Below are 52,526 nucleotides of genomic sequence, written 5' to 3' on the forward strand. Positions count from 1 at the left end.
TCACGCTGTGCGCGCTCGCGGGCGAGGTGGATTTCTACACCGCCGACCAGTTCAAGAACCAGCTGATCGGCTCGTTGAATACCGCCGCGCCGCTGGTGGTCGTAGACCTGTCTCAGGTGACGTTCTTCGGTGTCGCCGGCCTGCACGTGCTGATCGAGGCGCAGGCCTGGGCCGGGCACACCGGCCGCCGGATCCGCCTGGTCACCGGCCCGCGCTGTGTCGATCGGCTGCTGCAGGTCGCGGGTGACGTCGCGACTTTCGATACCGCCGCCAATCTTGCCGACGCGTTGCTCGGCGCCGCCTAGTTTTCAGAGGCGGTGGCGGTCACTACGATTCGATCATGTTTGCCCGCTACCGTCTCGAGCGCAAGGTCGACGCGCTGAACTACAAAGTCGACCTGATCCTCCAGCACCTGGGGATCGAGAACGTGACCGCCATTCCCGCTGAACCGATCCGGACCGTGCCGACCACCGCGCGGTCCGCTTTCAGTTGGGTCGAGATCGACGCACTCGTGGCCGACGGCAAGAAGATTCAGGCCATCAAGCGCTATCGGGAGCTGACCGGCGCTGGTCTCAAAGAGGCCAAGGACGCCGTCGAATCTCGCTTCCGGTACTGAGTTCTACAGCGGCACCGGACGTTCGAGCACCACGTGCTTCATCACCAGCGTCGAGGTCAAGTGCTGAACGCCGGGTAGCGTGGCCAGCTTCTCATCGTAAAGCTGTTGGAACGCAGGCAGATCCGCCGCGACGACGCGTAGCAGAAAATCCGGATCGCCGAACAGGCGCTGTGCCTGCAGCACCTGCGGGATCTCCGCGACGGCCTGCTCGAACGCGGCCACGGTGGTGCGATCCTCCTGCCGCATCGTCACGAAGACCAGCGCTTCGAACGTCAGCCCGATGGCCGCGGCGTCGACCAGCGCGCGATAGCCGCGGATCACCCCGGACCGTTCCAATTCCCGCAGCCGACGGTGGCACGGCGACAGGCTCAGCCGGACCCGGGCGGCGAGTTCGGTGATCGTCAAACGCCCGTCCTTTTGCAGCTCGGCAAGAATCTTCCGGTCGACGCGATCCATGGGGAAGATCCTTCCATATATGGCCACTCAGCTGCGAATACTTGGAATCACCTGCTTGATCAACTCACCTATCCTTCCTTCGGGTATTCGTTCGAAGGGAGAAGCTCCAGATGGCAGTCGGGTACATCGCAGCGTTTTGGACCGTGTCGGTCTTGCTGATCCTTGTCCCCGGCGCGGATTGGGCGTACGCGATCTCCGCCGGTCTGCGTGAGCGATCGGTGGTGCCCGCCGTCGGGGGACTGCTGCTGGGTTATGTCGCGTTGACCGCGGTGGTCGCGGCCGGCGTCGCGGCGGTGGTCGACCGGAATCCCGTTGTGCTGACGGCCCTTACGGTGTTCGGCGGGCTGTACCTGATGTGGCTCGGCGGCACGACCCTAGCCACCTCGAGCACTCCCGCCACCATGCCCGAGCAGGCGAACCCCGCCCCGTGGGGCGCCAGCGTGTTGCGCGGCATCGGCATCAGCGGACTGAATCCCAAGGCGATCCTGCTCTTCCTGGCCCTGCTGCCACAGTTCACCGACCGCACCGGCTCGTGGCCGCTCGCCGCCCAGATCGGCACCCTCGGCCTGATCCACACGCTGAGCTGCGCCGCGATCTACCTGTGCGTCGGCATCTTGGCCCGCACGGTCCTGCGCGCCCGCCCCACCGCCGCCCGCGTCGTCACCCGCGTGTCCGGTGTTGCGATGATCCTGATCGGGACGTTGCTGCTAGTGGAACGTCTAGTGTGAGTTGGCCATTCGGCCAACGCCTCGACGGGGGCTGGGGCTAGCCTGCCGCTATGGACACGCCAGAACCGGTTGGCCCCGATATCGCCGCTGATCTGCACCGATACCTCCAGCAGTCGCGCGAGAGACTGCTTTCGTCGCTGGACGGGTTGTCGGAGTACGACATCCGGCGCCCGATGACGCCTAGCGCCACCAATCTGCTCGGCCTGATCAAGCACGTCGCCGGGGTCGAATTCGACTACCTGGGTAACTGCGTCGGCAGGCAGGCACCCGTCCGGCTGCCGTGGATCGAGGACGAGTCGATCTGGGACGGTGCCGACATGTGGGCCACGGCCGAGGAAACGAAGGACGAGCTGCTCGCGCTGTACCGGACGGCGTGGCGGCACTCCGACGAGTCGATCGCGCAGCTCGAACTCGGCACGCCGGGTGAGGTGCCGTGGTGGCCCGAGGAAAAACGGCACACCACGCTGGGATCCCTGCTGGTCCGCGTGGTCGCCGAAACCGCGCAACACGCTGGTCACGCCGATATCCTGCGGGAAATGATCGACGGCCGCGGCGGCGCGGACCACGACGCGGTCGGCGACGCCGACTGGTGGGCGCGCAATGTGGCGCGGGTCCAGCAAGCGGCGGAAATTCACCGATAAATCATTGGTAACGAATCGCCGCGGCAGACGATGTATCTGTCATGGAGTTCCTTTTGGTCGCCATCGCCGCTGCATACATCGCAGTCACCGACTTCATGGGTGGAGTTGCGGGCGCCCTCGGGTCCTCCGGTAGGTAGCTAGAACCGAGTCGCGGGTGAACAACCTGCAGGCACTCGCGGCTCGTGCAACACCCACTGCCCCAAGGTTGACCTCGAACCTCAGCCTTGGGGCAGTCGCATGTCTAGCGGTCGATCTCCTCGGCGAGCATCCCCTCGACCTCCGCGCACATCGCGGCGAACCACACGGTCACCGATGGGTAGTTCGGCGCGGCCAGGAAGCCGTCGCTGCTGCCGAACCACACCGGCGGATCGGGCTCCGTCACTTGCGATCCGTCGACCACCTCGTAGAACCATCCCTCGTCCAGTTCGAGCACGGACAGCACCAGCAGGTGTCCCGGATCGGTCAGCGAGCTGTCGTATTCGGCGAAGTTCTCCGCCCGTTTGCGGTCCTCCGGGTAGATCGCGCTGACACCGAGCCGCCGACGTCCCGAGCCGCCGAGGGATTCGTAGCGGCCCAGCTCGCGACCCATCAAGCGCAGCACCTCACGGACCGCCACCGGCACCGCGGGCACCCGCTGGGCTCGCGCCATCGCATCGATCTCGGCGTCGTCGGCGCCCACCACCGTCCGCGGATCGAATCCACGGGCCACCGAGTCCGCGAAAAGTGCCCTGATCTGCGCTGCTGCATCTCGTGACATGACGACCAATCTAGTGCGCGTGCCCGCCGTCGCCGGGTGACACGGCCGTCCGGATCGAGTCCGCTCGAGCTCGGCGAACAGCCGTTTCATTACGGCCGGCACGTCGGGGATGCGCCCGTGGACGAGATAGTCCGCCGCGATGGCTCGAGCGCATGAGCTCGCCCAAATGGGCTTTGCGCCAATCTAATCGAGGAAGCCAGGCGTCGTCATCGGGGCTTTCGAATGCCGATCAGGGTTTGCGGCCTACGCCGGCCCAGATCCAGGCGGGCCCGGCATCGGGATCGACCTCGTATAGGGATTCCTCGGCGAGTTCAGGGTGCCAGTCCTCGAGCGTGACCACTCCCGGCTCCACGATTTCTGTTCCGGCGAACAGGTTTTCGATCTCGGCGCGGGTGCGCGGCACCATGGTGATACCGGCGCGCTCGCAGGCCTGCGCGGCCTCCGCCGTGGCCGTCGGATTGAAATCCGCGGTGGGGTGACTGATCGTCAGGCTGCTGCCGGAGGGCACCGTCGCCAACAGCCGCGCGATGATGCCGTGCGGATCGTCCGAATCGCGGAAATACATCATGATCATGGTCAGCGTAATGGCGACCGGTCGATCGAGGTCGATGGTGTCGGCGAGCGCCGGGCTGGTCAGAATCGACTCGGGGTCGTGCAGATCGGCGTGGATGAACGCGGTCTTGCCCTCGCGGGTACTGGCCATCAGGGCGCGGGCGTGGGCGAGCACGAGCGGATCCTTGTCGACGTAGACGACGCGGGCCGCCGGATCCACCTCCTGGGCCACCTCGTGGGTATTGCGGGCGGTCGGCAGGCCGGTGCCGATGTCGAGAAACTGGGTGATGCCCAGTTCGGTGATCGCATAGCGGACGGCGCGACCGAGGAACGCGCGGTTGTGGCGCACCATGGTACGGATGGTGGGGACATGCGCGGCGATCCTGTCGCCGAGCATCCGATCGACCGGATAGTTGTCCGCCCCGCCGAGCCAGTAATCGTAGAAACGTGCCTCGTGCGGTTTGGTGGTGTCGATCGTGACCGGCAAGGGTGAACCTGTCTGATCGTCGCCGTCCGACATGATGCTCCTCTCCGCGGGGTGGCCGCGCAGGAATCTGCCAAGCTCACCACACCAAGTTGCCGCCGACGCGTGGCGACTCGCCAAAGACTACGGCGCCAGCATATTCCGGTGATTCGTCGACATGCCGCGAATCCGTACCGAATCGGCACCGGGCTCAGCCCCGTGTGGGCGGCGGGCCCTCAAGGAACACTCGCGGCGATGCGGTGGGAGAGGTGGCCGAGGGCCAGCAGCGTGAAGATGTCGGCGAGGATCGGAATGGTGAATCGCAGCGGTCGCGGACCGATCGAGTCGGGGATGGCGGCGATGCTGCCGTCGTCGCGCTGGTGGGCCAGTAGATAGGTCACCGCGCGCTCGGCCGGCGCCGGGTCGTTCTGGCGGCACACGGCGATGAGGGCGTAGGCGGTACTGATCGGGTCGCTGGGTTCCCGGTGTTGCTGCCCCCAGCCGCCGTCGGTGTTCTGCCCGTCCAGCACCAGGGCCATGATCCGTTTGGTCATCTGCCGCAGGTAGGCGGGCTGGTGGCCGGGGTTGCGGGTGGCGGCGAGCAACGCGCGGAACACCGTGTGCAGGCGGCTGCTCGACCAGTCCGGCGGGAAGGACCCGTCCTCGCGTTGCTGGTCGGCCAGGAACTCGAGCCCGGCGGCGATGGTGTCGTGGTGTCGTTTCCACCGCGGGGTGAGCGCGTCTACCGCGGCGGCGGTCATGCAGGCTTCCGACTCTGCCCCGGCGATATAGGTGGGGAATCCGCCGTCGGGGTTGCGGACCGCCAGCAGTGACTTCTCTCCCCGGCGGATCGGTTCGCGGTACCGGACGGTGTCGAGTGCGCCCAGGAACTGGATGGCGACCGAGGTGTCATCGACGTCGGTTTGGTAGGCCAGGTCGGTGTAGGACCAGCCGCCGCCGGGCTGCTGCTGGGACTGCAGGTGCGCGGCGACGGCGTGCAGGATATCGCGCGGTGCGGAGGCGGCGGCGAGTGCGACGCCGGCGGTGGCGGTGCACCAGGTGTCGGTGTCGCCGACGAACGGCATCCCACCGTCTTCGCGCTGATGGGCCATGGCTTTGGTCAGCCCCTCAACCACCACGTCTTCGGTGTGCGGGAGGCGGTGCAGGGCGTGCAGTGCCCACAGATGAATGAGGACGTTGCTCTCCCAAACCTGGCCCTGGCGTTGGGTTTCCAGCAGTATCCGCACGTCCTCGTCGCTGATGTGGTCGTGACTGCCCGCGGCGTCGGCGAGAACTATCTTCACGGCGGTGACCTGCACCCTGGCCCAGCTGTGCAAGCCCGTCAGGTCGAAGGCGCCCGGGTCGAGCGGGTGAGGGGGTAAGCGGCCGTACAGGGCGAAGATCGCATCGAACATGGCGTGTTTGCGCGCGCCGGTGAAGCCGGGCGCTCGAGCAAGGAACACCTCGGCCAGCCCCGCAGTAGGACCTGCTGTCGCGGTGAGGGCAAGGTCGACGAGGATCCGGTCCAGCGGATCGGTCGTGGCCTGGGCGCGCAGATAATCGGTGAGGCGGCTCCGCCGTTGGGGCTGTAGACCGGTCCGCTCCAACAGGTTCAGCGCCAGCACCGACTCCAGAATCCGGCTGCGACAGGGGTCACGGACCGCGCCGTCGGGACCGACGCGCGCTATCAGATGGGACCGCAGGCGCGCGGTTGCGGAGGCGAGGGCCGACGGGAAGAGCCCAGGCGACCAGCTCGCCTGGGCTCGAGTGGGTGTCGCTAATCGCATGTGGCTGTCTTTCCGGTGTCCGAGGTCGGGGTACCTCCACATCGTCTCTCCGGAATCGGAACAGACACGTCGAAATGACGATCTTGCGGCGCGGGAGCAGTCAACTCTCGGCTAATCGCAATTAGCCTGCCCGAGACCATATTCCAGGCATGGCGGCCGCACCCGCGCAAATTCGTCTCGTCACGCGGTATGCGGAGTCTCGGGGCGGCTGTGGAAGATTCGGTGGGCATCGGCGATCGCCGTGTGGCCGAAGGCGAGGATGTCGCGTCGACGGGCGCGTCGGCTCCGATAGAGCGATCGGCGAGAATTGTTGCGCCGCAGCCGCAGCGCCTCATCGACGATGCGGTGCCAGCGGTCGGGAAATGACTCCAGTGCGTGGCGGCCCGCGCCGTCCTTCGAGGTGATGGCACCGGTGGCGATGGTGTAGTGCAGGCGCGCGATGCCTGTGACGGTCCAGACGGTGGCGTAATCGGTGAGGAGGAACAGGCCGTCTTTGCTGAGCAGCGGGGCGGCGCGAGTCAGTCCGGCAGCCCAGAATTCGTCGAGATTGGTGTTCTGCCAGGCGACCAACGCGACGGGATCGGTCCAGACGTCGAGGTCGGCGGCAGCCGGTCCGCGCAGTGTGACACCGTGCTCGGCCAGGGTGTGCCAGGTGACCGGATTATGCTGGCCGTCATAGGGTTTCAGTCGCCCGCCGTTGCTTGCTGGTCGCCCGCCAGTCGCTTGCGGTCCTGCGGCAAGGTCGTTCCAGGTCAGGTAGATCCCGTCGAAAAACGGGCGGCGGCGCCGTTCGTGCAGCCCGGCGTGTACCCGTTCGAGCGCGCCGAGCTCCGTGCTGCCCGGCGGTTCGCGGTGACCGCGACGAAGTCGATGTCACTGGCATCCGGACGGAAATCGTTGAGCGCCAACGACCCTTCCAGGTACAGACCTTCGATCAAGCCGGGCGCCTCGGCATCGACCGAGGCCAGATAAGTCTCGACGGTGTCTTCGACGATAGCGGGAAGCGACATGAATGCGAGTCTGCCGGAATCGGGTCGATCGGGTGCCGGGCTGCACGCCGCGCTTATCGCGGAGTCGCTAGCTGCGGATAGAGGAGTGCCGGGTCTTCGCCGAGGCGTGCTTTCCATGCCGCGGTCTGTTCATCGGCCAGCACCTCGAGTGCGCCTGCCTGTAGACCGTCGAGTGCCCGGCGCGCGATCAGCGCGGGATCGGTCTTGCCGGTGTCGATGGTGGCCATCATGTCGGTGTCCACACTGGCCATGGCCAGCGCGGTGACCTGGGTGCGCTGGTCGGCGAGCTCGATCCGGATGCCGTTGGTCAAGGCCCAGGCCGCGGCCTTGGAGGCGGAGTAGCTGTTGGAATGCTCATAGGCCATCCATGCCATCACCGACAACACATTGAGTACTGCCCCGCCGCCACCGGCCGCCAGCACCGGCGCGAAGGCACGGACCATCCGCAAGGTGCCGAAGTAGTTGGTCTCCATCTCTTTTCGGATATCCGGCAGCGCACCGTCCACCAGCCTCGCGAACGTCGACACACCAGCGTTGTTGATCAGCAGCGTCACGTCATCGGCCACTGCCGCCGCCGCGGCGACCGACGCGTCGTCGGTGACGTCCAGCCGGATCGGCACGACTCCGGCCATGTCGACTTCCTCCGGATGCCGGGCCGCCGCATAGATTTTGCGTGCGCCCCGGCGCTGCAATTCGGTGACGAAGCGTCGTCCGATGCCGCGATTGGCGCCGGTGACGAGGGCAATCGAGTTCTTGATTTCCATGAGGGCTACGCTAAAACCTCACGTCGGTGTGAGAGGCAAGCCCGGCGGGCGGGAAAGGGTGCCAGATCACATGCGCATTGGCGAACTCGCAGACCGTACCGGCGTCAGTGTGCGCGCCCTGCGGTACTACGAAGAACAGCAGCTACTTGTCCCCGAGCGCACCGCCTCCGGCCAGCGCGTCTACCCCGAGGAAGCGGTCGAGCGGGTACGCATCTTCCGGCAGTTCTACGCCGCCGGACTCAGCAGCCGCACCATCGCCAAGCTGCTGCCGTGCATGGACACCGGCCACAGCACTTCCGCTCAACGCGACGAACTGCTGGGTGAGCGCGACCGCCTCGCGCACCACATCGATACCATGACCCACGCCCTGCACCGACTCGAGCAGCTCATCACCATCGCCCCACGGTGAGACCTCGGTGCACTGGCTCGCCAACTCGGAACCTGCTGCCCTGGAACGTAACTGGTGGAGTTGCGCCAATTGGTCGACGGAGGAGCGGAATCTCAAACACTTTGAGATTCCGCCGCGAGTTCTGAGGACCTGCATTCCTTATGTTCAGGAGTGTGGGCGGTTGAACTGTCCGTCGAGGACCCTGGCGGTGAAGGCATCCCAGTCGCCGTGGGTGAAGAGCAGTGCGGAACCGTTGGGGTCCTTGGAGTCTCGGACTCCGATCAGACCGTTATCGAGGAACGCGACCTCTACGCACTCATTGGCCCCTTCGCTGCGGCTGCTCTTGATCCAGCAGGCTCCAGTTAGCGGGACGGTCATGCTGTGTGCTCCCTCGCTATCTGCCTGAGCAAGTTTCTGCTCTCAACGGCATCCAACGCAGCGTGCTCGATGGCGGCGTACAAATCATGGTACCGCTGTACATCATTGGGTTCTTCGAGATACATATCGACGATTGGCCCCTCCAGGTAGACCACTGTTGGCTCGGTGGGTACGCCAGCGGCTGTGGTTCCGAAGTTCAGAATCACGAAGGGCCCACCCGCCACACCACGCGGAAACCCCGCGCTGAAGGGGAGGACTCGGAGGCTGACATTTGGGCGGGTGGACATGTCGGCAAGGTGCCGTAGCTGCGCTGCCATCACCTGCCGATTGCCTGCCACTCTGCGCAGCGCTGCCTCCGAAACCACGGTGAAGAGAGCTAGCGGCCGCTGTTTGCGCGTTACGTTGACCTGCCGTTGCTGCTTAAGCTGAATCCAGCGTTCGCGCTCGGTCACGTCGTCTTGCGGATGGGCGCTGAGCAAGCCGCGAGTGTAGTCGGTGGTCTGGAGCAGGCCCGGTACGAGTTCTGGTTGGTAGGAACGCAACTCGACTGCCGAAGCCTCCAATCTCACGTAACCGTCAAAGTGAATCGGAACCTGGTCGCCAGCTTGATACCACCACGTTTTCACATTCGCCTGGCGGGCAAGCGCGATCAAAATCTCAGATTCGGCGGCGGGAATGCCGTACACATCGCAGGCCGCTTGAATTTCGCGCACCTGTACTCGGCCGTTCAAGCCGCGTTCCAGACGTTGCAGGCTGCTCGAACCGATCTCCAATAACTCGGCGGCTCGCTGCTGACTCATCCCCGCGCGACTGCGCCATTCCGTCAGATACCGGCCGAGTTGCCTGCGCGGCAGGGTAGATCCGGTGTCCGGCATGAAGTCCTCCCCACTTCGGGCGGGTCACTCGACCCGCATCGGGTAGATCATGGCAACTGCCACGGGAGGTTTGCTGGGGATTCGGGTGACTTCATTCGGGCCGCCCGAAGCCGCACACATCACCGCCCTGGCAGGTGTTTTGTTGATGTGCGCCCGGTGCAGCGGCAGGGAGTCCACAGCAAACCTAGCAGCTTCGTTATCCGCCGGGCGCACCCCAGAACCGACGATGCGAGTCGAGGCTTCTCATGGACAACCTGATGTTCGCGGACACACCAGCTTCGCGCTGCACCTACTACCGGCGCACCTGCGGTCTACCCGCGGGCATCCACCCCGAGGCGGGCCGGATCATCGTGCGAGTGGGCATGGTCGGCGCGATCACCATGCCGGCCCCGCTCGGTCAGCGCGTCCGCGACGATCTGCTGCAGCACCGAATCCCCCTCGGCCCCATCATTTCCCATCTCAGATCCCGACGCTGGACCTTCCTCTGCCGCCCCGACCTGCCGAACGACATGACCTTGTTCGCGGAACTGTTCCGCCTCAACGTCACCCTTGTCCCGCCCGGCGCCGAGATCGCCTTGCCCGCACCCAGCGACACCCGCACCGGCCACCGGCACTGGATAGTCACCCCGCGCGACACCTTCCGCCCGTCCGGTCGGATCGTTCTCGCCGCACTGCGCTCCTGTACCACGAGAGGCCCCCTGTGCTGACCGATCCACTGCCGCCGAAACACCAACTGCTGCAAGCCTGTCGGGGAGAACTGGCGGCGGATCATCCACTACTGCGGCTCGCGCGCGAGTTGACCGACCTGCACGAGCAACGGTTGTGCGCTTCCCGGGATACCATCGCCGACCGCATGCATATCGATGACATTGATTCGCGGCGTGCAGGTTTGGTCCGTGACATCGACCGCTGGATCACCCTGCAACTGCCACCTTCGCACGGTGCCGCACACATCCATACCGAAACCCTCGGCGCCGTGATCGACCGTCTTGCTCGATTTACCGCCTGTGCCTTCGCGGCGCTGGCCAGCGCATCGCAATGGGAACTTGGCGACGCGTGGGAGCAGCTCGCCGAATTGGCCATCGGCTACGACGATTTGGCTTCTGAGGTATGCGCCGGGCGCAGGCGTTTGCCCGGCGGACCGTAGTGCGACAGCATGCCCTCGGTGTTCACCACGTGGCTTTGGTCTGCTCGTTTTCCATGCGGTAGTAGCGACGGGTGAGGTCGAGGAGGCGAGCTATCTCATTGGTCATCGAGGTGGGGCTCATGGGGGTGGCGACGATGGGGTCGCCTGACTTGATGTAGTAGCGGCCGTCGTCGGCGTAGTCGGTCCAGAGGAAGCCGCGGCCATCGTTGGTCGGCCTGGAATCTATTGCGGGGCCTGGGAATACGGTGATCTCGCCGACGGCGGTGCGGTCGCGTTTGAACATGCGGTTGAGCTGATCGTTGATGCTGACCTCGTTCGCGCGGCGGCTGTAGCGCTGCCGGTCGGCGGCGATCTCATCCCTGCGGAAACTGACCGCGGCATGTGTGCCCGCCTGCGCTTTCGGTAGTGCGGCCACCGCAGCGGCGGCCACCTCGTTCGGCGCCCACAAACCCATGATCACGTCGCCGCCGGTGTCCTCGGCGGTGCCGGGTAGCTGGATGAGGGTGGCGCCGGAGCCATTTCGGACCGCGCCGTGGAATCGGAACACCGCAGCCAGCCCGGAGCCGCCGAAACCCTTGGATTCGATGCGGGTTTCGGGCTCCAGCAACGTCGACAAGGCAAGTTCCAGGTTCTCGGAATACTGGGGGAGCAGTGCCTGAACCGCCGCTTCCCGTTGCCGCACAAGGTCATCCCAATCGACCGCGGTGGTCGGTCGGAACGCCAGCGGATAGGGCAGCCGGTCGCGCCCGTAAGCCGACCAGAGGATATCGAACTCCTGGCCGGTGAATCGCCAACCGCGCACGCTCAGTCTTCCCCGATCACCGGCGGCACGGCCTTGTTCGGCTGGCCGAGCAACTCCTCCGACCAGTCCCCGATCAGGTAATCCTTCGTCTGATGCGTACCTTCGTCGTCGTCCTTCTTGCCGCCCGCACCACCCAACGGCATGCCACCCATGCCGGGGCGCCCCGCGGCACCGGTGCTGGTGCCGGCGCGAGCCGCCAGCGGAGCCACCGTTCCGGGCTGTTGCGGTCCACCGGGGATGCTGCGGCCCGGGGCCGGCGTGCCGGGAGTGCTTGGGCTGCCGGGACTTCCAGGGCTGCCAGGCGAACGAGTTGTCGTCGGGCTGCCCGGCGTGGTGCTGCGGGGAGTCACCCCCGGCGTTGTGCCGGGTGCGTTCGAGTTCGTCGTGCTGGCCGGCGTGGTGTTCTGGTTCGACGTGGGATTGTTTGCCTGGGTGGTGGATTGCGGTGTAGTGCCGGCGGGATTGTTCTGCGAGTTATCGCTGGCCGCCTGAGTGGCAGGGTTCTGATCCTTCGCCGGATCCCCGGACTTATCCCCAGTCTGGTCCCCGGTCTTGCCCTCGGGCGAAGCCGAGTTCTCCTGCTTCGACTGATCACCCGTACCGGAAGGGCTCGGGGAGTTGGACGAAGGTGATGGAGGACTGACCGGCTGATTCGGATTGTTCACCAGGGTGGGGCTATTGGGCACCACGGGAACACCGTTGTCGGTCTGATTCGCGACCTGCCAGTACACCGTCCGCAGCACACGCCGCGCTTCCGCAGTTGCCTCAGTTTGGTTGTGGTCATCGACTTTCAAGACGCCCTCGCTGGGCAAGGTCTTGCCACGCAGATCGGGGCTGCTGTCGCTGGCACGTGGCATCAGGGTCTGGGTTTGATGCAGGCCGGTGTACAGCTCGGACAGCTTCACCGAGATGAGTTCGGTGGAAAGGGTCAGTTGTTGTGACTGGTCAACATAGCGACCGACCGACTCGACTGCCGCTTTTGCGGCGTCGCCTTTCCAGCCACCGGCGACGGTCGCATTGATCGCATCGCCGAACGCGTGCGACTTTTCCCTGAATGTGGCGCTGACGTTCTGCCACATCTGCGAGGCATCCCATGCCTGGCTGGGTTTCATCGCGTCGACCTTGCTGATCAGATCCTGCAGCGTGCCGGTCTCGATCGCGAACAGGTCCTCGCCAGGGTTCGTGATCGACGGTGGGTCGTAGCCCTGCTCGAGTTCCTGTGCGAGCTTGCTGCGATGCGAGTAGATAGCAGTGCGATCGTCATTCCACTGCTGCTGAGCTGCGATGATCCGCGTTTGGTAGTCGTCCTGACTCATGAGCCGTCCTCCCCAGGGACGTTGATAGCCGCGATCTTCTGGCTGTTGCTTTCATCGACCGTTTGGTAGTTCGCCATGGCCTTTGCGAAAACTTGGCGCATGAGCTGGACTTCTTCGATGTGAGTTTGAAGCGATGCATCGACCGAGGTGTCCCCGCCCTTCGCCTTCTGCTGGAACTTCGTCTCGAGGATCGGGCCTGACGGCATGGTTCCGAAACCGGCGACTGTCCGGACCCGATAGGCCGAGGTGCGGATGTCATCTAGATCGTCGAGGTAAGTCTGGCATTTGGCGTCCAGGTCCTTGCCGACATCAGGACTCAGCCGCAATTCGCCTGCGTTTGCTGAGTCCAGCAATCTCTGCCACTCCGCGGTACCTTCAGCAGCCACGGTCAGCTCCCTCCCTTGGGCAGAAATTTCTCTAGATCTGTGGCATGACGAAGAGCTTCATCGCAAGGTTCACCAAGCCTGCCGACCGAGAGCCGCGTTGTTACACCGAAAAGGACCGAACCGTGTGTCGCCCCCTGTGTCACGTCCATTGCGACACCGCAATCGAGGTGCTTGTCGTCGCCAACGTTCGTGTAGCGCAGTGCGGGACGCCCCGCGACGGTCAGTTGCGTGAATCCCTCGAAGTCGGTCCGTTGGTGGAACTGCTGCAGTGTCACGATCGATGACATCACCGACAGGTCGTACCAACGAGCGGAGGAGCGCCAGCCGCACACCTTCCAGCCGGTTGGGTCGACTCCTGCAACGTCCTTGTTCTTCGTCTCGGGGCTGAGGCCGTCTGCCCGCAACGCATCATCCGGCAGCGCCGTACACGGATCCCAAATCCCCGCATCCGGATCCTTCGACCCCGACGGCTTCGCGCTCACACTCGTCGCACCGGTCGCACTCGCGACCCCGCTCGTCGTGGGCGTCCCGTCCGTCTTCTGACACCCCGCCAACGCCAGCACAACACCCACTACCAGGGCGATACCGCGCAGCTTGTTCCCCCTGCTGGTCATCCGTTCCCCTAATCGCCGGTGCTGAGATCCGTCAGAGGTGGATGTGTCCCGGTGCCCACCCCCGTTACCTGGGCAAACCGTACCGCTGACCCCTCGTGGGCCGCAACAACACGTGCTCATTTGGCAGCAGATCGGCAGCTCGCCTGGCGAGCCGGGCAGTGTTACCCGCGCTGCGCCCCCAGCAACGTGCTGTCATGCATCGTCCGCGGGCGATCGGGGTTGTCCTGAATGTGCTCGGTGGCCCGGGTGATCGCCTGGCTGTAGCGTGCGCTCGCCGCATTGTGGGTCAGCAGCGCGACGCCGATCATCATCGGCGCTACCGCGTGCACGCCCGCGTCGAACCATCGCGCGTCGCGCACATGCGGGTAGGTGTTCAAGCCGATTGTCAGCGCGAGCAAGACGATTTCGGCGGTGACGACCTGGGTGCGGCTGTTCAGCACGCCCCATTCGGCGAGCTTGGTGGTGCCGATCATGATGATCACCAGACAGACGCTGATCATCGCCTCGACCAGGTAACTGAACCAGTAGAGCGGATCGGTGACGCCGTCCGGTGCGATGTTGTGCTGCACGTTGACCGCCGACCACAGCATGCCCGCGATCACCACGCCCGCGAGCGCGCGCAGCGACCAGGCGCGGTGCCGGTACAGCGAGGCGAGCTGGGCGTGCGGGCTGGACTCGCGACGCTGTGCGGCAATGGCTTTGCGTGCCATCAGCAGGTCGCGGATGTCGGCCTTCTCGATGGCCTCTTTGGTCTGCCTGGCGCGGTCGGCGGCGTTGGAGACGGCCTCGGCGTATTTCCAGCGCTGCCCGCGGTCCTGGGTGCGGATGCGCTCGGCCAGTTCACGTTCGGCTTCCAGCTCGTCCTCGGCCAGTGCCTCGGTCAGCGCGGGATCGAACTGGTAGGCCAGTCGACCGCGGGCCCGCTCGACCCGCCTTGCCAACTGCGCGACTTCGTCGAAGGGGTGTTCCTCGGGCATGCTGCTCCAAAAGTGGATGGGCTGAACGGAACTCGACAAATCGGGAGATGCCGGGCTGCCCGATCACCGGGAGCTGGGTAGTAGCTCGCTGCGAGGGTAGCGGACAGGTGGCATCGACACCTACTCTTCATAGTCGATTCCGCGCGCCGAGGACACGCTCCAGCGTTATCTGCGCCGAAAACCCCGGCGAGTCACTCGGCCTTGGTGGCCATGTCTTCCTGGCTCCAGTAGGCGCGCATGCGCGTGATCTTGCCCGCGTCGTCGAATTCCATCACATCGATGGGGCTCAGGGTGAAGCGCTGTCCGGCGACCCGGGTGACGATGGTGAACTGGAAGGCGACCTCGTTGCCCGCCACGCGGACGCTGTCGGCCTGCAACTCGGTGTCCCGATCGAGCGCGCCGATCACGTCGTAGAACTCGCGGATGGCGGCGTGCCCGTGCCGGACCGGGGTGCCGACGGGATCCTCGACGGTCGCGTCGGAGGCGTAGAGCTCGACGATGGCCTCGGTCGGCCCCGCGCCGACCAGCTTGACGTACTGCTCGACCGCATCGCGGATCTGCTCGGTCATCGGAACTCCTGTCGAATTGGAACGTGTTCTAATTCGGCACAGTAGCAGCACAGCCGCGGGGGCGGTCAAGGATCGGTTCCGCGCTCTCGTTGCGCTCTCCACGACCCGGTCCGAGTGGCTCGGGCGTGCGGAATCCCCCCGAAAGTTGGAATGCCCCCGCAGGCGCTGTGCTGTTGTCGGCATCCGCGTGCTTGGACACGGTGGCGACCCGAAAACTCGATCGCGCCCGGTGCCGGAGATCGCCGTTGGTCTCCCGTGGTTCGCCGTTGAACCTTTATCCGCGCTGATGCTTTCGTTAATTCTGTCGCTTCGACCCGGCTTGGTGTTACCGCCGGTCCGTCCAGCGGAACAGGTGTTGTTTCGGTCCGCTTTGCCCGCTGATTACTGCTTTTGTCGGCCCCGAGCCAGGAAACTCATCGCTAACTCCGCCGAACCGGTCCCGGTGTGTCGGCCTTGCGCTGCCGGTGAAGTGCTGTTTACTCGGTCCGGTCAACCAGATGTTCGAGTGACGAGTGGAAGCGGAGGAGACATGGCACTGCCTACCATGACCGCGGAGCAGCGCACTGAAGCGTTGGCCAAAGCGGCAGCGGTCCGCAAGGCGCGCTCCGAACTGATCGGCAAGGTGAAGGCGGGCAAGGTTTCGGTCGCCGACCTGCTGAAGAAGGCCGACTCTGATGAGCTGGTCAAGAAGACCAAGGTCGCCGCGGTGATCAAGGCTCTGCCAGGTGTCGGACCGGTGAAGGCCGCCAAGTTGATGGATCAGGCGGAGATCCCGGAGGATCGTCGGATCGGCGGGCTCGGCGCACGTCAGCGTGCGGCGCTGCTCGACGCCCTGAAGGACTGACCAGCTAGATTCGCGGTTGATCTAACCGGGGAACGAAACCTCACGTCGGTGGCGCGGCTTTGCCTCGCGAAGGACCGCCTGCTCGCGGCCCTGACCACGTAGCTCAGCCCCCAGCCGCACAGACAGTGCAAACGCCCCACAGCGCCTCGAAGGGCTGTGGGGCGTTGGCGTCGGCACGGCAGGGGGTGCGAAAGAGCGCCAGCAGCCGGATGCGTGCCGTTTGCTCAGCGCCGGCGACGCGGGAACTTCACATTGAACGGTGCCGGATCCGACATGGGAATGTCGCCGCGCGGCGGCAGCACTACGCAGGCGAGACCGAGGGCGATCAGCAGGGCGGCCGCGACGAGACTGAACGCGAAACTGACGCCGCTCATGTCCATGGGCTGATGGAAGGCGTGGTAGACGAAATGCGGCAGGCTGAAGACCAGCCAGCCGATGCCCGCGATGCGCGCCGCCGCGGTGCTGTTGAGGACGAGCGCCGCGATGGTGACCGCGGTGAGCGCCAGGAAGAACGCGCCGACGTCGCCCGCGAGATGATGGTTGTATGGGCCGTCGGCGGCGATCCAGTGCATGCCGAAGCCGGGGAAGCTGGTGTACCAGGAATGCGGCGCGATGGTCGCCCACAGCCCGACGATGGCGCCCTGAACGGCCAAGACCGCCAAGACTATTCGGGTGATCAGCAAGCGGCGCCGGTACTGCTCGAAACGCATCCGCACGCGTAACCCCTCTTGCGTGCCCTCCACCGAAATCCGCATCGGTCTCTCCGTTCCCGCCGAACTGCTCCGATTACGTGCTGTCACGGTAAATCGGCCACCCGGTCCGGGCAAGGGGTGATCAGGCCAGCATGGATGTCGCGTTCGGTGCGGCGACTATCCGATCCGGATGGGTATAGACGTTCATCGTGTCGCCGCGCAGGAAAGCGGCGAGGGTGAGGCCCGTCTCGGCCGCCAGATCGACCGCGAGCGAACTGGGCGCGGAGACGGCACCGAGCATCGGAATGCCCGCCATCGCCGCCTTCTGGACCAGCTCGAAGGAGGCGCGTCCGCTGACGATGAGCACCAGATCGCTTGCGGGAACCAGGTTTTCCCGTAACGCCCAGCCGATCACCTTGTCCACGGCGTTGTGCCTGCCGATGTCCTCGCGGACCGCGAGTGCCGTGCCGTCGGTGGTGAACAGGCCCGCCGCGTGCAAGCCGCCGGTCACCTCGAAGAGGATCTGCTTGCTGCGCAAGGTATCCGGCATGCCCGCCAGCACCTGCGTATCCACCGCGGCCCCGCCCTGGACGATCGGGTACTTGGACAGGGTGCGCACCTCGTCGAGGGCGGTCTTGCCGCACAGGCCGCAGGCGCCGGTGGTCAGGAAGTTGCGCGGCCGCATCGAGACCGGGTTGCGCAGCGTGAGGTCGAGGACGTTGTAGGTCTGGCGGCCCTCGTCGTCGGTGCCCGCGCAGTAGCGGGCCGCCATGATCTCCTCGGCGACGCCGATCATGCCCTCGCTCAACAGGAATCCGTGCACGAGGTCGACATCGTTGCCCGGGGTGCGCATGGTGACGGTCAGCGAATCACCGCCGATCCGGATCTCGAGCGGCTCCTCGACGGCCAGGGTATCGGGGCGTTGGATCTCACCCGTCGACGAGATCCGGCGCATTCTGCGGCGGGCGGTGACTCTACTCATGGCTGGCCCGTTCCAGTCTGATGGTCACCGACTTGGACACCGGGGTATTCGACCGTGCCGCGACATGGTCGAGTGGGACAAGGGGATTCGTCTCCGGATAGTAGGCCGCCGCGTTGCCGCGCGGGGTCGGGTAGGCGATGAGCCGGAAACCCTTGACGCTGCGCTCGGTACCGTCGGTCCACTCCGAAATCACATCGACGAGATCGTCTTCCGCGAAGCCGAGGGCGGTGATGTCGTCGGGATGCACCAGCACCACCTTGCGGCCGCCGTGCACGCCGCGGTAACGATCGTCGAGGCCGTAGATGGTGGTGTTGTACTGGTCGTGACTGCGCAGCGTCTGCAGGATCAGCCTGCCCTCGGGGACCGGGGTCCAGCTGAGCTCGTTCACCGCGAAGTTGGCTTTGCCTGTGCTGGTACGGAATTCGCGGTTGTCCCGGGGCGGGTGCGGTAGCACGAAGCCGTTGCGGGCGCGCACCCGCGTGTTGTAGTCGGCGCAGCCGGGGACCACCCGGGAAATCGCGTCGCGGATGGTGTCGTAGTCGCGCCGGAAGCGCGCCCACGGGACCGGGTGGTCCGCGCCGAACAGGGTCAGCGCGACATCGCAGACGATGGCGACCTCGCTGCGCAGCTGCTCGCTCACCGGCTTGAGCCTGCCGGTGGACAGGTGCACCATCGACATCGAATCCTCTACCGACACCTGCTGTTTCAGGCCGTCACGCAGATCCTGATCGGTGCGGCCGAGGGTGGGCAGGATCAGCGCGGTCTTGCCGTGCACCACGTGGCTGCGGTTGAGCTTGGTGGAAACCTGCACGGTCAGCGCGCAATTGCGCAGCGCGGTCTCGGTCACCGCGGTGTCCGGAGTGGCCGAGACGAAATTGCCACCCATGCCGAAGAACACTTCCGCCCGGCCGTCGCGCATGGCGCGGATGGCGTCGACCGTGTCGAAGCCGTGCTTGCGCGGGCTGGCGATGCCGAATTCCTGGTCCAGCGCGTCGAGGAACGCGTCGGGCATCTTCTCCCAGATGCCCATGGTGCGGTCGCCCTGCACGTTGGAATGCCCGCGCACCGGGCAGACCCCCGCGCCGGGCTTGCCGATCATGCCGCGCAGCAGCAGCAGATTCGTCGCCTCCTCGATGGTGGCGACGCCGTGCGCCTGCTGGGTGAGGCCCATGGCCCAGCAGATGATGATGTTCTTGGACTCGGCCAATTGCTGTGCGGTGCGGTCGAGTTCTGCTCGGGTCAGGCCCGTCGCTTCGAGAACTGTGGCGAAATCTACCGCACGGACCTGCTTTTCGTATTCGGCGAATCCGGCGCAGTGCGCGTCGATGAACTCCTGGTCGACCACCGTGCCCGGCGCGCGGTCCTCGGCCTCGAACAGCAGCCTGCCGAGGGCCTGGAACAACGCCATATCGCCGCCGAGGCGGATCTGCAGGAAGTCGTCGGCGATGGACACGCCGGTGGTGAAGCCCTTCACGGTCTGCGGATCGCGGAAGCCGAGCAAGCCGGTTTCGGGCAGCGGGTTGATCGCGATGATCTTCGCGCCCTTGGTTTTGGCGTCGGCCAGCGCGCTGAGCATGCGCGGATGGTTGGTGCCCGGGTTCTGACCGGCGACGATGATCAAGTCGGCGGCGGCGAAGTCATCGATCGAGACCGAACCCTTGCCGATGCCGATCGAGCTGGTCAGCGCGGCGCCCGAGGACTCGTGACACATGTTCGAGCAGTCCGGCAGATTGTTCGTGCCGAAACTGCGGACCAGCAGCTGGTAGAGGAACGCGGTCTCGTTGCTGGTGCGGCCGGAGGTGTAGAAGATCGCCTCGTCGGGAGATGTCAAGGCGCCCAAGTGATCCGCGACCAATCGGTAAGCGTCGTCCCAGGCGATGGGGGTGTAGTGGGTATCGCCGGGGCGCAGCACCATCGGATGCGTCAGCCTGCCCTGCTGGCCGAGCCAATAGCCCGACTTGTCCGCCAGCTCATCGATCGAATGCGCGGCGAAGAACTCGGGGGTGACCGTGCGCAGCGTCGCCTCCTCGGCGACCGCCTTCGCGCCGTTCTCGCAGAACTCGGCCGGGCGGCGATGACCGGTCGGCTCCGGCCACGCGCAACCGGGACAGTCGAAGCCGTGCACCTGATTGACCCGAGCGAGGGTACGGGCGGTCCGGATCACGCCCATCTCGTCGACCGCGCGCTTCAGCGACACCGCGACCGCGGTGACACCCGCGGCCTGCTCTTTCGGCGCGGTCACGCTCAGCGCGGACTCATCGATATCCTCGGTCGGCCCATTACGGTGCATAGTTCGTATTGTCCTCTTCGCGCTGTCTGAGTCGGGCAGGGGACCAGCTAACCTCGATGGTATGCACTCGGCGCGATGCGGGTGCGGAACACGCGCTGACCTTAATAGGCGTTCGGCATCGGCGCGCGTCCCCAGATCCCACCCCAGCGCTGACTCGGCGATAGCAGCACAACTGGGCTCGCCCGAGTTGACTCCGCATAGGCGCACACCGCATTACGATGCTAGGGATCGCACGCACGTAGGCGCGGTCGTACAGAGTCCGTCATCGAACCGTGCAGGGTCGGATCGAAGGCGGTGGTACGCCTAGCGAGAGCATGGCCGATGGGGACGCTGGCACCAATTGCTGCGCGTGCCGGCGCAGCGCGTCGGCAAGTGGCGACGAGGCGCGCGACTCGGAAGTTGGTCGGCGGTGCCGGGGCTCTGTGTTGGGTTGTGCTGCTTGGTTTTCCGGGGGCTCCCGCGTTCGGGGACGCGGGTTCTGGTTGGTCGCCTGCGGTGGTCGGGGCGCAATGGTGGTCGCCAGATGGCGGGTTGACGGACCTTGGCGCTCGGGCGGGGCCAGCGGTGCTGGTTCCCGTGCGGCAGCCGACTAGTCCGCTGCCGCCGAGAGATGGTGGCGGGCCGGTGCCGCCCGCTCCGGCGCAGCAGCCGCCATCGGATAACACCGGGACGCACGAAGGGGCGTCGCCGCGTCGAGCGCACCAGCCTTGCGGCAGGGAGGACGGCCCTACTTGTCCGAGTGTTCCGCCGTCGAGTGAAACGAAACCGCCGGACGTCACGACTTCGCCGGTTACGACACCACCTGTTACGACGCCGCCGGTTACGACACCACCTATCACGACCACACCGCCACCCGATACTCCATCGACGCCGCCTGACACGACGCCGCCGCCTGACACGACGACCGAAATGGCCCCGCCGCCCCCAGAGGAGGCGATCCCGCCGCTACCTCCGCAGACCAGGCCGCCAGATGTTGTTGTGCCACCGCAGAATTCGGTTCGGGCACCGGTGATTGCGCCGCCTGCTCCTGAAGCGCTGCCGCCACCTCCGCCACCCCGATTGCTGCCTGCCGCAATGGATCTCACGCCGTCGGCGGTGGGGCCCGGTGCCGGCGTCACGGCCAGTGGGCACGGGTGTGATCCGCAGGCGCCGGTCGATGTGACGTTGGGGGGCGTTGCCGTTGCCAAGACGGTCGCCGGGGTGGACGGGGCGTTCGAGGTGCCGCTGACCACCGGGCCGGTGGATGTCGGCAGGTACCAGGTGACCGCGAAATGCGGGCCCACGTTGGTCGCGCCGCTGGACGTGGTGCTGGTCGGCAGTATCGGGGCAGGCACGTCGACGCTGACCGTGATTCTGTGCTTTCTCCTGCTCGGCGGGTGGTATTACGGCCGCCGCCTCGTTGCACAGCTACCTGCGCGGAGCGGCGAATGAGCGGTGGCGACCATGGCATTCGGCATGTTGTCTGGCTGGTGCTGATCGTGCTGGTCTGGACGGCGGCGCAGGCGGGTGCGCGGCCCGACGGGGTAGACATGTCGGCGAATATCGACGGCCACGATATCGCGGGGACGTCGGTGGAGAAGCCGTTGCGGCTCGAGCCGGACAGCACCATCCGAGTCGCGATCGAGTTGACGAACAATACGAGCGACCCGCTGGAGATCCGGCACGTCGATCTCACGGGGCACGTGCTCGGCCTGAGTTTCTTCTCCTACTCCACCGCCGTCGAATTGGCCGTTGCGCCAGGCAAATCCGAGTCACTGCGATATCGCCTGGAGTTGCGCGGGCTGTCCGGGCAAGCGATCGGCTTGATCGGCGGTGAGCTCGCGGTCTACGGCGCGAGCGGCGCGGCGGTGGCCGCGATACCGGTGATCACCGATGTGCGCGGCTCGTTGTGGTCGGTGTACGGACTGTTCGGGATCGCGCTCGCCGTACTCACCGCGCTCGGCATCGCGGACGCGGCGTTGACCATTGCGCGACATCGGCTTTCGGCCAATCGATGGCAGCGCGGGTTGCGGGTGCTCGCGCCGGGGCTCGGAATCGGGCTGGTGTTCGCGTTCACCGCGTCGGTCGCCAGGTGGTGGGTGCCCGACACCGGTCTGTGGCTGGCATTCGCGGGAGTCAGCGCGACGGTTGCGTTTCTGCTCGGCTACGCCGCGCCGACGCCGGAGCCGGACGAGGATCTCGCCGACGACGCCAACCATTCCGACGACGTCGACGAGGCCGAGACCTACCGGTTCTCGGCCGAAGGGCCGAACCCGTGACCGAGCAGGTGCGCGTCCGAGGACCGCGATGCCGCGAGCTCGCTATCTCGGCCGACCTCCCGCTCCTTCCGGTTCTCCGCCCACCACAACACGATCCGCGCCCCCGGCTCTTGCGAGCTGAGCATGGAGCCTGCGGTCGGTAAACTTTCCGGGATGCGGATCGGCGAGTTGTCCAAACGCACGGGCGTGAGTCAGCGCTCACTGCGGTACTACGAAGAGCAGGGTCTGCTGAGCAGCTCGCGCTCCGACGCCGGGCAGCGCCACTATTCCGATGCCGGGGTCCAGCGCGTATCGCTCATCCGGCAGCTGTTCGACGCGGGGATGTCCAGCCGGGTGATCGCGACCGTGCTGCCGTGCGTGGAGACGCCCGATGACCACGGCGTGGTCGAGCTGGCGTTCGAGACGATGCTGCGCGAGCGGGATCGGATCGACGCCGACATCGCGCACTTGATCGAGACCCGAGCGGCGCTCGACGTGCTGATCAAGGCCAACAGTCAGCACCAGACGGAGCTGGCCGCGGCACCGGTGCCGTCGATCTGACGCTGTGACCTGCACCTCAGCCACTTGCCCCTTACATCGGTGTGAGGGATGAGGATGGCGACAGCGCCCGGAACCACCGGGGTCGGTCACACAGGAGGCGGCAGAAAATGGGGCAGGCGTGGGGTTTCGGCAGGTACGGCGGGCCCGAGGTGCAGGAGTTCTTCGATCGTCCCGATCCCGTCCCCGGTCAGGGCGAGGTGCTGATCCGGGTCGATGTCGCCGGTGTGAATCCCCTCGACCATTTGCTGCGTTCGGGTCTGGTGCCCGGGCTCGATGGCGGGCGGCCGTTCCCCCGCGTGCTGGGCATGGAGGCAGCGGGAACTGTGCTCGCCTTGGGCGCGGATGTCGACGGGCTCGCGGTGGGTGACGCGGTCTTCGGCTTCGCATTTACTGGAGGCGGCACCTACGCCGAGACGACGGTGCTGTCCGCCCCGAACACCGCGCGCATCCCGGCGGGCCTGTCCGCGACCGTGGCGGCAACGCTGCCGGTGGCCGGGACGACCGCGGTGGATGCGCTCGACCAGCTCGGCCTCCCGGCCGGCGCCACGGTCCTGGTCAACGGCGTCGGCGGCGGGGTCGGTCTTGCTGTGGCCCGGCTGGCTGCCGGACGCGAGCTGCGGGTGACCGGCACCGGGAGTACCGCCAAGCGCGAGCACGCCGAGGCCATCGGGGTGCGATTCATCGACTACTCCACCGGGGACGTCGTCGCCGCGGCACGCGAACTGGTTCCGGACGGTGTCGACGGGATCGTCGACCTGGTCGGCGGCGCCTCGCTGCGGACGGTCGCGCCACTGGCCAGGGACCCGCGCAACGTGATCGCCGTGGGTGATTCGGCTGTGGCCGAGCTCGGCGGGCGTTTCGTCGAGCGTCGCCTCGACCGCGCGAACCTGGAGCGGTCCGCCCGGCTTGCCATCGACGGACTCCTCGCACCCGTGATCACCGCAGTTCATCCGCTCGCCGATGCCCCGGCTGCGCTCGCCACCGTCGAGAACGGTCACACCTCGGGCAAGGTCGTCATCAAGGTGACATGAGAAGCGCCGACCGCCGCCAACCCGACGGGCGATCGACTCGGGAACGCACGAATGGCGATCGGTGGATGGTCCACCGATCGCCGGTCGTACTCATGAATGTGTCATCGCGAGAGCGAGTTACGCAGTTCGGTGATGGTGGCGCGGCGCTCGTAGGCGATCCAGGCGAAGATCGCGGCGAGCACCAGCGGGAAGATCCCCATCGCGGGCATGTCGGCGAGGAAAACCTGTGACCCGGCGGCGAGCACGGTGAGAAGGGACAGACCCGCGGCGGCCAGGGCGCTGAGCCGCGGCACCAGCAGGCCGATACCGCCCGCGACCTCCGCAACTCCGATGAAGATGAGCAGCCCGAGGGGGATGGTCAGATTCGCGGGGGCGTTCTCCATCAGGGTGTTCGGCATCACCAGCTTCGGCCCGCCGGAGGCGATGATGAAGAACAGGCCGAGCACGATCTGCAGGGTCCACAGGACGCGGTTGCGGACCTTGCCCGGACGGTAGGTGACGGCGTCGGCGAAGTTGGCGGTGGCGGTGGTGGTGGTGGTCATTTTTCTAGTCCTTCTCGTGGGTCGCGCCGGGTTGGTAGCGCGTTCAAGGGATAAGACGGGACGCCTGCGGAGAACTCATCGCTGTCGGCAAAGATTTTCGGAACCTGCGGGATCGTTGCTCCCTGAACGTCGGGCATTGACTGTGCCCCCACGGCCAGGTGTCTACTACCACCACATCCAGGAGACGTATGACAGCAGGAGGACACCATGACCCATCCGGCGCGTATCGCCAGCCGGGCCTTGCACGCCGCGGTCCAGGCCCGTGACAAGGACGCTTGGCTGGCTATGTTCGCGGCGGACGCCATCGTCGAAGATCCGGTCGGCCCTTCGGATTTCGATCCGGAAGGTAAGGAGCATCGGGGCCGTGACGCCATCTCGGCGTTCTGGGACAAGGCCATCGAGCCCAACGAGTCGATCGAGTTCCTGTTCGACGACTCCTTCGCCTGCGGGAACGAAGTCGCGTTCACCGGAAAGGTGTGCAGCCACAACGGCGGCCAGGTGATCGACGCCGAGGGAGTGTTCAACTATCGAGTCGATGAGGCGGGGCAAGATCGTCGCCGTGCGTGCTTTCTGGGAGTTCGAGCGCACGATGCAGACCATGAGACCTGCCTGACTTCAGCCGGTTTCGGCGGGGCGTGACCGCCGGATTCGGCGGACGATCCTCGGCTTGCACCTGACGTAAGGTCAGGTTCTAACGTCAGCGACACCGACGCACGGTGCGTCGGTGGAAGTGGGATGAAACGGATGGACCTACCCGAAACCGAGCGTGTATGGAAGGTCGGTGAGCTCGCGGCCGAGGCCGGACTGACGGTGCGGACGCTGCATCATTACGACCACATCGGGTTGGTCTGCCCGGCGGAGCGGACCGGCACCGGCCACCGGCTCTACGTCGCGAGCGATGTCCAGCGCCTGTACCAGGTGCTGGCCCTGCGTCAGCTGGGCCTGGGACTGGACCAGATCATCGACCTGCTCGAGGGCGCCGTGCCGGTGGCCCAGGTGCTTTCCGCTCATCGCGACTATCTGGCCGCGCAACTGGCCGCGACCCAGGACCTGCACGCCTTGGTCGCGGCGCTGGCCGCCACGGCGGCGAGCAGGCCGGACACATCCGCGGATCGCTTCCTGGAATTGATCAGGAGGACCGTCATGGTCGACGACACCATCAAAGAGTATTTCACCGAGGAACAGCTGACGCAGCTCGCTCAGCGTCGAGAAGCCCTGGGAGAACAGCGCATTCAGCAAGCTGAAGCGCAATGGGGTGAGCTCGTTCCCAAGGTCGACGCGGCCATCGCGGCGGGAATGGACCCGTCCGCACCCGAGGCGCAGACCTTGGCGGCGCAGTGGATGGAGCTCTTGGAAGGGTTCCATGGCGGTGACGCAGGCTTGCGCGACAGCATGTATCAGATGCAGGTCAATCGGGCCGAAGCCGAGGCATGCGGCCCGTCACCCGCACAGATCGAGTTCATCACGGCCGCGAACTCGGCGCGTCGATAACGAATGCGGGAGGTTACGCACGGCGCCTGATGCGCGAGAACCTTTCTCTCGCATCAGGCGCCGTGCCTATATTTCGGATGGTGTCGCAGAGCCTGCCGCCACTAGCGGGACCCCCAAAAATGTGGGGATAGCCGCGAGCACGTCGGTCGCAGCATGATCGACGCACGTAATGGAGGTACGGGATGAGAACGTTGCACGTCGGATTGCGGGTGACCGATCTCGGGCGGTCGCTGGCGTTCTACCGGGCCATCGGCTACGAGGTTGTCGGTAGCGTGCCCGAGACACCGATCGGGCGTCTGAGCATGCTGAAGCTACCCGACGATCAGTTCGTCACCGTCGAGCTGGTCCACGACGGCAAGCCGGTCGAGCGTGGCACCGATGTCAGTCACTTGGTCGTACAGGTCGAGTCGATGGCCGACACGCTCGACGTGCTGGCCGAGCACGGGATCGAGCCCGTCGCCCCGGGAGAGGAACGCGAAGACGGTCTGAAGACGACGTTCATCGCCGACCCGGACGGTCGCCGGATCGAACTCGTCCAGTGGCCGGCGGGTCACACCGACGGCATGACCGCCGCCGACTGGCCAGCGGAAAGGGATTGAGAATGGTGAGGACGCCACTGCGGCTTTATATGGCCATGTCGGTCGATGGCTACATCGCCGGGCCGGACGACCGGCCGGGCCAGGAACTCGGCCGCGACGGCGGGCGGCTGTTCAACTGGCTCGACGACCGGATGTCCGAGGGAATCAACGGGCAGGTGTATGCCGAGGCCTCGGCCACCGGCGCCGTGATATCCGGACGCCGCACGTTCGAGCTGGCCAAGCGATGGCACGGCGACCACCACGACGGCGTGCCGATCAACGTGCTCACCCACCGCATCGACCCGGCCGACGAGCCACCCGGCAGCGCGAAGTTCTACACCGACGTCGACGCGTGTGCCGCCGACGCTCGAGCGGCAGCAGGCGATCGACCCGTGCTGGTCCATGGCGCGGGTGCGGCACAGGCTCTGCTGGCAGCGGGCCAGCTCGACGAACTCGAACTGCATCTCGTCCCCGTGCTGCTGGGTGCGGGACGGCGGCTGTTCGAGCCGACCGGACTCGGCCACATCGAATTGGAGCTCGTCCGGCGGCTCGAAGGACGAAACGCCACCCATCTGCGGTACTTGGTCCATCGAGAAGAACAACAGCCCTGACTGCTCTCGACGTCAGAGTAGATCAGGTGTCGCGGTGGTCTTCTGTTTGGCAGCGGTAGGTGAGGACTCGTTCGCTGATGCGGACGCTCCAGCCGGGCAGAAGTTCGGTGGGGGAGGTGCCTATTCGGGTCCACTGGTCGGTGCCGGGTGGGGCGATGTAGGTGCCGGAGGTGGCGGTGGCGTCGCGGACGAAGACCTTGCCTCGATCGACCGAGACGTAGGCGTGGACGCGGGAGACGTGGCGGTCGCGCTGGATGACGATGGGTGCGGCGCTGGCGGTGCGGACGGCGTCGTCGGTTTGCGGGCCGCGACCGATCACGTAGGGGCGGTCGAGCGGGTAGGCGGTGCCGTTCTCGAGGACCAAAGTGCCTGCGGCTTGGTCGTGTTCGGCGGCCGGGCGGATGAAGCGGGCGGCCCGGTCGGCCGAGGTCTTGTGCAGCGCAACGGGTTCGGGGCGTGCGCCGGGTTGATGGGTCTGGGACCAGGCGAGTTGGCGGTCGGCGGCGGGACGGTTGCCGATCGGCGGGCGAGGGCGGGCCCGTGGTCGCGCCGATTCGCTCGGATGGAGTCTGGTGGATGATCCGGCCGCGGCGGATCGGGTTGCCGAAGGCGCGGGCGTCGACGAGGACTGAGCCGACGATGCGCGCGCGGTCGATGACGTGGCTGAAGCCGCGGATGTCGGCGTATCCGAGGCGGCAGGGGTATCGGACTTGCCCGGACCGGTCGCAGGATCGATGGCGTCGGCGGCGCCGGTGGGTTCGGGTGTCGCGGCGAAGCCGGCGGCGGCGGTCGGCGCGAGCTCGGATGTCGACGTGGTCGCCTTGGGTTCGGACGTTGAAGTCGATGTGGATCCGGATGTCGACGCGGTGGCAGACGGCCGCGGTGTCGCGGCACCCTTTTTGCCCGCACGGCGCAGGGCGACGTTCAGGACGAAGCCACCGCCGGGAACCACACCTGCACGTAGATCGGTGCGCGGCAACGCCTTCAGTGTCGTTCCGGTGTCTGTGCCGACGGTGATCCGGCGCAGCGGTTCGCGCACGATCTCATCGACCCAGGTGAACGCGCGCGCCCCATCGAGCCGCCGCGTTCCTTCCGCACCGTTGATCTCGGCGAAGACCGGCCCGCGCAGCAGGATCAGGGTGCCGTCGCCGGTCGGTGCCACCACGCCGAACGGTGGCACCTCGGAGGTGCCGCCGAAAACCACGGCCGCCAGCCGTTGGGCCAGCGCCTCTCCGGGATGTTCTGCCTCCGCGACCGCCTCGACAGTGCCGAGTATCCGATCACTGGAGGCGGTGTCTCCAGCCAGATAGACAACTACGCCACCGAAGCGCGCGACAAGGCCATGACCTTGCGCGATACCAACGGTCGGGGGTTTGCTGCGCATCCGCGCCCTCCTTTCCGGCGCACTTACCGACATTCGAGCCCAGCATAGAGCGTGTGCGTCGCGCGGATCGGCGCGTGGCGGCGGCAATGGGCTGCAGCGGATACGTTGTCGTACTGGGCCACGGGAATTGGTGGGCCGCTGAATTCGGTAGTGCCGCCAGGATTCTGGTCGTGCGTCCGGCGGCGGTCCGATCGGTCCCTGGAACTCGATGGCGCGATGTTTGTCCCGGCCGCAAGTGTGGCGACCATCTCGCTCGACACCTGCGCTTCATCGCCGCGGTCGTGTCGCACTCCGCGTGTCGGCGCGCAAACGTCTCTGCCAGCCACCGGGCGGGTGGCTGGCAGAGACAGATCGGTGAGCGTGACTCAGTGTTCAGCTGGTGAATTCGGCGGCGTTCTCCTCGAGCCAGCTGGTGAAGGTGCGCGGCGGGCGGCCGGTGAGGGTGGCCACGGTGTCGTTGATCTCGGTCGGGACGCCGTCGCAGCGACGCCAATAGTCGAGCAGACCGTCGGCGTAGTTGGCGGGCATGTAGTCGGCCATCTGCTGCTTCCAGGCGTCGGGCGTGGCCTGTTCGACAGCGATGCTGCGCCCGGTAATGGTGGCGAGGAGGTCGATCTGCTCGGTGAAGGTGAGCGTCTCCGGGCCGGTCAGCGTGTGCTGCGCACCGCGCTGATCTGGCGCGGTGAGCAGGGCGTATGCGGCGGCGGCGACGTCGATTTCGTGGATCGGATCGGCGTAGGCGTTCGGGTAGGGCAGGTTGATCGGGCGACCGGCCTTGATCGCCCAGGCCCAGCTGCGGGCATTGCCGGCGAAGGCACCCGGACGCAGGACGCTGACCGTCATCGGGGCGTCGGCGAGTCCGAGTTCGGCGTCGAGGTGCGACTTCGCGACAGGGTTGGTGGCGGCGTCGGGATCGAGCACCGAGGACGAGGACAGCAACACGATGTGCTCGACCCCGGCTTCGGTTGCGGCGGAGACGAATTCGTTGATCGCGGCGGCTTCCGCATAGAGGAACACGGAGGTGACCCCGGCGAGGGCGGCGGGAAACGTATTCGGGTCTTTGAGATCGAGGGCGACGGCCGCGACGCCTGCGGGCAGCTGGAGTTCCCCGGGTCGGCCGGAGCCGACACGGACGGCCAGTCCGTCGGCGTGCAGGAGGGTGCAGAGCTGGGTGGCGACCGCGCCGCGGCCTCCGGTGATCAGGATCATGAGAAGTCCTTGCTGAGTGGTGAATTGGGATAGTTGATCATGCAAAGCGGCGGCGCGCTCAGTGCTCGGCGGGCGCGTTGCGTGGCAGCAAACGAACCAGCGCGCAGCTGGCGAGGGTGATGGCGGCGACGAGAACCAGGCTGATGGTCAGCGCGTGGACCTGGCCGGTGTCGGCGGAGTGGAAGTACACCGTGGTGATGGCGGCCGCGCCGACAGCATTGGCGAGCTGTTGCACGGCGGTGAGTGATCCACTGGCACTACCGGTTTCGGTCTGTTCGATATCACCGATGGTGACTCGGTAAATGGTGCCGAAGCAGGTGCCGAGACCGAGGCCGAGGATCAGGATCGGCACGGCCAGCGCCAACGGGGCGACGCCCGTTCCGGCGGTCACGGTGAGCGCCAGCAGCAGACCGGTGCCGACCAGGGTGATCAGCAGGCCGATCAGGATGAGGTTGCGACCGAGCCGGGCGATGAACCGATGCGCCGCGATCGAAGCGACCACGATGCCGGCGGCCAAGGGCGCGAGGCCGAGCGCGGCTCCGGTCGGCGTATAGCCGAGACCCATCTGCATGAACAGCGACAACACGTAGAGCAGGCCGGAGACCGCGGCGAAGAACACGAGACCGAGCAGCAGTCCCGAGGTGAAGCCCCGGTTCTTGAACAGCGTGGGTTTGATCAGCGGGTTGGTGGCGGTCAGCTGGCGCCGGGCGAACAAGCCGAAGCAGACGAGACCGGCGGCGAGGTAGCCGAGCGGCACGGCGGTCCAACCGTGGGCGGAGCCGTCGATGAGGCCGAACAGCGCGCCGAACATCGCGACACCGAGCAGCCCGGCGCCGAGCCCGTCGATGGACACCGTGCGGTCGCCGCTGTCGAACGGCAGTATGCGGTAGGCGGCGGCGAAGGCGGCGCCGCCGAGCGCGATATTGATCAAAAACATGGCGCGCCAACCGAATCCGAACAGATCGGCGTCGATCAGGAAACCGGCGAGGATCGGGCCGCCGACCCCGGAAAGGCCGAGGGCGGGACCGAACACACTGAACGCCTTGCCGAGCTGTTCGCGGGGGAAGACAGCCGTGAGGATGCCGAAACCCTGCGGAATCAGTAGCGCACCGAACGCGCCCTGGATCAGCCGGGCGGCGATGATCGAGGTCGGATCGAAGGCAAGGCCGCAGGCGACCGAGGCGACGGTGAATCCGGCCAGGCCGATCAGGAACAGGCGGCGCTTGCCGAAGCGATCGCCGAGTCGGCCGCCGACGACCAGCAGCACGCCGAGCGCGAGTGCGTAGCTCGCACCGAGCCACTGGATCAGCGACTCGCCGCCGAGTAGATCCCTGGCGATGGTCGGGGCAGCGATGTTGGTGATCGTGGAGTCGAGCAGGTCGAGGATCTCGACCGCCAGGATCACGGCGAGTACGGCCCACATCCGGCGAGTGACCTGGGGCGTTGCGGGGGTGGAGTGCGTGACGGTGGTCATGGGGCACCTCCTTCGAGGTGGAGTAGCTTCGATCGAACTTCGATCGTTACGAACGATGTTCGTTTGAGGCAACAATACGAGACGAACGCCGTTCGTGTCAAACGGTGTTCGTTAGAGGCGTATGCTCGACACCATGAGAGAGCGCGGAGAGCGACCAATGAGCACAGCCACCGCTGCGGTTATGGCGGATTCGAGCGCTGCGGAGGCCCACGCATGAACACTGCGCCCGTCAGCCGCCGGGCCCGTCCCGCGAAGGCTCCGCTGAGCCGTGACGTGATCATCGAAACCGGCCTGCGCATCCTCGATGGGGACGGCTTGGCCGCGCTGACCATGCGCCGCGTCGCGCAGGAACTGGATACCGGCGCGGCCTCGCTCTACGTCTACGTCGCCAACCGCGACGACCTGATGGCCGCCATGCTCGATCACGTGCTCGGCACGCTCGAGGAACCGGCCGGCGGCACCTGGCGCGAGCGTCTGGTCGCGCTGGTCGACGCGGCGGTGGCCGCGATGAGCCGCCATGAAGGGCTGGCCCTCGTCGCACTCGGTTCGATCCCGACCGCGCCGAACACCCTCTTGCTCATGGACCGGATGCTGGCCCTGTTCGCCGAGGGCGGGGTGGACGAAATGACCAACTCGTGGGCCGTCGACCTGCTGTTCCTGCACGTCACCGCGGCCGCCGCCGAACAGAGTGCTTACAACACCAAGGGCATGCGCGCCGAAGAACACCTCGCCGACGTCGCCAAGCGGTTCGCCGAACTACCGGCCGATCGCTATCCGATGATCGTGGGGATGCGCGAAAGTCTGATGATCGGCGACGGCGACGCGCGGGAAAAATGGGCGCTTCGGGTGCTTATCGAGGGCATTCTCGCCACACCCGTCACCTGAACTCTAAGATGTCAGGGGTGTCCGTGATCCGACCGGCGACCGAGGTCGATTTACCAGCCATGCAAGAGATCGAGATCGCGGCGGGTAAACCGTTCGCTGATATCGGCATGACCGCCGTGGCGGAGGATGAACCGCCCTCGATCGAAACGCTACGCGAATTCCAGCGCGCCGGGCGCGCGTGGGTGTGGGCCGACGAGGACGACCATCCGATCGGCTACCTGGTCCTCGGCGTTGTGGACGGCAACGCTCATATCGACCAGGTGTCGGTGCTGCCCGGATATCGGGGTAAACGCATCGGTAAGCAACTGATCGACCACGCCGTGTTCTGGGCGAAAGACCATGGGATGCAGTCGATTACCCTAACCACCTTCATCGGCGTCGCCTGGAACGGCCCCTATTACGAGCGGCTCGGTTTCCGCTACCTGAGCGACGCGGAGCAGCCGCCGGGTCTGCAAGCGATCCGCGCGGCCGAGGCGGCGCACGGCCTGGACGACTGGCCGCGCGGCTCCATGAGCGCCGATCTCGACTCGTGGTCCTTCGACGGGACCGTCTCGGAGACCTAAGGGACGGGTGCCAGCGCGGCCATCGCGGCCGGGGTGGCGGCCGCGCGGTCTTCGGCCACCAGGCCGATGCGGGTGCGGCGGTCGAGCAGATCGTCGGCGTCCAGCGCTGCCTCATGGGTGACGGCGAAGTGGAATTCCGCTGCGGTGACATCGATTCCGGCCGCCACGGGCTGGGCGAGGGCCGGATTGTGTTGTGCGGCGGCGAGCACGGTGGCGGCTTCGCTGCCGTAGCGGTCGATCAGGACCGGTGCGGCGTCGATGCGGTCGCGGGCGGCGCCGGAAACCGCGCCCACCAAGGGAAGTCGTTTGGTGCGGCACGGTCCCGCGGTGAGTCCGGCGCGGGTGACGGCGGCGTCGATGACGTCCTCGGCCATCCGGCGGTAGGTGGTGAGTTTGCCGCCGACGATGGTGATGACGCCGGTGGGGGAATACAGGACCGCGTGTTTGCGGGAGATGTCGGCGGTGCTGTCGTCGGCGGTCTTCAGCAGCGGGCGCAGCCCCGCGTAGGTGCCGCGAATATCCTTGCGGGTCAACGGTTCACGTAAAGCGGTATTGATGGTGTCGAGGAGGAAGTCGATTTCGGACTCGGTGGGTTTCGGCTCGTCCGGGACCGGGCCTGGCGCGTCCTCGTCGGTCAGGCCCAGGTAGACGCGGCCGTGCGCGGCGGGGAAGGCGAACACGAAACGGCTGGTGCTGCCCGGCACCGGGACGGTCAGCGAGGCGGTGAGGCCGCCGAACGACTCGGCGGCGAACACCAGGTGGGTGCCTCGGCTCGGGCGTAGCTCGATGCTGGGATCGACCTCGTCGGCCCACACGCCGGTGGCGTTGACGACCGCGCGGGCGCGCACGGTCATCGTCTCGCCGGTCAGGGTGTCCCGGAGGTTCGCCGAATTGCCGGTCACGTCAAGGGCTTGCACGCGGGTCAGTACCGTCGCGCCCTGTGCGGCCGCGGTGCGCGCCAAGGCGACCACCAGGCGGGCATCGTCGACGAGCTGTCCGTCCCAGGACTGCAGCCCGCCGCGCAGTCCGTCGCGGCGCACGGTCGGTGCGAGCCGCAGCGCCTCGGCGGCCGCGACGCGGCGGGAGCGGGGCAGGATCGCGGCCGGAGTACCGGCACCACGGCGCAGCGCATCGCCCGCCAGGAAACCCGCCCGCACCAGCGCGCTGTGCGCAGCACCGATACTGGGCAGCAACGGCACCAGCTGCGGCAGTGGACGCACCAGGTGCGGCGCGGTGGTGCGAATGAGAATGCCCCGCTCCACGGCACTTTCGTGGGCGATGCCGACCTGACCGCCGGCCAGATACCGCAGCCCACCGTGCACCAGCTTGGAACTCCACCGGCTGGTGCCGAACGCCAGGTCGTGCCGCTCCACCAGCACGGTCCGCAATCCGCGGGCGGCCGCGTCGAGTGCGGCGCCGACGCCGGTGACGCCGCCACCGATGACCAGGACGTCGATCTCCGGCTTGTCGCCGAGCCGTCGCAGCTCGCGGGTGCGCCGGTCCGCGTTGAGCGCGGAATCCCCCCTCGACAGTGAATCCGCCATCGTCACAGCACCTTTCGATCGGTCGGTACGAGATAGCCGTCGAGCGCGTTGGCCAGTTCGGTGTCCAGGTCGGTTCCGGCAAGCAGTGGGGCGACCGTGCCCGCCGACTGGACCGCCGACTGCGCGATCAGCAGCAGCATGGTGGCCAGGTGTTCCGGATCGCCGTCGCGAATCGACCCGTCCTGCTGTCCCTCGCGAATTCCCGCGGCGAACAACTCGATCAGTGCGCGCTGGTTGCGGCCGAGACGGCCGAAGACGTAGGTGAGCATCAGGTCGGTGTCGGTGCGGAAGATCTTGCCGAACAACGGATTCGAGCGAATCTTGACCGCGCCCGCGACGATGCCGGTGACCAGCTTGGTGCGGCCGATGCCCGCGCTGGGCATGGTGGCGGCGACGATCGCGCGCAGCTCGCGGACCAGCAGTTCGGCGACCAGCGCTCCGGTGTCCGGCCAGCGCCGGTAGACGGTCGGCCTGCTGACGCCGGCCCGCTTGGCCACCTCGGTGAGGGTGGTGCGGCGCACGCCGAACTCTTCCACGCAGCGCCGGGCCGCGTCGAGGATGGCTAGGTCGATGGCGGAGAGCGCGTCGTCGGCGGCAGGGCCGGCTGGAGCGGTCAAGGCGTCACCTTTGGGAGGTCGGGTTCGTTACTGCTTGACATTCTATGTCAAACTGTAACGCATGGTCGAGACGCAGAAGCACTCCGGCGAGGGATCGGCTCCGGCAAAAAACTCGGGCGTAACCGGGGCCGCGGCGAGTATGGTCTGGGATGCCTGGGGCATTCCGGCCGGACACAAGTCGTTATCGGCACAGATCCGGGGCCTCCTGACGCAGGTGTTCGGAGTGTCCGGCGACCCGGTGGCGCGCCGCGATGAGGGCGAAGTGTCACTCCGAGAGTCGGCGCTCACGCCTGCCCAACGAGACGGGTTGGTCGAGGTGGTCGGCGCGGACAACGTCTCGGTCGACCACCACGATCGGCTGCGGCACGCGGGCGGCAAGAGCACCCCCGACCTGCTGCGTCGCCGCGCCGAGGGTCCGCAGGACGCACCGGATGCCATCGTTTTCCCCGCTGATCACGACCAAGTACTCGCCGTGCTCGCCTACTGCGCCGAGCATGCCATCGCGGCCGTCCCGTTCGGCGGCGGCACCAGCGTGGTCGGCGGCGTCGACCCGGTGCGCGGGCGCTTCGACACGGTGCTCGCGCTCGACCTGCGCAGGCTCGACGCGGTGTCGGAGATCGACCCGATCAGCGGCATGGCCACTCTCGGGGCCGGACTTACCGGACCGCGTGCCGAGGAACTGCTTCGCGCGCAGGGACTTTCGCTCGGGCACTTCCCGCAGAGCTTCGAATTCGCCAGCATCGGCGGATTCGCCGCTACTCGGTCGTCCGGGCAGGCCTCGGCCGGTTATGGGCGTTTCGATGACATGGTGCAGCGGCTGAAGATCGCGACACCCACCGGCGCAGTGGAACTCGGCCGCCCACCCGCGTCCGCCGCGGGCCCGGACCTGCGTGAATTGTTCGTCGGCTCGGAGGGTGCGCTCGGGGTGATCACCGAGGTCACCGTGCGGGTACACCCGGTGCCGGAAACCACCGCCTACCAAGGATGGTCGTTCCCTGACTTCGAAACCGGTGCCGCCGCACTGCGTTCGGTCGTGCAGGCCGGTGCGGCGCCGACGGTGCTTCGACTGTCCGACGAGGCCGAGACCGGGATCAATCTGGCGCGGGCCGGCGATGTCGGCGGCAACGCGGTGTCCGGCTGCCTTGCCATCACCACCTTCGAAGGCTCGGCGGCGCACGTCGCCGCACGCAGCGCCGAAGCGGGCGCACTGCTCATCGCCGCGGGTGGCACCGCGCTCGGCGAAACTCCGGCCAGGGAATGGGAGCACGGCCGCTTCGGCGCGCCGTACATGCGCGACGCGCTGCTGGACGTCGGCGTGCTGTGCGAGACGCTGGAAACCGCGACCACCTGGGCGAACCTCGCCAACCTCAAGGCGAAGGTCACTGCGGCACTGACCGATTCGCTCGCCGGACAGGGCACCCCGCCGCTGGTCATGTGCCATATCTCGCACACCTACCCGACGGGTGCGTCGCTGTACTTCACCATCGTCGCCAAGCAGCTCGACGATCCGATTGCCCAGTGGCACACGGCGAAACAGGCCGTCGGCGACGCGATCGTGGCGGCCGGCGGCACCATCACGCACCATCACGCGGTCGGCACCGACCACCGCCCGTGGCTACCCGCCGAGATCGGTGACCTCGGGGTGCGCGTATTGCGCGCGGTGAAGGCCGAAGTGGACCCCGCGGGCATTCTCAATCCTGGAAAGCTGGTTCCGTGACGCAGAATTCGTCCCGCGCCGTGCGTGCGGTCACCGTGGTGACCAATCGGCACGCGGGGCTCGGCGCCGGCCAGGACGTCGCGACCGCGGCGCTGGCGCGGTTGCGTGAGCGTGGGGTCGAGGTCGCCGAGGTGCAGGCACCGTCGGCCGCCGAAACGGTGCGGCTGGTGCGGGATTCGATCGAGCGCGGCAACTCCGACGCGGTGGTCTGCATCGGCGGCGACGGCCTGATCAACGTGACCCTCGATGCCGTCGCGCGAACGGGCGTGCCGCTCGGCTTGGTCCCCGCGGGCACCGGCAACGACCTGGCCAGAGAACTCGGTGTGCCCACCGAGGATCCGATCGCCGCAGCCGACGTCGTGGTCGACGGGCACACCAGGACCATCGACCTCGGCCAGATCGACCTGCCCGCACCGGAATCCGCGCCGATGTGGTTCGCCACCGTCACCGGCACCGGGTTCGACGCCCGAGTCACCCTGCGCGCCAACGCCATGCGCTGGCCGAGGGGACGGCTCCGCTACACCGTCGCCGCGCTGGCCGAGATCTCCGGCCGGTTCACCGTGCCGTATCGGGTCGAGTTGACCGGCGCGGTCACCGAAGGCCTGACGAACCCTGGTGCGGGCTCGGCGTTGGAGTTGAACGCGGTGATGGTCGCCGTCGGCAACACTCGCACCTACGGCGGCGGCATGCTGATCTGCCCGGACGCGGTGCTCGACGACGGCCTGCTCGACCTCACCGTGGTCGGCGCGCTGTCCCGATCGGAGATGCTGCGCCTGCTGCCCGCACTGTCCGCGGGCAAACGGCAGAATCACCCCGAAGTCAAGCAGTATCGAGCCGCCGAAATCACCCTGACCGCGCCCGGTGCTCCCGCGACCGCGGACGGCGAACCGGCGGGCATGCTGCCGATCACTATCCGCGCTGTCCCCGGCGCGCTGACAGTGTTGGTCCCCTGAGACCTTGACGCCTGCGCTGTGTTGACGGGCAAGGCTTTCCGATGACCGGAGCGGTCTGCTACGCGGCGAACGTGACGCGCCGCATGCGATTGACGGTGATCCGGTCGACGATCACCAGCGACTCGGGCGCGGGTCGCAGGCCACCACCGGCGCGTAGGCGTTCCATCAGCCGTCGCCAGCGAAAGCAGTGCAGTACGAAGGTCATTCGATTGGACCGCCGCCCGCGGGCGTGCTGCCCGGCGCGAGCCACCGCGGTCGGCACATCGAGCAGGATCAGGTGCAGCTCCCTGCCGTAGCCCGCGGCCCAGAACGAAATGATCCGCCGCGCCCATCCGGTGGTCGCACAGTCGTGGATGACCACCGGCCCGTCCGTATCACGCAGTGCCGCACGAATTCCCGCGAAGTGCGCGACGTGCGCGACGGGCCGCCACAGCGAATACGGCAGCCAGCCGAGTCGGTGCCGCAACCGGTTCCGGGCTTGCAGCGAGTCCAATACCACTGACCCTTCCGGCCCACCGGACGGATCCTCGGCCTCCGTGGTCGCGCCGAAGAATCTGCGCAGCACCGTGCTCTTGCCCGCCCCGGGTATCCCGGCGACAACCAACGCCGACATGGGCGGATAGTGCAACTCGTCGACCGCCCTGCCTCGCAGATCGTGCACGGCATCCGGCGCGAGGAAGGACAGTAATGCCTCGGGGGCGAGGGCGAGCGGAGGGTTCACCTCTTCCAGAGTCCCCAGCGGCCGCTCGTCCGGCAACGGGGAAAACCCTGCATTTTCACTGAGATTTCCCTGAATCGGACTAGCGGATGCGTTCACGCCTTCCAGGGTCCGCAGCTACGGCTGATCTGGCAAGAACGGACAATACGGACACGGTCGAATCGTGACTAACCGGACTTCTTGCCGCGGGCTCGCGCGCGGACATGCATACGCTCGCCCTGACTGCCGAACGGGCGGCGTTGGACGACGGTTCCGCATGAGGTCAGTGCGCTCGAATTCCCGGGAACAGCAATATAATTTGCTGTACACGCGACGCCCCCGGCATCCTTCCCCGCGGAGGTGATCGCTAGATGAGCGACTTATATGACGTAGTGATCGTCGGCGGGGGCACCGCGGGCCTGTCCGCGGCGCTGGTACTGACCAGGTCTCGGCGCACGGTGGCGGTGGTGCGCGGTGGTGCACCACGCAACGCGCCCGCCGAACACATGCACGGATTCCTTACCCGGGACGGGATGTCGCCGGGCGAGCTGCTCGACACGGGCGCGGCGGAGGTCGCCGGATACGGCGGCGAGCTGATCGATGATCTCGTGGCCGGTGTCGAAAAGGCTGATGGCCAGCACGATTTCACCGTTCGACTGGCGGGCGGACGGACACTGACCGCACGCCGGCTGCTGATCGCGACGGGACTGCGCGACGAGCTGCCCGACCTGCCCGGCGTGCGCGAGCGGTGGGGTATCGATGTGCTGCACTGTCCGTACTGTCACGGATACGAGGTGCGCGATCAGCCACTCGGCCTGCTCGGCGGCACCGATCCCCGGGTGCCGCACCTGGCCTTGATCTTGCCGCAATGGTCCGCCGATATGACCTTGTTCCAGCACACCATGGAGTTGTCGGACACCGACCGGGCCCAGCTCGCGGCGCGCAATGTCCGGGTCGTCGAGGGTGAAATCGCGCGACTCGTCATCGACGGCACATTGCGCGGGGTGGAATTGGTCGACGGCCGGGCGGTGCCCTGCTCGGCCCTGTTCATCGCGCCCACCTTCGTGCCCAACGCCGACCTACTGCACACGGTGGGATGCGGCTTCGACGAGAAGGGCTGGCCGGTCGTCGACCCGTCCGGGCGGACCACCGTGCCCGGCGTCTGGGCGGCGGGCAACGTCTCGAACCCCGCGGCCCAGGTGGTCGGCGCGGCATCGGCGGGCTATTCCGCCGCGGTCGCGATCAACGTCGACCTCGCGCTAGCCGCCGCCCAGGTGCCTGTTTCCACCGGTTAATTCGGAGATCAAGGGTAGAAAATGCCAGATTCTGAGAATTGCTTATGGATTCCCGATCCCTTCCAGTTGGGACGGTAGGATTTCAGGTGTAGGCGGAGTCTTCGGTGTCCCTCATCCACCGAAGACTCCGCCTTCCTTTCTGTCCGATCCCGTTGTGCGGCACCATGAGCCGCCGCAGGTACGACTGCTCGGCCTCGGTCAGTAGCAGCGCACGCGCGATGCCGTCGAGCACCTGATCCGAGACGCGGGTCACTCTGCCCAGCTCCAGCCGGGTGTACTGATCGACGCTCATCGCGGCCAGCAGCGCGACCTCCTCGCGGCGCAACCCGCTCACCCGTCGCGGATTGCCGACCGGCGCGAGGCCGACCCGCTCCGGCGCGATCGACGCACGCTTGGCCCTCAGGAATTCGCCGAGCTCACTCACACCGGCAAGTCTCACACGACGCGCGGGACATAACGCCCACCATGGGCATTCGGCCCGACCGTCCGGTGCCGCCTCACACCCTGCGGAAATCGATTGAGCCGGACCACTAGAATCGTCGGGTGACCAGCGCAGCCCCTGACAAGACGCGTAATCGTGCCGATTCCCTCCCCAAGAGCTGGAACCCCGGCGAGGTAGAGGCCTCGATGTACGAGCGCTGGGTAGCCGCTGGCTATTTCGCGGCCGACGCCGCCAGTGACAAGCCGCCCTACTCGATCGTGCTGCCGCCGCCGAACGTCACCGGCAATCTGCACATGGGCCACGCCCTCGACCACACCATCATGGACGCCCTCACCCGCCGCAAGCGCATGCAGGGCTACGAGGTGCTGTGGCTGCCGGGCATGGACCACGCGGGCATCGCCACCCAGACGATCGTGGAGAAGCAGCTTGCCGTCGACGGCAAGACCAAGGAAGACTTCGGCCGCGAGCTGTTCATCGACAAGGTCTGGGACTGGAAGCGCGAATCCGGCGGCGCCATCCAGTGGCAGATGCGCGCGCTCGGCGACGGCGTCGACTGGAACCGCGACCGGTTCACCATGGACGACGGCCTGTCCCAGGCCGTGCAGACGATCTTCAAGCGGCTCTACGACGCGGGCCTGATCTACCGCGCCGAGCGACTGGTCAACTGGTCGCCCGCGCTGCGCACCGCCATCTCCGACATCGAGGTCAACTTCCAGGAGATCGAAGGCGAGCTGGTCTCGCTGCGGTACGGCTCGCTCGACGACAACGAACCGCACGTGATCGTGGCCACCACCCGCGTCGAGACGATGCTCGGCGACACCGCGGTGGCCGTGCACCCCGGCGACCCGCGCTATCAGGCGCTGATCGGCACCACCCTGGAGCACCCGATCACCGGGCGGCAGATCCCGATCATCGCCGACGACTACGTCGACCCCGAATTCGGTTCCGGCGCAGTGAAGATCACCCCCGCGCACGACCCGAACGACTTCGAGATGGGCGTGCGGCACAACCTGCCGATGCCCAACATCATGGACGAGCGCGGCCGAATCATCGGCACCGGAACCGAATTCGACGGCATGGACCGGTTCGAGGCGCGCGTCGCGGTGCGTGAGCGGCTGGCCGCCGAGGGCCGCGTGGTCGCCGAGAAGCGGCCGTACCTGCACAGCGTCGGACATTCCGAGCGCAGCGGCGAGCCGATCGAACCGCGACTCTCCATGCAGTGGTGGGTCAAGGTCGAGTCGCTGGCCAAGGCCGCCGGCGACGCGGTCCGTAACGGCGACACCGTGATCCACCCGGCCAGCTCGGAGCCGCGCTGGTTCGACTGGGTCGACAACATGCACGACTGGTGCATCTCCCGGCAGCTCTGGTGGGGTCACCGCATCCCGATCTGGTACGGCCCCGAGGGCGACGTGATCTGCGTCGGCCCCGACGAGACCGCGCCCGAGGGCTACGTGCAGGACCCGGACGTGCTCGACACCTGGTTCTCCTCGGGTCTGTGGCCGTTCTCCACCATGGGCTGGCCCGACGCCACCCCGGAACTCGAGAAGTTCTATCCGACAAGCGTTCTCGTCACCGGGTACGACATCCTGTTCTTCTGGGTGGCCCGGATGATGATGTTCGGCACCTTTGTCGGCGACGACCCCGTATTTACCGCATCGCGAAGTGATTCCGTGGGGGGTGGCGGTCGGGCGACGGGTGGGCAGGCGGGTAAGGAAGGGCATCAGGTTCCGTTCAAGGATGTGTTCCTGCACGGCCTGATTCGCGACCAGTACGGCAAGAAGATGTCGAAGTCGCGTGGCAACGGCATCGACCCGCTGGCCTGGATCAACGAATACGGCGCCGACGCACTGCGATTCACCCTGGCCCGCGGCGCGCAGCCCGGCGGCGACCTCTCGGTCGGCGAACAGCACGCACTCGCCTCGCGCAGCTTCGTGACAAAGCTGTTCAACGCCACCAAGTTCGCGCTGATGAACGGCGCACGGACCGGTGAGCTGCCGGATCGCGCCCTGCTCACCGATGCCGACCGCTGGATCCTGGATCGGCTCGAAGAGGTGCGCGCCGAGGTGGATTCGGCGCTGGACAGCTACGAGTTCGGCAAGGCCTGCGAGGCGCTGTACCACTTCGCCTGGGACGAATTGTGTGACTGGTACCTGGAATTGACCAAGGTGCAGTTCGCCGAGGAAGGCCCGCGCACCGACGCCACCCAGGTGGTGCTCGGCACCGTGCTGGACGCGGTGCTGCGCCTGCTGCATCCGGTCATCCCGTTCGTCACCGAATCGCTGTGGCAGGCGTTGACCGCCGGCGAGTCCCTGGTGATCGCGGCGTGGCCGCAGGCCTCCGGTGTGCCGACGGATCAGGTGTCGGCGCAACGTATTTCGGACACCCAGCGGTTGATCACCGAGATCCGCCGGTTCCGTGGCGATCAGGGCCTGGCCGACAAGCAGAAGGTGGCGGCCAAGCTGATCGGCCTGGACACCGCCGGCCTGACCGCACTGCACGACTCGGTCGCGAACCTGGCCCGGCTCACCGAGCCCGGCGACGAGTTCGCGGCGACCGCGACCGTGGAGGTCCGGCTGAGCGGTGCCACCGTCACCGTCGAGCTGGACACCTCGGGAGCCGTCGACCTGGACGCCGAACGCCGCCGCCTGGAGAAGGACCTGGCCGCGGCGGAAAAGGAATTGGCAGGCACCGCAGCCAAACTCGGCAACGAGGCGTTCCTCGCCAAGGCGCCGGAGCCGGTGGTCGCGAAGATCAAGGACCGCCAACAGGTCGCCGCCGCCGAGGTGGCGCGCATCGGTGCCCGACTCGCAGAACTGAGCGGTAAATGAACCACGAACCCGAACCGCAGTACGGCGACGATCTGCGCCACCCGGCCGCGGGACCGCGGCTGAGTTCCGGGCCGTCGCCGGTCGAGCTGGCCGAAATGGCTTTGGTGGAGGCCGAACTCGACACCCGCTGGCCGGAAACCAAGATCGAGCCGTCGCTCACCCGCATCGCCACCCTGATGGACCTGCTCGGTTCGCCGCAGCAGAGCTACCCCGCGATCCACGTCGCGGGCACCAACGGCAAGACCTCGGTCACCAGGATGATCGACGCGCTGCTCACCGCGCTGCACCGGCGCACCGGCCGGATCACCAGCCCGCACCTGCAGCTGGCCACCGAGCGGATCAGCATCGACAACGCGCCGATCACGCCGGCCAGGTATGTGGACACCTACCAGGAGCTGCAACCGTTCATCGAGATGATCGACGCGCAGTCGGCCGAGGCGGGCGGTCCGGCGATGAGCAAGTTCGAGGTGCTCACCGGAATGGCGTTCGCCGCCTTCGCCGAGGCGCCGGTCGACGTGGCGATCGTGGAGACCGGCATGGGCGGCACCTGGGACGCCACCAATGTGATCGACGGGCAGGTCGCGGTGATCACCCCGATCGGCCTTGACCACACCGACTACCTCGGCACCGATCTCACCGCCATCGCGGGGGAGAAGGCCGGGATCATCAAACGCGCGCCGGAGAGCCTGGTGCCGCGCGACACCGTCGTCGTCATCGCCGAGCAAGACCCGGAGGCGATGGACGTGCTGCTGCGCCGCGCCGTCGAAATGGACGCCGCGGTAGCGCGCGAAGGCGGCGAATTCCGGGTACTGGCAAGGCAGATCGCGATCGGCGGCCAGCAGCTCGAACTGCAGGGCCTCGGCGGGGTGTACGACGAGATCTTCCTGCCGCTGCACGGCGAGCACCAGGCACACAACGCGGTGCTCGCGCTCGCGGCGGTCGAGGCGTTCTTCGGTGCCGGTGCCGACCGGCAGCTCGACATCGAAGCCATCCGTGCCGGTTTCGCGAGCGTGACCAGTCCTGGGCGGCTCGAGCGGATGCGCAACGCGCCGACCATCTTCATCGACGCCGCGCACAACCCGGCGGGCGCGCAGGCGCTCGCCTCGACGCTGACCGCGGAGTTCGACTTCCGCAAGCTGGTCGGTGTGGTCTCCGTACTCGCCGACAAGGACGCCGACGGCATCCTCACCGCGCTGGAGCCGGTGCTCGACGAGATCGTCGTCACCAGCAACGGTTCGCCGCGCGCGATGGACGTCGACATGCTCGCCGACCTCGCCGTGCAGCGCTTCGGCGACGAGCGGGTGATCACCGCGCCGACCCTGCCGGACGCGCTGGAGACCGCGATCGCCATCGCCGAGGAAGTCGGCGAAGCGGGGGAGATGGTGTCCGGTGCCGGCGTAGTGGTGACCGGCTCCGTGGTGACGGCGGGCGCGACGCGCGCGCTGTTCGGAAAGGATCCCGTATGACCGAGCCTGCCCAACCCGATTCGGTACCGGCACCGACGACCGATCCGTGGAAGGGCTTCCGCGGCGTCATGGCGGGCACGCTGATCCTCGAGGCGATCGTGGTGCTGCTCGCGCTGCCGGTCGTCGGTTCGGTCGGCGGCGGGGTCACCTGGGCGTCGGGCACCTACCTGGTGGTGCTGGCCGTGGTGATGTTCCTCGGCGCGGGCGTGCAGCGCCGGTCGTGGGCGATGCCGTTCAATCTCGGGCTGCAGGTATTCGTGCTGCTCGGCACCTTCATCCATCTGTCCATCGGGGTCATCGGCATCGTCTTCGCGGTGGTCTGGGGCTTCATTCTGGTGCTGCGCGCCGACGTGCGCGGCCGGATGGAGAAGGGTTTGCTGCCGGGTCAGCGGGCTCCGCGTTCCTCCTGAATCCGGCGGCCCCAGGACGGTTTCCGGCCGTTCGCCGCAGCGCGCCGGGGTACCGATCTCACCGCGAGTTCGGTACCCGCCGGGGGTGCCGGTTAGAGTGTGCGCCGTGACTGAGCAGACGTTGGTACTCATCAAGCCGGACGGTGTGGCCCGTGGCCTCGTCGGCGAGGTGCTGGTACGAATCGAGCGCAAGGGCCTGAAGATCGCGGCCCTCGAGCTGAAGCATGTGTCCGAGGACCTGGCCAAGGGCCACTACGCCGAGCACGCCGAAAAGCCGTTCTTCGGCTCCCTGATCGAATTCATCACCTCCGGCCCCGTCGTCGCGGCCATTTTGGAGGGGCCGCGCGCCATCGCGGCATTCCGGCAGATCGCCGGCGGCACCGACCCGGTGGAAAAGGCCGTACCGGGCAGCGTTCGCGGCGACTTCGCGCTGGAAACCCAGGAGAACTTGGTACACGGGTCCGATTCGCCCGAATCGGCCAAGCGCGAGATTGCTCTGTGGTTCCCGGAGTTTCCGGCCTGAGAATATTTACGAGTGAACACAGTTGTGAGTGAGCGCAGCGGGCGAGCCGAAGGCACAGCGCCCAGCGGTGCGCGACTGACCGAGCTTCAGCGAGGTTAGTCGTGCGCCGCGGTGAGCCTGCGGCGCTCGGTATGGGATACTGACATCGGCTGCTTTTGATGCCGACTGTTCGCGCAGGTACGTGGACTATCGGGGCCATCGCAGCCGGATGACACACCGCGGTTCGATGCCGATCATCGCTGCCACGGACAAAAGGCCCGGTCGCTGGGCCTGCTGTTCGCGTCGGCACGCTGGATGAGCGCTCACAACTGTGGAGTTCAGCCAACAGCCAGGCGCCGCGTGACCAGTTAGCCCAAACCGACGAACACCATGGTGATAACCGGACATGCGGGGCGAGACCATATGACCTTGCGCCAAGCGGCGTGAGGCGAACGGACAGTGCCCCCGCGTCGGCCGCTTCACTCCTTACCGGGAGGGACGCGCCCGGGGGTCCGAGGAGACTTCGTGGCCGAAAAAGAGCCATTGGAAACAACACCACAGGATGCCGAACAATTGCCGGAGCGAATCCGAGTTCACGCACTCGCCAAGCTGCTGGGGGTAACGAGCAAGCGCATCCTGGCCAAGCTCACCGAGTTGGGGTCCGAAGCGCGCAGCGCGCAGTCGAACGTCGATCGGGCGATCGCGGAATCTGTCCGCGACGCGCTCGGTCCGCCGGAGGGCGACGCCCCAGCGTCGCAAGCCGCGGCCGAGCAGCCGGTCGAGACGCCGCCCGCGGCGCCGGTCGAATCCCCGGCCGCGCCGGAGCCCGCGCCTAGCCGCGGTCACGGCGGGCTGGTCTTCTCTGCGCCCGAGCCGCTGATCGGCAACTCCGGCGCCGAGAACCCGAACGAAGTCGCGCACCAGCCCTCGGTGCAGCTGTTCACCCACCCGGTCCGGGAAGAGCCGCACGTCGCCATGCCGGTGGTCTTCGAGTCCGCCGCCGTTGTGCAGGTGCCGCTGTTCCTGCCGCCGGATGCCGCGGCCGCCGAGCAGACCCGCCGCAAGCGCCGCACCGAGCGTGTTGTTCAGCGCGAAGAGCCGGTGGTCGAAGAGCCGCAGCCCGAGGAAGAGCCCGAGACGGTCGAGGACGACCAGGAGTCGACCGATCAGCAGGGCGACGCCGACGGTCAGCCGCGTCGCAGGCGTCGTGGCCGTCGTGGCCGCGGTCGCGGTCGCGGCGAGCAGCAGGGCGACGCCGACGACGAGAACGACTCGGACGACAACGAGGACGAGCAGGCCGGCGACACCGCCGACAACACCACCGCGGACGCCAGCGACTCGTCCGACGACACCAACGATGCCGACGACGACGAGAACGAGCCGGAGGGCGCGAGCCGACGCCGCCGTCGCCGCCGCCGTCGCAAGGTGGCGGGCGACACCGCCGAGGCCGAGGCCGCCGCAACCATCGAGGACGACCCGCCGAATACCGTCGTGCACGAGCGCGAGCCGCGGAACAAGAGCCGCAGCCGGGCCACCGCCGTCGACGAGGTGCAGGGCATCACCGGTTCCACCCGGCTCGAGGCCAAGCGGCAGCGCAGGCGCGACGGTCGCGACGCTGGTCGCCGCCGGCCGCCGATCCTCACCGAGTCGGAGTTCCTGGCCCGCCGCGAAGCGGTGGACCGGGTGATGGTGGTGCGCGAGAAGGCGTTCCCCGACCACCCGACCGCCACCCAGGTCGCCGTGCTCGAGGACAACATCCTGGTCGAGCACTTCGTCACCAGCACCGGTTCCGCGTCGATGGTCGGCAACGTCTACCTCGGCAAGGTGCAGAACGTGCTGCCCAGCATGGAGGCGGCGTTCGTCGATATCGGCCGCGGCCGCAACGGCGTGCTGTACGCGGGCGAGGTGAACTGGGAGGCCGCCGGTCTCGGCGGTAAAGAGCGCAAGATCGAACAGGCGCTCAAGCCAGGTGAACTCGTGCTCGTGCAGGTGTCCAAGGATCCGGTCGGGCACAAGGGCGCCCGGCTGACCACGCAGATCAGCCTGGCCGGCCGCTTCCTGGTGTACGTGCCCGGTGGCACCTCCACCGGCATCAGCCGCAAGCTGCCCGACACCGAACGCAAGCGGCTCAAGGAAATCCTGCGCGACATCGTCCCCAACGACGCCGGTGTGATCATCCGCACCGCGTCCGAGGGCGTCGCCGAGGACGAGCTGGCCCGCGACGTGGAACGGCTGCAGGCGACGTGGCGCACCATCGAGAAGGCCGCCGGAGGCAAGAACGACGGCCAGCCCAAGACGCTGTACGAAGAGCCCGACCTGCTGGTCAAGGTCATCCGCGACCTGTTCAACGAGGACTTCTCCAGGCTCGTCATCGAGGGTGACCGGGCCTGGAGCACGGTCGAGAAGTACATCGGCACCGTCGCGCCGGAAATGCTCGCCAGGGTCTCCCGGCACGAGAACAACGGCGTCGACGTGTTCGAGGCCTATCGGATCGACGAACAGCTCGCCAAGGCGCTCGATCGCAAGGTGTGGTTGCCCTCGGGCGGCACCCTGGTGATCGACCGCACCGAGGCGATGACCGTGGTCGACGTCAACACCGGCAAGTTCACCGGTTCCGGCGGCAGCAACCTGGAAGAGACGGTCACCCGCAACAACCTGGAGGCGGCCGAGGAGATCGTGCGCCAGATGCGGTTGCGCGATATCGGCGGCATGATCGTCGTCGACTTCATCGACATGGTGCTCGAATCGAACCGGGACCTGGTGCTGCGCAGGCTCACCGAAGCACTCGGCCGGGACCGCACCCGCCACCAGGTGTCCGAGGTGACCTCGCTCGGCCTGGTGCAGATGACCCGTAAGAAGCTGGGCACCGGCCTGGTCGAGGCGTTCTCGACCACCTGTGAGCACTGCCATGGGCGCGGCATCCTGGTGCACGCCTACCCGGTCGAGCCGTCCTCCGGCGACGACGGGGGCGCACGGGGTGTCGCCCGGGAAACCGGATCGCGTCGCCGCCGTGGCCGCGACAAGGGTGCGGCACCGGCCGTGCCGGTCGTCGCGACCACCGGGACCGCGCCGGTGGAGTCCGAGGAGGACATCGCTGTCAAGCGGGCGCATCCGGTCGCGTTGGCGATGGCCGCGCATCACGGTGACGCGGACGAGGACGAGTCGGGTATTGCCACGGACGAGTCGGTGGCGGGTCCGGACGAGTCGATCGCCGCGGCGAGTGAGTCGGTGGCGGTCGAGCCGCTCGACACCGAGGTCGTCACTGCCGAGGCCGACGCGCCTACCGAGGTGGTCGAGGCCGCACCGGTTACCGAGGCTCCGGCTCCTACGGAATCGACGGCACCGCCTGCGGCGGAGCGTGTGGTAACCAACGGTGCGCCGGAACCGGCACCGCGCACGAGCCGACGGCGCAGGGTCGCCCGTTCGGCCGCGGCTCCGGCAGCGGACAGCAGCGGTGCGGTGTTCGTGCTGCCGACCGCGGAGCAGGCTCCCGCGCCCGCTGTCGACTTCACCGCCGACGTCCCGATCGAGGTGCCGGTCCGCAAGCCGCGGCGTCGTGCTGTCGGCCGTCCCGCGGGCCCGCCGCCTGCGGAGTAGTAGCAGCTGATCTGACAGCCTCGACGCGGCCGGTCACACCCTCGGGTGGGATCGGCCGCGTCGTTGGATGGTGGCCACACAGGGCCCCGCTACGGCGGTGTCCGAGGTGCTCCGCCGCAGCGCCGGAAACGCACCGAAACCGCACGGGCAAAGGTTGCTCGCAGGCTGCCGACGGGCGGATTGTGTCGTTGAAGGGGTGCTCTGGTAACCTTGGTCGGTCGCTGCCTGGCGATGGGCGTTATACCACGCCCCGCGCAGCAAGCCAGCCAAGAACATCTCGCGTCGCGCAGTTGTGTCGCGAGAAGAAACATGACTGTACTTAATCGAGTGGAGGAAGCCGACCGATGGCAACGTACGCGATCGTCAAGACCGGCGGAAAGCAGTACAAGGTCGCGGTCGGTGACCTGGTGAAGGTCGAGAAGATCGAGGGTAAGCCGGGTACTTCCGTCGCCCTGGATCCGGTTCTCGTCGTTGACGGGGCCGACCTGACCACCGACGCCGCAAAGCTGGCCAAGGTCTCCGTGGCCGCAGAGGTCGTCGAGCAAACCAAGGGCCCGAAGATCCGCATCCACAAGTTCAAGAACAAGACCGGCTACCACAAGCGTCAAGGTCACCGTCAGCCGCTGACGGTCATCAAGGTCACCGGCATCAAGTAAGACATCCCGAGGAGATTCAGCTATGGCACACAAGAAGGGTGCTTCCAGCTCCCGGAACGGTCGCGATTCCAACGCCCAGCGCCTCGGCGTCAAGCGTTTCGGCGGCCAGAAGGTCAACGCAGGCGAGATCCTGGTGCGCCAGCGCGGAACCCACTTCCACCCCGGCGTGAACGTCGGCCGTGGCGGTGACGACACCCTGTTCGCCCTCGCGGCGGGCGCGGTGGAGTTCGGCAGCAAGCGCGGACGCAAGACCGTCAACATCGTCGTCCCGGAGCCGGTCGAGGCTTAGGCCTTACCTCTCCAGACAACAGCCGAGCGGGTCAGGGTCGCAACCCTGGCCCGCTTTCGCGTTTTCATAAGACATATCAGCGCTTTTCCTGCGCACCACTGCGATCGACCAGTCCTGAAGGAGGATGATTCGGAAATGTCCAAGTTCATCGACCGCGTCGTACTGCACGTGCGTGCCGGCAAAGGCGGACACGGGTGTGCTTCGGTACTCCGCGAGAAGTTCATGCCGCTCGGCGGCCCCAACGGCGGTAACGGCGGCAACGGCGGGGACGTGATCCTCGAGGTCGACCCCAACGTGCACACCCTGCTCGACTTCCACTTCCACCCGCATGCCAAGGCGGGCAACGGCAAGCCGGGCGAAGGCAGCAACCGCGACGGCAAGCAGGGCATCGACCTGCTGCTCAAGGTGCCCGACGGCACCATGGTGCTCGACGGCGACGGCAAGGTCCTGATGGACCTGGTCGGCGCGGGCAACCGGTTCATCGCCGCCCGTGGTGGCCGTGGTGGCCTCGGCAACGCAGCACTCGCCTCGAAGGCGCGCAAGGCCCCCGGCTTCGCGCTGCTCGGCGAGGACGGCGAAGAGATCGACCTGGTCCTCGAACTGAAGTCCGTCGCCGATGTCGGCCTCGTCGGCTTCCCGTCGGCGGGCAAGTCCTCGCTGGTGTCGGTGCTGTCGGCGGCCAAGCCGAAGATCGCCGACTACCCGTTCACCACCCTGGTGCCCAACCTCGGTGTGGTACTCAGCGGCGACACCACCTTCACCGTGGCCGACGTGCCCGGCCTGATCCCCGGTGCCAGCGAAGGTCGCGGCCTCGGCCTCGACTTCCTGCGGCACCTGGAACGCTGTGCGGTACTCGCGCACGTAGTCGACTGCGCCACCCTCGAACCCGGCCGCGACCCCGTCTCCGATGTGGACGCGCTGGAAGCCGAGCTCGCCGCCTACCGACCGGCGCTCAGCGCCGACGCCGACCTCGGCGACCTGGCCGACCGGCCGCGCGTGGTGATCCTGAACAAGATCGACGTGCCCGATGCCGCCGAGCTGGCCGAGATGGTCACCGCCGAATTCACCGCCCGCGGCTGGCCGGTCTTCGAGATCTCGGCGGTGAGCCGAGAAGGCTTGCGGCCCTTGACCTTCGCGCTCGCCGACCTGGTACTGAAATACCGGGAGGCGCATCCGAAGGCGGCGCCCGCGCGTCCGGTGATCCGGCCGATCGCGGTCAACCAGACCGGCTTCAGCGTGATCGCGGATCCGGCGGAGCCCGGTGGCTTCATCGTGCGCGGTTCGCAGCCCGAGCGCTGGGTCGTCCAGACGCAGTTCGACAACGACGAGGCCGTCGGCTACCTCGCCGACCGCCTTGCCCGCCTCGGCGTGGAGGACGAGCTGGTCAAGCAGGGTGCCGAGCCGGGCGCCCCGGTGACCATCGGCAACGTGACCTTCGAATGGGAACCGCAGATCACCGCGGGCATCGACCGGGTGCCCACCGGCCGCGGCACCGATATCCGCCTGGAACAAGACGATCGAATCAGCGCCACCGAGCGCAAGCACGCCTCCCGGGTGCGCCGTGGTCTGGTGAAGGACGACGAGGAGTAGCCGTGCGCGCTTCGGTGTCGGCGAGTTCTATTGCTGCGCAGGGAGTTTGATTGGGATGACAGTGAGTTCTGGTGCTACCGAGTCGGATTCGGGCCTGAGTGAGGCACGCCTGGCGATCGCGTCGGCGCGCCGGGTCGTGGTGAAGATCGGGTCGTCGGCGCTGACCAGCCTGAAGGGTGGGCTCGACACCGCACGCCTCGATCTGCTCGCCGATGCGGTCGAGGCGCGGATGCGCGCGGGATCCGATGTGGTGGTGGTGTCTTCGGGCGCGATCGGTGCGGGGATCGCACCGCTCGGACTGAGCAGCCGTCCTCGCGATCTGGCCACCAAGCAGGCCGCCGCCAGCGTCGGTCAGCTCGCACTGGCGCACGCGTGGGGTACCTCCTTCGCCCGTTACGGCCGCACAGTCGGCCAAGTCCTGTTGAGCGCGGACGATTTCGCCCGTCGCGAGCATCACCGCAACGCCCAGCGCACCCTGGACCGTCTCCGCTCCCTCGGCGCGATCGCCGTGGTGAACGAAAACGACACCGTCGCAACGGAAGAGATCCGCTTCGGCGACAACGACCGCCTCGCCGCCCTGGTCGCCCACCTGGTGGGTGCCGACGCCCTGGTCCTGCTCTCCGACGTCGAAGGCCTCTACGACGGCGACCCACGCAAGGGCGCCGCCACCTTCATCCCCGAGGTACACAGCAGCGCCGACCTCGACGGCGTAATCGCAGGCAGCGGTGGCGCACTCGGCACCGGCGGCATGGCATCCAAACTCTCCGCCGCCCGCCTAGCCGCCGACGCGGGCGTCCCCGTGCTCCTGGCCGCGGCCACCTCCGCCGCCGAGGCCCTGACCACCGGCCAGGTCGGCACCGCCTTCGCCGCCCGCCCCACCCGCCTGTCCGCCCGCAAGTTCTGGGTCCGCCACGCCGCCGATAGCCGAGGCGCCCTCCTGATCGACGACGGCGCCGCCCGCGCCGTAGCCGCCCGCCGCTCCCTCCTAGCCGCAGGCATCACCGCCCTAAGAGGCCCCTTCCACGGCGGCGACGTAGTAGACCTACTGACCGCCAACAACCACCTAGTAGCCCGAGGCGTAGTCGCCTACGACAGCACCGAACTAACCCCCATGCTCGGCCACTCCACCGCGGAACTCCCAGAAACCATGCAACGCCCCGTGATCCACGCCGACGACCTCGTAAACGTTTAACCCCCAACGACTTAACGCACGTTCCACGCTCTTGACGGGACTGTGGATTTAACGGTGGTTCCGGCCCAACACGCTGATTGATGTTCAGCGGGAAGGTGCCGTGATGACGACACTTGATGCCGTGACGAGGA

Annotated in this window: 55 protein-coding genes and 1 pseudogene (1 of these 56 only partly in view); 30 read left to right on the forward strand and 26 right to left on the reverse strand. The window is 67.2% G+C overall.

Annotation, left to right across the window (positions count from 1 at the left end; genetic code table 11):
• A protein-coding gene (locus ACIBCN_RS37625; protein WP_396996803.1) for an STAS domain-containing protein crosses the window boundary here: on the forward strand, positions 1-305 show its 3' portion. It extends 85 nt beyond the left edge of the window; the window shows 305 of its 390 coding nt (coding positions 86-390); its start codon lies off the left edge, out of view; its stop codon occupies positions 303-305.
• Between the two features lie 35 nt (positions 306-340).
• A complete protein-coding gene (locus tag ACIBCN_RS37630) occupies positions 341-616 on the forward strand; it encodes a ribosomal protein L7/L12 (protein WP_396996805.1) in 276 nt (91 codons plus the stop codon).
• A gap of 3 nt (positions 617-619) precedes the next feature.
• Here ACIBCN_RS37630 and ACIBCN_RS37635 read toward each other — a convergent pair whose 3' ends face one another.
• Positions 620-1,072, reverse strand: a complete 453-nt coding sequence (locus ACIBCN_RS37635; RefSeq protein ID WP_396996807.1) for an Lrp/AsnC family transcriptional regulator — start codon at positions 1,070-1,072, stop codon at positions 620-622.
• 110 nt (positions 1,073-1,182) lie between these two features.
• Here ACIBCN_RS37635 and ACIBCN_RS37640 point away from each other — a divergent pair, with 110 nt between their 5' ends.
• Complete coding sequence (locus ACIBCN_RS37640) at positions 1,183-1,800, forward strand: LysE family translocator (protein WP_396996808.1); 618 nt, start codon at positions 1,183-1,185, stop codon at positions 1,798-1,800.
• Between the two features lie 50 nt (positions 1,801-1,850).
• Positions 1,851-2,441: a DinB family protein gene (locus ACIBCN_RS37645; RefSeq protein WP_396996810.1), complete on the forward strand. Its 591-nt coding sequence runs from the start codon at positions 1,851-1,853 to the stop codon at positions 2,439-2,441.
• Positions 2,442-2,682: 241 nt separating this feature from the next.
• On the opposite strand, the gene ACIBCN_RS37650 is transcribed toward ACIBCN_RS37645, so the two are convergent.
• From ACIBCN_RS37650 to ACIBCN_RS37675, 6 genes are all read right to left on the reverse strand, one after another.
• A complete protein-coding gene (locus ACIBCN_RS37650; RefSeq protein WP_396996812.1) occupies positions 2,683-3,198 on the reverse strand; it encodes a hypothetical protein in 516 nt (171 codons plus the stop codon).
• A 229-nt stretch (positions 3,199-3,427) separates the two neighbouring features.
• Positions 3,428-4,270: an SAM-dependent methyltransferase gene (locus ACIBCN_RS37655; RefSeq protein ID WP_396996814.1), complete on the reverse strand. Its 843-nt coding sequence runs from the start codon at positions 4,268-4,270 to the stop codon at positions 3,428-3,430.
• Positions 4,271-4,449: 179 nt separating this feature from the next.
• Entirely contained in the window at positions 4,450-5,838 is a 1,389-nt protein-coding gene (locus ACIBCN_RS37660) for a prenyltransferase/squalene oxidase repeat-containing protein (RefSeq protein WP_396996816.1), read from the reverse strand.
• A 342-nt stretch (positions 5,839-6,180) separates the two neighbouring features.
• The gene (locus ACIBCN_RS37665) at positions 6,181-6,570 is read right to left on the reverse strand and encodes an aminoglycoside adenylyltransferase domain-containing protein (protein ID WP_396996818.1); all 390 of its coding nucleotides are present in this window, start codon (positions 6,568-6,570) and stop codon (positions 6,181-6,183) included.
• A 182-nt stretch (positions 6,571-6,752) separates the two neighbouring features.
• Positions 6,753-7,010 (reverse strand): nucleotidyltransferase domain-containing protein, encoded by a 258-nt coding sequence (locus ACIBCN_RS37670; RefSeq protein ID WP_396996820.1) that lies wholly within the window; start codon positions 7,008-7,010, stop codon positions 6,753-6,755.
• Between the two features lie 53 nt (positions 7,011-7,063).
• Complete coding sequence (locus tag ACIBCN_RS37675) at positions 7,064-7,774, reverse strand: SDR family oxidoreductase (protein ID WP_396996822.1); 711 nt, start codon at positions 7,772-7,774, stop codon at positions 7,064-7,066.
• Positions 7,775-7,844: 70 nt separating this feature from the next.
• Between ACIBCN_RS37675 and ACIBCN_RS37680 the strand changes: the two genes are divergently transcribed.
• On the forward strand, positions 7,845-8,183 hold the full coding sequence (locus tag ACIBCN_RS37680) for a MerR family transcriptional regulator (RefSeq protein ID WP_396996824.1): 339 nt from the start codon (positions 7,845-7,847) through the stop codon (positions 8,181-8,183).
• 144 nt (positions 8,184-8,327) lie between these two features.
• On the opposite strand, the gene ACIBCN_RS37685 is transcribed toward ACIBCN_RS37680, so the two are convergent.
• Together ACIBCN_RS37685 and ACIBCN_RS37690 are read right to left on the reverse strand one after the other, a co-directional pair.
• Entirely contained in the window at positions 8,328-8,540 is a 213-nt protein-coding gene (locus ACIBCN_RS37685) for a DUF397 domain-containing protein (RefSeq protein ID WP_396996825.1), read from the reverse strand.
• Positions 8,537-9,415, reverse strand: coding sequence for a helix-turn-helix domain-containing protein (locus ACIBCN_RS37690; protein WP_396996826.1), 879 nt, complete (start codon positions 9,413-9,415; stop codon positions 8,537-8,539). The genes ACIBCN_RS37685 and ACIBCN_RS37690 overlap by 4 nt, the downstream gene beginning before the upstream one ends.
• A gap of 245 nt (positions 9,416-9,660) precedes the next feature.
• Between ACIBCN_RS37690 and ACIBCN_RS37695 the strand changes: the two genes are divergently transcribed.
• On the forward strand, positions 9,661-10,122 hold the full coding sequence (locus tag ACIBCN_RS37695; RefSeq protein WP_396996827.1) for a DNA-directed RNA polymerase subunit beta: 462 nt from the start codon (positions 9,661-9,663) through the stop codon (positions 10,120-10,122).
• Positions 10,116-10,562 (forward strand): DUF4254 domain-containing protein, encoded by a 447-nt coding sequence (locus ACIBCN_RS37700; RefSeq protein WP_396996829.1) that lies wholly within the window; start codon positions 10,116-10,118, stop codon positions 10,560-10,562. Before ACIBCN_RS37695 ends, ACIBCN_RS37700 begins: the two co-directional genes overlap by 7 nt.
• Positions 10,563-10,584: 22 nt before the next feature.
• On the opposite strand, the gene ACIBCN_RS37705 is transcribed toward ACIBCN_RS37700, so the two are convergent.
• The 6 genes from ACIBCN_RS37705 to ACIBCN_RS37730 form a co-directional block, all read right to left on the reverse strand.
• Positions 10,585-11,364, reverse strand: a complete 780-nt coding sequence (locus tag ACIBCN_RS37705) for an ESX secretion-associated protein EspG (protein WP_396996830.1) — start codon at positions 11,362-11,364, stop codon at positions 10,585-10,587.
• Positions 11,365-11,366: 2 nt separating this feature from the next.
• Positions 11,367-12,680 carry a hypothetical protein gene (locus ACIBCN_RS37710; protein ID WP_396996832.1) on the reverse strand — a complete coding sequence of 438 codons (1,314 nt, stop codon included), beginning with the start codon at positions 12,678-12,680 and terminating at the stop codon, positions 11,367-11,369.
• Positions 12,677-13,066 carry a hypothetical protein gene (locus tag ACIBCN_RS37715; protein ID WP_396996833.1) on the reverse strand — a complete coding sequence of 130 codons (390 nt, stop codon included), beginning with the start codon at positions 13,064-13,066 and terminating at the stop codon, positions 12,677-12,679. Before ACIBCN_RS37715 ends, ACIBCN_RS37710 begins: the two co-directional genes overlap by 4 nt.
• A 2-nt stretch (positions 13,067-13,068) precedes the next feature.
• Positions 13,069-13,680, reverse strand: a complete 612-nt coding sequence (locus ACIBCN_RS37720) for a DUF3558 domain-containing protein (RefSeq protein ID WP_396996835.1) — start codon at positions 13,678-13,680, stop codon at positions 13,069-13,071.
• 161 nt (positions 13,681-13,841) lie between these two features.
• Positions 13,842-14,657 carry a hypothetical protein gene (locus ACIBCN_RS37725; protein WP_396996837.1) on the reverse strand — a complete coding sequence of 272 codons (816 nt, stop codon included), beginning with the start codon at positions 14,655-14,657 and terminating at the stop codon, positions 13,842-13,844.
• A 191-nt stretch (positions 14,658-14,848) separates the two neighbouring features.
• Positions 14,849-15,226: a nuclear transport factor 2 family protein gene (locus tag ACIBCN_RS37730; RefSeq protein ID WP_396996839.1), complete on the reverse strand. Its 378-nt coding sequence runs from the start codon at positions 15,224-15,226 to the stop codon at positions 14,849-14,851.
• 529 nt (positions 15,227-15,755) lie between these two features.
• Between ACIBCN_RS37730 and mihF the strand changes: the two genes are divergently transcribed.
• Positions 15,756-16,070: an integration host factor, actinobacterial type gene (gene mihF / locus ACIBCN_RS37735; protein ID WP_029895202.1), complete on the forward strand. Its 315-nt coding sequence runs from the start codon at positions 15,756-15,758 to the stop codon at positions 16,068-16,070.
• A 224-nt stretch (positions 16,071-16,294) separates the two neighbouring features.
• Here the strand turns inward: mihF and ACIBCN_RS37740 are convergent, their stop codons facing one another.
• The 3 genes from ACIBCN_RS37740 to ACIBCN_RS37750 form a co-directional block, all read right to left on the reverse strand.
• The gene (locus tag ACIBCN_RS37740; RefSeq protein ID WP_396996841.1) at positions 16,295-16,825 is read right to left on the reverse strand and encodes a hypothetical protein; all 531 of its coding nucleotides are present in this window, start codon (positions 16,823-16,825) and stop codon (positions 16,295-16,297) included.
• A 79-nt stretch (positions 16,826-16,904) separates the two neighbouring features.
• Positions 16,905-17,744: a formate dehydrogenase accessory sulfurtransferase FdhD gene (fdhD, locus tag ACIBCN_RS37745; RefSeq protein ID WP_396996843.1), complete on the reverse strand. Its 840-nt coding sequence runs from the start codon at positions 17,742-17,744 to the stop codon at positions 16,905-16,907.
• Positions 17,737-20,034 (reverse strand): FdhF/YdeP family oxidoreductase, encoded by a 2,298-nt coding sequence (locus ACIBCN_RS37750; protein ID WP_396996844.1) that lies wholly within the window; start codon positions 20,032-20,034, stop codon positions 17,737-17,739. The genes fdhD and ACIBCN_RS37750 overlap by 8 nt, the downstream gene beginning before the upstream one ends.
• 1,074 nt (positions 20,035-21,108) lie before the next feature.
• On the opposite strand from ACIBCN_RS37750, the gene ACIBCN_RS37755 reads away from it, so the two are divergent.
• The 4 genes from ACIBCN_RS37755 to ACIBCN_RS37770 all read left to right on the forward strand — a co-directional run bounded on the left by ACIBCN_RS37755 (position 21,109) and on the right by ACIBCN_RS37770 (position 23,863).
• Positions 21,109-21,465, forward strand: coding sequence for a hypothetical protein (locus tag ACIBCN_RS37755; protein ID WP_396996846.1), 357 nt, complete (start codon positions 21,109-21,111; stop codon positions 21,463-21,465).
• Complete coding sequence (locus ACIBCN_RS37760; protein ID WP_396996847.1) at positions 21,462-22,292, forward strand: hypothetical protein; 831 nt, start codon at positions 21,462-21,464, stop codon at positions 22,290-22,292. The genes ACIBCN_RS37755 and ACIBCN_RS37760 overlap by 4 nt, the downstream gene beginning before the upstream one ends.
• Before the next feature lie 153 nt (positions 22,293-22,445).
• Positions 22,446-22,832, forward strand: coding sequence for a MerR family transcriptional regulator (locus ACIBCN_RS37765; protein WP_396996849.1), 387 nt, complete (start codon positions 22,446-22,448; stop codon positions 22,830-22,832).
• A gap of 107 nt (positions 22,833-22,939) precedes the next feature.
• The gene (locus ACIBCN_RS37770; protein WP_396996851.1) at positions 22,940-23,863 is read left to right on the forward strand and encodes an NADP-dependent oxidoreductase; all 924 of its coding nucleotides are present in this window, start codon (positions 22,940-22,942) and stop codon (positions 23,861-23,863) included.
• A gap of 101 nt (positions 23,864-23,964) precedes the next feature.
• On the opposite strand, the gene ACIBCN_RS37775 is transcribed toward ACIBCN_RS37770, so the two are convergent.
• A complete protein-coding gene (locus tag ACIBCN_RS37775) occupies positions 23,965-24,405 on the reverse strand; it encodes a DoxX family protein (protein ID WP_396996853.1) in 441 nt (146 codons plus the stop codon).
• A gap of 207 nt (positions 24,406-24,612) precedes the next feature.
• Between ACIBCN_RS37775 and ACIBCN_RS37780 the strand changes: the two are divergent.
• The 4 genes and pseudogenes from ACIBCN_RS37780 to ACIBCN_RS37795 all read left to right on the forward strand — a co-directional run bounded on the left by ACIBCN_RS37780 (position 24,613) and on the right by ACIBCN_RS37795 (position 27,085).
• Positions 24,613-25,018: pseudogene (locus tag ACIBCN_RS37780) on the forward strand (nuclear transport factor 2 family protein).
• Positions 25,019-25,140: 122 nt separating this feature from the next.
• A complete protein-coding gene (locus ACIBCN_RS37785) occupies positions 25,141-25,896 on the forward strand; it encodes a MerR family transcriptional regulator (protein WP_396996855.1) in 756 nt (251 codons plus the stop codon).
• Positions 25,897-26,078: 182 nt separating this feature from the next.
• On the forward strand, positions 26,079-26,495 hold the full coding sequence (locus ACIBCN_RS37790; protein ID WP_396996856.1) for a VOC family protein: 417 nt from the start codon (positions 26,079-26,081) through the stop codon (positions 26,493-26,495).
• Positions 26,496-26,497: 2 nt separating this feature from the next.
• Positions 26,498-27,085, forward strand: coding sequence for a dihydrofolate reductase family protein (locus tag ACIBCN_RS37795; protein ID WP_396996858.1), 588 nt, complete (start codon positions 26,498-26,500; stop codon positions 27,083-27,085).
• Positions 27,086-27,107: 22 nt separating this feature from the next.
• Here ACIBCN_RS37795 and ACIBCN_RS37800 read toward each other — a convergent pair whose 3' ends face one another.
• From ACIBCN_RS37800 to ACIBCN_RS37810, 3 genes are all read right to left on the reverse strand, one after another.
• Positions 27,108-28,469, reverse strand: coding sequence for an FHA domain-containing protein (locus ACIBCN_RS37800; RefSeq protein WP_396996860.1), 1,362 nt, complete (start codon positions 28,467-28,469; stop codon positions 27,108-27,110).
• 372 nt (positions 28,470-28,841) lie between these two features.
• Positions 28,842-29,678, reverse strand: coding sequence for an NAD(P)H-binding protein (locus tag ACIBCN_RS37805; RefSeq protein ID WP_396996861.1), 837 nt, complete (start codon positions 29,676-29,678; stop codon positions 28,842-28,844).
• A gap of 58 nt (positions 29,679-29,736) precedes the next feature.
• Positions 29,737-31,152, reverse strand: coding sequence for an MFS transporter (locus tag ACIBCN_RS37810; protein WP_396996862.1), 1,416 nt, complete (start codon positions 31,150-31,152; stop codon positions 29,737-29,739).
• Between the two features lie 213 nt (positions 31,153-31,365).
• Here ACIBCN_RS37810 and ACIBCN_RS37815 point away from each other — a divergent pair, with 213 nt between their 5' ends.
• Together ACIBCN_RS37815 and ACIBCN_RS37820 are read left to right on the forward strand one after the other, a co-directional pair.
• Entirely contained in the window at positions 31,366-32,037 is a 672-nt protein-coding gene (locus ACIBCN_RS37815) for a TetR/AcrR family transcriptional regulator (protein ID WP_396996863.1), read from the forward strand.
• Positions 32,038-32,045: 8 nt separating this feature from the next.
• The gene (locus ACIBCN_RS37820; RefSeq protein WP_396996891.1) at positions 32,046-32,600 is read left to right on the forward strand and encodes a GNAT family N-acetyltransferase; all 555 of its coding nucleotides are present in this window, start codon (positions 32,046-32,048) and stop codon (positions 32,598-32,600) included.
• Here ACIBCN_RS37820 and ACIBCN_RS37825 read toward each other — a convergent pair.
• Both ACIBCN_RS37825 and ACIBCN_RS37830 read right to left on the reverse strand, forming a co-directional pair.
• The gene (locus tag ACIBCN_RS37825; protein ID WP_396996864.1) at positions 32,597-34,144 is read right to left on the reverse strand and encodes a glycerol-3-phosphate dehydrogenase/oxidase; all 1,548 of its coding nucleotides are present in this window, start codon (positions 34,142-34,144) and stop codon (positions 32,597-32,599) included. The two genes, ACIBCN_RS37820 and ACIBCN_RS37825, sit on opposite strands and share 4 nt — an antisense overlap.
• Positions 34,145-34,146: 2 nt before the next feature.
• Positions 34,147-34,761, reverse strand: coding sequence for a TetR/AcrR family transcriptional regulator (locus ACIBCN_RS37830; protein ID WP_396996865.1), 615 nt, complete (start codon positions 34,759-34,761; stop codon positions 34,147-34,149).
• A 139-nt stretch (positions 34,762-34,900) separates the two neighbouring features.
• Between ACIBCN_RS37830 and ACIBCN_RS37835 the strand changes: the two genes are divergently transcribed.
• A complete protein-coding gene (locus tag ACIBCN_RS37835) occupies positions 34,901-36,478 on the forward strand; it encodes an FAD-binding oxidoreductase (RefSeq protein WP_396996893.1) in 1,578 nt (525 codons plus the stop codon).
• Entirely contained in the window at positions 36,475-37,431 is a 957-nt protein-coding gene (locus ACIBCN_RS37840) for a diacylglycerol kinase (RefSeq protein ID WP_396996866.1), read from the forward strand. The genes ACIBCN_RS37835 and ACIBCN_RS37840 overlap by 4 nt, the downstream gene beginning before the upstream one ends.
• A gap of 58 nt (positions 37,432-37,489) precedes the next feature.
• On the opposite strand, the gene ACIBCN_RS37845 is transcribed toward ACIBCN_RS37840, so the two are convergent.
• On the reverse strand, positions 37,490-38,152 hold the full coding sequence (locus ACIBCN_RS37845; RefSeq protein WP_396996867.1) for an AAA family ATPase: 663 nt from the start codon (positions 38,150-38,152) through the stop codon (positions 37,490-37,492).
• A gap of 347 nt (positions 38,153-38,499) precedes the next feature.
• On the opposite strand from ACIBCN_RS37845, the gene ACIBCN_RS37850 reads away from it, so the two are divergent.
• Positions 38,500-39,423, forward strand: coding sequence for an NAD(P)/FAD-dependent oxidoreductase (locus tag ACIBCN_RS37850; protein ID WP_396996869.1), 924 nt, complete (start codon positions 38,500-38,502; stop codon positions 39,421-39,423).
• A gap of 82 nt (positions 39,424-39,505) precedes the next feature.
• Here ACIBCN_RS37850 and ACIBCN_RS37855 read toward each other — a convergent pair whose 3' ends face one another.
• Positions 39,506-39,847 carry a helix-turn-helix domain-containing protein gene (locus ACIBCN_RS37855; RefSeq protein WP_396996870.1) on the reverse strand — a complete coding sequence of 114 codons (342 nt, stop codon included), beginning with the start codon at positions 39,845-39,847 and terminating at the stop codon, positions 39,506-39,508.
• Positions 39,848-39,966: 119 nt separating this feature from the next.
• Between ACIBCN_RS37855 and ACIBCN_RS37860 the strand changes: the two genes are divergently transcribed.
• The 9 genes from ACIBCN_RS37860 to proB all read left to right on the forward strand — a co-directional run bounded on the left by ACIBCN_RS37860 (position 39,967) and on the right by proB (position 52,395).
• A complete protein-coding gene (locus tag ACIBCN_RS37860; RefSeq protein ID WP_396996871.1) occupies positions 39,967-42,693 on the forward strand; it encodes a valine--tRNA ligase in 2,727 nt (908 codons plus the stop codon).
• Entirely contained in the window at positions 42,690-44,159 is a 1,470-nt protein-coding gene (locus tag ACIBCN_RS37865; protein WP_396996872.1) for a bifunctional folylpolyglutamate synthase/dihydrofolate synthase, read from the forward strand. The genes ACIBCN_RS37860 and ACIBCN_RS37865 overlap by 4 nt, the downstream gene beginning before the upstream one ends.
• On the forward strand, positions 44,156-44,569 hold the full coding sequence (locus tag ACIBCN_RS37870) for a DUF4233 domain-containing protein (protein ID WP_396996873.1): 414 nt from the start codon (positions 44,156-44,158) through the stop codon (positions 44,567-44,569). The genes ACIBCN_RS37865 and ACIBCN_RS37870 overlap by 4 nt, the downstream gene beginning before the upstream one ends.
• A 106-nt stretch (positions 44,570-44,675) precedes the next feature.
• On the forward strand, positions 44,676-45,092 hold the full coding sequence (ndk, locus tag ACIBCN_RS37875; protein WP_069167833.1) for a nucleoside-diphosphate kinase: 417 nt from the start codon (positions 44,676-44,678) through the stop codon (positions 45,090-45,092).
• 504 nt (positions 45,093-45,596) lie between these two features.
• Positions 45,597-48,668 carry a translation initiation factor IF-2 N-terminal domain-containing protein gene (locus ACIBCN_RS37880; RefSeq protein WP_396996875.1) on the forward strand — a complete coding sequence of 1,024 codons (3,072 nt, stop codon included), beginning with the start codon at positions 45,597-45,599 and terminating at the stop codon, positions 48,666-48,668.
• A gap of 344 nt (positions 48,669-49,012) precedes the next feature.
• The gene (gene rplU / locus ACIBCN_RS37885; RefSeq protein ID WP_040732804.1) at positions 49,013-49,324 is read left to right on the forward strand and encodes a 50S ribosomal protein L21; all 312 of its coding nucleotides are present in this window, start codon (positions 49,013-49,015) and stop codon (positions 49,322-49,324) included.
• Between the two features lie 22 nt (positions 49,325-49,346).
• Entirely contained in the window at positions 49,347-49,613 is a 267-nt protein-coding gene (gene rpmA, locus ACIBCN_RS37890; RefSeq protein ID WP_396996877.1) for a 50S ribosomal protein L27, read from the forward strand.
• Between the two features lie 135 nt (positions 49,614-49,748).
• Positions 49,749-51,203, forward strand: a complete 1,455-nt coding sequence (gene obgE / locus ACIBCN_RS37895; RefSeq protein ID WP_396996878.1) for a GTPase ObgE — start codon at positions 49,749-49,751, stop codon at positions 51,201-51,203.
• A gap of 55 nt (positions 51,204-51,258) precedes the next feature.
• Positions 51,259-52,395, forward strand: coding sequence for a glutamate 5-kinase (proB, locus tag ACIBCN_RS37900; RefSeq protein WP_396996879.1), 1,137 nt, complete (start codon positions 51,259-51,261; stop codon positions 52,393-52,395).
• The last annotated feature ends 131 nt before the right edge of the window (positions 52,396-52,526 follow it).

It is taken from the genome of Nocardia sp. NPDC051052, assembly GCF_044456045.1.
GTDB lineage: Bacteria > Actinomycetota > Actinomycetes > Mycobacteriales > Mycobacteriaceae > Nocardia.

Bases quoted from the DNA above. Each gene is read 5' to 3' on its own strand.
- ACIBCN_RS37790 (WP_396996856.1), top strand. From the start codon at position 26,079: ATGAGAACGTTGCACGTCGGATTGCGGGTGACCGATCTCGGGCGGTCG.
- ACIBCN_RS37650 (WP_396996812.1), bottom strand. From the start codon at position 3,198: ATGTCACGAGATGCAGCAGCGCAGATCAGGGCACTTTTCGCGGACTCG.
- ACIBCN_RS37775 (WP_396996853.1), bottom strand. From the start codon at position 24,405: ATGACCACCACCACCACCGCCACCGCCAACTTCGCCGACGCCGTCACC.
- ACIBCN_RS37835 (WP_396996893.1), top strand. From the start codon at position 34,901: ATGGTCTGGGATGCCTGGGGCATTCCGGCCGGACACAAGTCGTTATCG.
- rplU (WP_040732804.1), top strand. From the start codon at position 49,013: ATGGCAACGTACGCGATCGTCAAGACCGGCGGAAAGCAGTACAAGGTC.
- ACIBCN_RS37655 (WP_396996814.1), bottom strand. From the start codon at position 4,270: ATGTCGGACGGCGACGATCAGACAGGTTCACCCTTGCCGGTCACGATC.
- ACIBCN_RS37725 (WP_396996837.1), bottom strand. From the start codon at position 14,657: ATGCCCGAGGAACACCCCTTCGACGAAGTCGCGCAGTTGGCAAGGCGG.
- ACIBCN_RS37690 (WP_396996826.1), bottom strand. From the start codon at position 9,415: ATGCCGGACACCGGATCTACCCTGCCGCGCAGGCAACTCGGCCGGTAT.
- ACIBCN_RS37640 (WP_396996808.1), top strand. From the start codon at position 1,183: ATGGCAGTCGGGTACATCGCAGCGTTTTGGACCGTGTCGGTCTTGCTG.
- ACIBCN_RS37685 (WP_396996825.1), bottom strand. From the start codon at position 8,540: ATGACCGTCCCGCTAACTGGAGCCTGCTGGATCAAGAGCAGCCGCAGC.
- ACIBCN_RS37720 (WP_396996835.1), bottom strand. From the start codon at position 13,680: ATGACCAGCAGGGGGAACAAGCTGCGCGGTATCGCCCTGGTAGTGGGT.
- ACIBCN_RS37850 (WP_396996869.1), top strand. From the start codon at position 38,500: ATGAGCGACTTATATGACGTAGTGATCGTCGGCGGGGGCACCGCGGGC.
- ACIBCN_RS37695 (WP_396996827.1), top strand. From the start codon at position 9,661: ATGGACAACCTGATGTTCGCGGACACACCAGCTTCGCGCTGCACCTAC.
- ACIBCN_RS37765 (WP_396996849.1), top strand. From the start codon at position 22,446: ATGCGGATCGGCGAGTTGTCCAAACGCACGGGCGTGAGTCAGCGCTCA.
- ACIBCN_RS37670 (WP_396996820.1), bottom strand. From the start codon at position 7,010: ATGTCGCTTCCCGCTATCGTCGAAGACACCGTCGAGACTTATCTGGCC.
- ACIBCN_RS37630 (WP_396996805.1), top strand. From the start codon at position 341: ATGTTTGCCCGCTACCGTCTCGAGCGCAAGGTCGACGCGCTGAACTAC.
- ACIBCN_RS37730 (WP_396996839.1), bottom strand. From the start codon at position 15,226: ATGACCGAGCAGATCCGCGATGCGGTCGAGCAGTACGTCAAGCTGGTC.
- obgE (WP_396996878.1), top strand. From the start codon at position 49,749: ATGTCCAAGTTCATCGACCGCGTCGTACTGCACGTGCGTGCCGGCAAA.
- ACIBCN_RS37740 (WP_396996841.1), bottom strand. From the start codon at position 16,825: ATGCGGATTTCGGTGGAGGGCACGCAAGAGGGGTTACGCGTGCGGATG.
- ACIBCN_RS37760 (WP_396996847.1), top strand. From the start codon at position 21,462: ATGAGCGGTGGCGACCATGGCATTCGGCATGTTGTCTGGCTGGTGCTG.
- fdhD (WP_396996843.1), bottom strand. From the start codon at position 17,744: ATGAGTAGAGTCACCGCCCGCCGCAGAATGCGCCGGATCTCGTCGACG.
- ACIBCN_RS37805 (WP_396996861.1), bottom strand. From the start codon at position 29,678: ATGATCCTGATCACCGGAGGCCGCGGCGCGGTCGCCACCCAGCTCTGC.
- ACIBCN_RS37770 (WP_396996851.1), top strand. From the start codon at position 22,940: ATGGGGCAGGCGTGGGGTTTCGGCAGGTACGGCGGGCCCGAGGTGCAG.
- ACIBCN_RS37815 (WP_396996863.1), top strand. From the start codon at position 31,366: ATGAACACTGCGCCCGTCAGCCGCCGGGCCCGTCCCGCGAAGGCTCCG.
- ACIBCN_RS37825 (WP_396996864.1), bottom strand. From the start codon at position 34,144: ATGGCGGATTCACTGTCGAGGGGGGATTCCGCGCTCAACGCGGACCGG.
- ACIBCN_RS37635 (WP_396996807.1), bottom strand. From the start codon at position 1,072: ATGGATCGCGTCGACCGGAAGATTCTTGCCGAGCTGCAAAAGGACGGG.
- ACIBCN_RS37785 (WP_396996855.1), top strand. From the start codon at position 25,141: ATGAAACGGATGGACCTACCCGAAACCGAGCGTGTATGGAAGGTCGGT.
- rpmA (WP_396996877.1), top strand. From the start codon at position 49,347: ATGGCACACAAGAAGGGTGCTTCCAGCTCCCGGAACGGTCGCGATTCC.
- ACIBCN_RS37795 (WP_396996858.1), top strand. From the start codon at position 26,498: ATGGTGAGGACGCCACTGCGGCTTTATATGGCCATGTCGGTCGATGGC.
- ACIBCN_RS37675 (WP_396996822.1), bottom strand. From the start codon at position 7,774: ATGGAAATCAAGAACTCGATTGCCCTCGTCACCGGCGCCAATCGCGGC.
- ACIBCN_RS37820 (WP_396996891.1), top strand. From the start codon at position 32,046: ATGTCAGGGGTGTCCGTGATCCGACCGGCGACCGAGGTCGATTTACCA.
- ACIBCN_RS37800 (WP_396996860.1), bottom strand. From the start codon at position 28,469: ATGCGCAGCAAACCCCCGACCGTTGGTATCGCGCAAGGTCATGGCCTT.
- ACIBCN_RS37750 (WP_396996844.1), bottom strand. From the start codon at position 20,034: ATGCACCGTAATGGGCCGACCGAGGATATCGATGAGTCCGCGCTGAGC.
- ACIBCN_RS37755 (WP_396996846.1), top strand. From the start codon at position 21,109: ATGGATCTCACGCCGTCGGCGGTGGGGCCCGGTGCCGGCGTCACGGCC.
- ACIBCN_RS37645 (WP_396996810.1), top strand. From the start codon at position 1,851: ATGGACACGCCAGAACCGGTTGGCCCCGATATCGCCGCTGATCTGCAC.
- ACIBCN_RS37680 (WP_396996824.1), top strand. From the start codon at position 7,845: ATGCGCATTGGCGAACTCGCAGACCGTACCGGCGTCAGTGTGCGCGCC.
- ACIBCN_RS37865 (WP_396996872.1), top strand. From the start codon at position 42,690: ATGAACCACGAACCCGAACCGCAGTACGGCGACGATCTGCGCCACCCG.
- ACIBCN_RS37810 (WP_396996862.1), bottom strand. From the start codon at position 31,152: ATGACCACCGTCACGCACTCCACCCCCGCAACGCCCCAGGTCACTCGC.
- ACIBCN_RS37710 (WP_396996832.1), bottom strand. From the start codon at position 12,680: ATGAGTCAGGACGACTACCAAACGCGGATCATCGCAGCTCAGCAGCAG.
- proB (WP_396996879.1), top strand. From the start codon at position 51,259: ATGACAGTGAGTTCTGGTGCTACCGAGTCGGATTCGGGCCTGAGTGAG.
- mihF (WP_029895202.1), top strand. From the start codon at position 15,756: ATGGCACTGCCTACCATGACCGCGGAGCAGCGCACTGAAGCGTTGGCC.
- ACIBCN_RS37870 (WP_396996873.1), top strand. From the start codon at position 44,156: ATGACCGAGCCTGCCCAACCCGATTCGGTACCGGCACCGACGACCGAT.